Origin of the sequence: Dactylosporangium sp. NPDC051485, from assembly GCF_040682015.1 — a bacterium.
Taxonomy (GTDB): Bacteria; Actinomycetota; Actinomycetes; order Mycobacteriales; family Micromonosporaceae; genus Dactylosporangium.
The window spans coordinates 56248-113305 of record NZ_JBFAZW010000014.1 but is presented as its reverse complement, the minus strand read 5'-3'; the positions used below and the strand labels follow the sequence as shown (position 1 = coordinate 113305).

The window sequence follows — 57058 nt, the reverse complement described above, 5'->3', positions numbered from 1 at the left end:
TGGTATCAACTGCTCCGTGCTGGACGACGAGGACTCCGAGCCCCGCCGCTCCTGGGGGATCCTGATCGTGGCCGGGGCGATCGCCGCCCTGGTGCTGATCGGCGCCGCGCTGTACATCGGCCTGGACCTGCGCTCGGCCAACCAGACCGCGGCCGACCGCGCCGCCGAGGACGAGGCCCCCCGTCCGACGGCCACCGCGCTGACCCGCCTGCCGGCGAGCGTGGAGCGGTTCGAGGCGCTGGTCGGCGTACCGCTGGACCCCGACACGTCCGGCAAGACCGCCAGGGTGTTCGTCGACATGGCGCAGTTCGGCGGCAGCGGCGACCTCAGCGTCCTGATGTCCTACTCCGGCCCCGCCCTGTTCACCGTGACGTGCGAGGCCAACCCCGCCGTTGCAGGAACCGCGACCCCGCCCGAGCCCGGCGACGGCTCCCTGACCCTGAAGCAGGTAGACCGCGACCACGTCAAGGACTGCGCCGCCGCCACCCTGACCGACGACTGGTTCACGCAGCCGACCCTGCAATGGCTGGCCGGCCGCGCCCAGCCCGCCGCCGCCGACAACAAGCTCGCCCGCTGGTCCTGCGGCCCGGTCGCGATGGAGGCCCGCCAGTCCCCGTCCTACTTCGGCATCGTCGTCAAGGCCGGCCCGGGCGACCAGACCTGCGGTGCCGTGCAGTAACCGTGAACGCGGACGAGTTCTGGATGATCCTGGAGGCCTCGGCCCACGACGGCGCCACCCCCGACCGGCGCCTGGAGATTCTCCGGCAGCGCCTGTCGAGGGCCCCGCGCCGCCACCTGCTCGACTGGGCACAGCTGCTGGACGCCACCCGCAAGCCGGCCGACACCGCCCGGCTGTGGCGCGCCGCCGACATCATCATGCCCGGCCACAGCGGCACCGACGGCTTCCATGACTTCCAGATGTGGCTCGTCGGCCTGGGCCGCGCCGCCTACGAGGCCGCCGTCGCCGACCCGGACACCCTGGCCGCGGTCCCGGCCGTGCGCCGCCTGGCCGCCATCCCGTACGCCGACCGGACCGACGCGGACCTGCCGATGTGGCAGGAACTGGAGGGCGTCGCCGTCGAGATCGGGTTCGACCGCCCCGACCTGGACGGCGACGTGCGCGACATCCTGTTCGAGGAGCGTGCCGTCCTGGTCCGCTCCGGCCCCAACCCGGACGATCTGGCCTGGTTCCGCCTGAAGTCCACCGACCTGTCCCGCTACTACCCCCGCCTGTGGGCCCTCTTCGGCAGCCAGTGGCGCGACTGAAGGCACCGGCTGCCGAGGCGGGACTGCGCGGACCGACCTCGAAGCCGTGGCTGGCCGCGTCCGCCACCATGAAGAACAACTGCCCGGGGCCGCGGCCGGGCGCATCCGGCGGTGTCGGGCCTCGGCTGGTGTCATGCCCTGGGAGCCGCCGTGTCAGCGCAGGATGCCGGTGTGGCCGAGGGAGTACCGGCCGGGCTGCGGCCAGAAGCACAGCCCGTGCGGCTGGGCGCCGACCTTGATCCGGGCGAGCAGGTGCCCGTCATCCGTGGAGATGGCGTAGACCTCGCCGTTGTACCGGCCGGAAAGCCACAGGACCTTGCCGTCCGCCGAGACGCCGCCCATGTCCGGGCTGCCGCCACCGGGGATCTGCCACTTGGCGACGAGGGTGCCGGTGGCGAAGTCGAGGACCGACACCGAACCCTCGCCCCGGTTGGCGATGTAGAGGCGCTTCGAGTCGCGGCTGACGTACAGCCCATGCGCGCCGGCCCCGGTCGGCAGGAACATCCGCACGGTGAACGCGTCCCCGTCGAGGATCCACACGCCGGAGGTGTGCATGTCGGCGACGTACCAGGTGCGCCCGTCTGGGGTGATCTTGACATCCTGCGGCATCGCCCCGTCGCGTGGCAGGTGCAGCTGGCCGACCACCTCCTGACGCTGGACGTCCACCTTGATCAGGTCGCCGGAGAACTCGCAGGTCGCGATGAAGTAGCGGCCGTCGGCCGAGAAGTCGGCGTGGTTCACCCCAGAGCAGTTGACCGGCACCGATCGCACGATCGCCATCGTGTGCGGGTCCCGGAAGTCGATGCGGTGCAACAGCTCCGCCATAACCATCGCGAACCTGCCGTCGGGGGTGAAGTACAGATTGTACGGGTTTTCGACCGGGACGGGTGTTCCGAACGCGCCGGTCGCCGGGTCGATCGGGGTCAGTGTGTTGCCGTCGTTGTTGTTCACCCACAGCGTTCGCAGGTCCCAGGCCGGCACGACGTGCTGCGGTGCCTTGCCTACCTCGACCGTCTGGATGACCTTGTACGTCGCCGGGTCGATGACCGAGACGGTGTCGCTGCCAAGGTTCGGCACGTACACCCGGACGGGGTCGTTCCTGACCGCGCCGGCGAGCGCGCCGGGCCGGTCCGCGGCGTAGACGTCGCGCGAGTCGAGCAGCGGCGGCATGCCGGGCAGCGCGGCGCCCGGCCCGGTGGCCCCGCCCGAACTCCCGGGCGGCCCGGACGTGGCCATGCCGGGCATGTTCATTCCAGGCATGGCCTCCGGCGTGTGATGGTCGCCGGGGCTCGCGCTCTTCGGCGCGGGCGTGGCAGAACACGCACCCAGCAGCAGGACGGCGGCGGTGAGCGCGGTGAGCGCACCGGAGCGAAGGTGCCCAGGAGTCATCAGCCGGCCATGAGAGAGACTCACGATTGATCCGTTCGGTACGCCTTTGTTGGGTCTTGCGTACCACGGCGGCCGCCGCCGGATCCGGGTGATCGAGCGAGTTCCCCGTCATCGGATGACCCGTGCGGCAGCGGTTCAGCCGGTGGCGTTGACGAACCGCCGGATGCGGTCCACGGTGGCGGCGTCCGGGGCCAGGAACTGCAGGCCGACCTCGGTCTGGGCGCCCTGCGTGACGCAGTGCACGACCTGGGCGTGCAGCCGCACGGGGTTGCCCTCCATGGTCAGCTCGACCGAGACCGCGTCGCCGGTGCGCACCGGCACGTCGGCGTCGGCCTGGCAGCGCAGGCCGCCGGTGCTCAGGTCCATCAGCCGGGCGGCGACGAGCTCGGCGCCGCCGTCGATGCCGAAGCGGACCGGGCCGGAGGCGGCGATCCGCTCGGCGTGGCGCCGCTCCAGCCGCTCGGCCAGCGCCGACATGCCGTTGATGCGCTCCATGGTCTGCCCGACCCGGTCGGTGAGCCGCTCCACGGTGACGTACTGGGCCTGGGCCACGCTGTGCAGCACCTCGGTCGTCTCGCCGATGCCGGCGACCCCGGCGAGCATGTCCCGGATCGTGCCGGTCATCTGGGCCGCGGTGCGCTCCAGCTCGGCGATGGTGGCCGCGATCCGCTCGGTCGACTCGGCGGTGGTGCCGGCCAGGTCCTTGACCTCGTTGGCCACGACGGTGAAGCCGCGCCCGGCCTCGCCGGCCCGGGCCGCCTCGATGGTGGCGTTGAGGGCCAGCAGCCGGGTCTGCGCGGCGATGCCGGCGATGAGCTGGGTCGTCCCGTCGACCTGGCGCAGGCTGTCGCCCAGCGCCGCGACGACCCGCTCGGCCTCCGAGGCCCGCTCGACGACGGAGACGGTGGCCCGGTCGGCCTCGGTGACCCGCTCCTCGATCGTGCGGGCGGCCGTGCGCACCTCGCCGACCTGGTCCACGACGTCCTGCAGCTCGCCCGAGATGGCACCGACGGACTCGTCAACCACGCTCTGGGCCCGCTCGCGCAGCTGCCGCTGGCTCTCCCGCTGCTGCTCGAAGCTCGCGTGCAGCTGCTCCTCGCGCACCCGCTGGGCACCGCGCAGCTGCTCGTCCTGGTCGACCAGGCGCAGCCGGGAGCGTTCCAGGGCGCGGCCGATGTCGCCGAGCTCGTCGCGGCCGGAGGGCACCTCACGGGGGCCGAGGTCGCCCTCGGCGGTCGCGGTGACGGCGGAGACGGCGAGGTGGACGTCGTGCCGGGTGCGCCACCAGACCGAGGCGGCGAACCAGATCGCCATGACGGCGGTGACCGCGGTGACGGTGAGGTTGATCTTGCGGTCCCGGGAGAGGTTGGCCACGCGCGCGTCGAGCAGCCGCTGCAGCGCCCCGGTGGCCGGGTCCAGGGCCTGGCGCACCTTGGCCGCGGCGGCGCTCGCGTCGACCGGGCCGGGCGTGGCGAGGCCGGCGGTGAGCGTGCCCGACAGGGCGGACAGCGCGTCGGCGGCCGCGCTCATCGCGGTCAGGTCGCCGCCGAGGCCCGGGTCGGACGTGTGGCCGGTCGCGGTCTGAACCCCGGCGCGGATCGCCGTGGCCGCCGAGTCCAGCGCGCCGGCGTGCACGGCCCGGGCGGCCACCCGGTCGTCCAGGGCGGCCGTGGTGTCCGTGGCGGCGGCCGCCGTGGCGGCGGTGAGGGCCTTGGGCAGCTGCACGACGAGCGCGTCCATCACGTAGAAGGAGTCGAGGTCGGGGTCGAGGGTCAGGTTGGAGTTGTCGCCGGCCGCGGTGATGAGCGCCCCGATCGCCACGGCGGCGGCCGGCCCGCCCGACGTCGGCACCGCGGCCATCCGCTCGTCCAGCCGCAGCCGCGGGCGCGCGGAGACGAGGCTGCGCAGCCTGGTCAGGTCGGGGGTGCGGCCGGCCGCGAGGTCGGTCATCGCCGACAGCGCGGGCAGCACCACCTCGCTGCCGTCGTGCTCGGCGGCGGCGAGGCCGATCCGGCCGCCGACGGAGCCGGTGTACGCCCACGTGGTGCCCAGACCGGGCACCAGCAGTACCACCACCAGAACCGCCAACCGGGTGCTCGTGCGCACCCGGTCGGACAACCACAGGACCGGCACGAGCAGCGCGGGCCGGCGAGATCCGCTCATATCGGGCTGATCGGTCCGGGCGGGCACAAGGTGAGAGAAAGGGTGCCCGCCCGAAGGCCGGTCAGCGGAGTGGGCCTACAGGAAGCGGTACGCCGTGCCGCCGCGCACCGGGGCGACCCGGACGCCGGCGGACGGGTTGGCCGCCTCGACCATCTTGCCGTTGCCGATGTAGATGGCCACGTGCCCCGGCATGTGGATCACGTCGCCGGGCATCCACTGCCCGGACGGCACCCGCCGCCCGCGGGCCGCGATCTGCTCGCTCTGGTGCGGCAGCTTGATGCCGACCTTGGCGTAGGCGGCCATCACGAGGCCGCTGCAGTCGTACGTGTTCGGCCCCGCGGTGGCGTACACGTACCGCTTGCCGACCTGATCCAGCGCGAACGACACCACGGTGCCGGCGGCCCCGGACGGGGGCGCGATGCCGGCGGTCGACGACGACTTGCTCACGGTCGCCGACTTCCCGGACTTGGTGGGCGACGTCGACTTGCTCGTCGAGGTCGCCGGCTTCTTCGTCGCCGTCGTAGCGGGCGGCTTCGACGTGGTCTTCGGCGGGGCGGGCGCCGGAGGGGAGACCGGCCCGTCCGGCCGGACGGGTGCGATGGGTTCGAGGTGCACCCGGTGGGCGCGGTCGGCCTTCTCGTAGGCCGTGAGCAGGATCTCCTGCTCGGCGAGCGTCAGCGTGGCTGAGCCGCTGTCGGCGTTCACCGCGGCCGTCGCGGGTTTCGGGTTGGCGGCGGCCGCGGAGGGGCCGAGCCAGACGGTGTACAGGGCAAGGGCTGCGGTGCCTGCTGCGATGCGGTGCAGCGGCTGGCGAGCGTTCAGTTCGACTCCCGGACCGGCCCGGTGCACTCGCGCGTGTCTCGGGTGGAGCGCCACGATGATGCCGGCGCTGACCCGAAGTACCGGGCTAAACGGACATTTCCTCGGTTCGACCCCAGGGGGCCGTCGGCGACGCTACGAGCTATGCACGGCCTGTGTGGAGAGTCGTGACATTCCTCACCACCTATCTCACCCACACCCGTGCGGGTATCGGCCAAAATGTCCAACCGTTGCGGACAACCTTTTCCGGCCGTTAAGACGTCTTGGTTGCGCCTTTTTCGGCAGTCCGTTTCGCGCAATTTTCTGTGCTTATGCTGCCTTCATGGTTTTTGCAGCGGTACCGCGGATTGCGGCGCTGGCGACGGCCGCCGCGTTGCTGGGGGCGTGCGCCGGCTCCGACACCGGCGGGCCGGCCGCCGACGCGGGGTGTGCGGGGTTCGCGGCGTACCAGGGGCACCGCGGCACCACGGTCACCGTCCGGTCGTCGATCCGCGACGTGGAGGCGGACAAGCTCATCAAGGCGTGGGAGTCGTTCCAGACCTGCACCCGCATCACGATCGACTACTCCGGCAGCGCCGACTTCGAGGCCCAGCTGCCACGGGACGTTGCCGCCGGGAAGGCGCCGGACCTGGCGTTCTTCCCGCAGCCGGGGCTGCTCGCCGCGATGGCCCGCACCGGGAAGCTCGAGCCGGCCGCCAAGGCGACCGTGGAGAACGTCGACAAGTACTTCTCCGCCGACTGGAAGCGCTACGGGACCGTGGACGGGGTGCTGTACGGCGCGCCGATCGACGCCAACGTGAAGTCCTTCGTGTGGTACTCCCCGAAGTTCTTCGCCGCGCACGGGTACACCGTGCCGCGGACCTGGGACGAACTGCTCGGGCTCAGCGACCGCATCGCCGCCACCGGGATCAAGCCCTGGTGCGCCGGCATCGAGTCGGGCGGCGCGACGGGCTGGCCGGTCACCGACTGGCTGGAGGACACGCTGCTGCGCACCGCCGGGCCCTCCGTCTACGACGACTGGGTCGGGCACCGCATCCCCTTCGACGACTCGCGGGTGGTGGCCGCGCTCGACCGGGTCGGCGGGATCCTGCGCAACCCGAAGTACGTCAACGGAGGCTACGGCGGCGTCGAGAGCATCGCCACGACGGCATTCCAGGAGGGCGGCCTGCCGATCCTGCAGCACACCTGCGCCATGCACCGGCAGGCGTCGTTCTACGCCAACTGGTGGCCGGCCAACGCCTCCGTGGCCGAGGACGGCGACATCTACGCGTTCTACCTGCCGCCGGTCGACCCGGCCGCCGGTCGCCCGGTGCTGGGCGCCGGGGTGTTCGCCGGCGCGTTCGCCGACCGCCCCGAGGTGCAGGCGGTCGCCGCCTACCTGTCCACCCCCGACTTCGCCGACAACCGGGCCCGCACCGGCGGCGTGGTGAGCGCCAACAAGGAGCTGGACAAGTCCGTGCTGGGCAGCCCGATCGAGAAGCTGTCGGCGAGCCTGCTCACCGACCCCGGCGTCACCTTCCGCTTCGACGGCTCCGACCAGATGCCCGCCACCGTCGGCGCCGGCACGTTCTGGACCGGCATGACCGACTGGATCAAGGGCGCCGACACCGCTACCGTGCTGCACCGCATCGAGACCGGCTGGCCGGCTTGATCCGGCCGGTGCCGTGCCGATGATCGATCCATGCGAGGGTTGCGACGACGACTGGCCGATCTGCGGATCGCCACGAAGATCGTCAGCGTGTCCCTCGTCGTGACGGTCATCTTCCTGGCCTCCGGCATCTTCGGCCTGGTCAACCTCAACCGGCTGATCCACGAGCAGGACCGCGAGTACAACGTCAACGTCCGCGCCCTGGACGAGATGACCCACGTGCGCTCCAGCGTCGGCTCCCAGCTGGAGGCCGTCCTGGCGTACATCCTCTCGGACCCGGGCTTCTACCGGGACACCTACGCCGACGTCATCGTCCAGTCCGACCGCGACATCGACGCCCGCATCGCCACCCTGCGCGCCATCGACCTGCCGCAGCACGAGCGCACCGGCCTGCGCGGCTTCACCGCCACCGTCGGCATGTGGCGCACCGCCCGCGACGCCGCGCTGGACGCCGCCCGGACCGGCGACCAGCGCAAGGCCGCCGCCGTCGTGCTGGTCCGTTCGGAGTCCATCGCGCGGGCCGTGAAGGACCGCGCCGGCTCCTTCCTGGCCCAGCTGGTCGACGCCGTGGCCGAGGGCGCCAAACGGGCCAAGGCCAACGCCAGGCGCAACGCCCAGCTGACCGCCGGGCTGCTGGCCGCCGGCACCCTCACCGCGCTGCTGCTGTCCGCGCTCACCGCGCGGGCCATCTCCCGCCCGCTGCGCCAGGTCGTCGACGTGCTGGCCCGCGTGGCCCGCGGCGACCTGAGCCGCCGGGTCGAACTGGACCGCGACGACGAGGTCGGCCAGATCGGACGGTCCCTGAACGAGACCCTGGGCGTCCTGCGCAACGCCTTCGAGGAGGTGCACCACCGGGCCTCCCACGACGGCCTGACCGGCCTGGCCAACCGCGCCCTGCTGCGCGAGCGCATCGGCGCCGCCCGCGCGGACGCGGCCGGCGGCCGCCCGGTCGCCATGCTGCTCATCGACCTGGACGGGTTCAAGCAGGTCAACGACGTGCACGGCCACGCCGCCGGCGACCACCTCCTGACCGTGGTCGCCGGCCGCCTCCAGGCCGGCGTCCGCGGCGGCGACACGGTCGCCCGCCTGGGCGGCGACGAGTTCGCCGTCCTGCTCAACGACGTCGACACGGCCGAGGACGTCTGTGCCGTGGCCGAGCGGCTCCTTCGCGATCTGCAGCAGCCGACGGTGTACCGCGGCATCCACCTGACCCCGCGGGCGAGCGTCGGCGTTTCGCTGTGGGACGGTGCGATCCCCATCGATGCACTCATGCACGACGCGGACCAGGCCATGTACGCCGCCAAGACCGGCGGCAAGGGCCGCGTCGTGTACGCGTAGCCGGCCCTGCCGCCCCCGCTCAGCCCTGCAGCGTGCGGAGCTCGACCAGCAACTCCGACAGGGCGGCCGGATCGCAGCGCCCCATGGGGGTGCGCCGCGCGACCTGCCAGTGATCCGACCACGCGTCGTCGGCCCAGATCTCGGTGATCCGCTGTTCGTCGACGGTGTTGTAGGCCGACGTCGACACGCCCGGATCCAGCTCGACCAGCAGCGTCAGCCCGCCGGGCAGCTTGTGCGCCAGCTGGGTGTGCTGGCCTCTCGACGCGTGGTACGCGTTGCCCTGCCACCGTCCGTGCAGCAGCCCCCGGACCCGGTCCGTCGCCACCGGCCCGAATCCCGCCAGGCTCGTCGCCGCGCGCTGCGCCTCGGTGAGCGCGACCGCCGGGCGGTGCACCTGCGGGAAGGGCTGCAGCATCTCGTAGTCGACGAGGATCTGCGCCCAGCCGGCGAGGTCCCCGCCGAGCTCGGCCGGGTGCACGATCCCGAGCGGCGCGTCCGCGTCGACGGTCGCGGTCGCGTCGTGGACGTCCGCGAAGCTGTCGTCCTCCGCGATCCGCAGCGCCCGGACCAGACGCTTGCCCGGGTCGTACTCGCCCCACAGCAGCCGCCGCGCGACCGGGCCCAGGATCGGGTGCGGCAGCAGGACCTCCGGCAGATCGCGCGCCGGCCGCAGCCGATGCGCGAGCATGTCCCGCTCCAGGCGCGCGATGTGCGCCGCCGCGCTCGCCCGCAGTTCCTTCTTGAACCGCTGGAACTCCTGGTAGGCCTCGGGATTGGTGTCCTTGACGCCCGGCTTGGGCGGCCTGGCCAGGCGCCGCCCGTCCGCGCCCACGGCGTACGCGGTGAGGTGCTCGTCCGTGACGACCGTGAACGCGCGCGGCCCGTAGTCCACGGTGACCCCGGTGTCCAGCCCGTGCGTGATCGCCAGGCGGTCCGCCAGCTGCGGCACGGACAGCCCGCGCCGGGCGGCGGCCTGCGTGAGGTAGACCGTGACCCGTTCGTTCGTCGGGCCGCCCGACATGCCCTCCTCGATCGCCAGCAGGTGCCGCAACGACAGGTCCGTGCCGACGGTGGCCAGCACCGCGAATCCGTCGATCGCCCGCGCGTACCGGCTCTTCGGCGGCCACGACCGCGCCAGCGGCGCGAGCTTGTCCATCGTGGCGTCGTCGCCGATGTGTGCCTGCGCCAGCACCACCCACGCCTCCGACGCCGGCATGTCGTCCGCCAGCCACTCGTCCAGCAGCGCCCGCCCGAACTCCGCCAGGCTCGGTCCGTCGCAGGCCGCGATCAGCCCCGCCAGCTGCGGGTCGGCCGCGGATACCAGCGGCTGCGCGGCCGCCGACGCCTCGACGACCAGCGGCAGGCCGCCGCCGGGCGGCGCGGGGTCCCCGGGCGCCGGCTCCGGCGCCTCCGCCAGGCGTGCGCGGGTCAGCGCATCGACCAGCCGGGCGACCTCGTCCTGCGGCATCGTCCCGCCGCCGGCCAGCCGGATCGGCGGCAGCCGCTCGGGTCGCGTCCACGCCGGTGTCTTGCCCTTGCGCGCTTCCGGCCCGGCGTCGCCGGGGGCCGGCTCGATCAGGGCAGCGATTGCGGCGAGGGCGGCCGACCCGTACTCGTCGGCGGCCTTGACGACGATCTGACCGTGGCCGATCGAGGCCAGGTAGCGCAGCGCGTCCTCGGCGTTGCGTCGCGCCTTGCCCGGGCGCCCGGCCGCGGGCGGGATCAAGGCCCGCGCCGCGGTGTCGGCGTGCCGGCGCAGCCACAGCCGCGCCCACAGCCGCGCGGAACCGAGGTGCCGCAGCCAGCCCGCGACCAACGCGGCCGGCTCCGGTCCCTGGAACGGCAGCATCAGCAGCCCCCGGCGGTCGGCGTCACCCGCCTCGCTGAGCGCGAGCGCCAGCGCGTCCAGCTCGAACCGGGCGACCGCGACCCGGCCCACATCGATGCGCTGCCGGTGCCGCAGCAGCGTCGGCGCCGCGAGCAGCGCCCGCGCCGACGCCTCGGGCCCCTTCGCCACCAGCCACGAGACCTGCGGCAGGGTCAGCTCGGAGAGCCGGTCCGCGCCGGTCGCCGCCTTCACCCAGTCGGGCTGTTCCAGCCCGTGGTCGAGCGCCGCGGCCCGCGACCACCACAGGTCCCGCTCCCCGTCCTGCCACGCCATGACGGTCGGCTCCTCGCAGGCCAGCCCTTCGACCACGACCGGCTTGCGTCCCTGAGCCGCCGTCATCTGCTCCGCCCCCACGTTCGTTCGCTGTTGTCCGGTGAGCTTGACATTGTCACTGTGACAAGGCTTTGACTGGGTGCCGGAGGTGGTCCCCATGAACTCGGCACTGCTTGGCGCACTGGCCGCCAAGAGCTCGTCGACGCGGCTGAAGGCGGCCCTGGCGGCCGGCACGCATCCCGAGCCCGGCTTCGTCGACGCGCTCGTGGCACGATGCGCGGTCGAGCCGGACTTCTTCGTGCGCGACATGCTCACGTGGGCGCTGACCCGTCTCCCGCCGCAGGTCACGGTGCCGAAGCTGCTCGCGGAGCTGCGCTGCGAACGCGCACAGGCCCGCAGCCAGGCGCTGCACTCCCTGTCCAAGATCGGGGACCGCAGCGCGTGGCCGGCGATCACGCGGTCGCTGCTGCGCGACGTCGACGACGAGGTCGCGCGGGCCGCGTGGCGCGCCGCAGTCGTGCTCGTGCCCGAGGGGGAGAGGGAGGCGCTGGCCGCGGAGCTGGGCGCCCAGCTGGGCCGTGGTGACCGGGAGGTACGCCTGAGCCTGTGCCGTGCCCTCGCCGCGCTCGGCGACGTGGTGGAGCCGGTCCTGCGAACGGCGCTGACCCATCACGACCCGGAGGTGCGTGCGCATGCGAGCGCCACCGAGCGGCTCCTGCGCGATCCGGACGCCGGGATCGACCTTCCCGTCTTCGCGGTCGACCAGGACCGGCAGGATGGATCGCGTGCTGATCGGTGAGGTGGCGCGGCGCTCGGGGGTGAGCGCCCGGATGCTCAGGCACTACGACTCGCTCGGGCTGGTACGGCCGACGGGCCGCACCGTGGGCGGTTACCGGGAGTACACCCCCGACGACGTACGGCGGATCTTCTACGTGGAGGGTCTGCGGTCCCTCGGGCTGTCGCTGCGCCAGATCGCCCGCACGCTCGACGATGCGGGGTTCACCCCGTCCACGCTGGTCGGCGATCTCATCCGCAAGACCGAAGAGCGACTGAACCGGGAGCGCGAGCTCCTCGAGCGGCTCCGCACGTTCGAGGCGGCCGAGGTCGTCGGCTGGCAGGACGTCGCGCGCATCGTCGAGCTCCTGCACGGCCTCGGTTCGCCAAGTGCCGCGCGCCGGCAGCAGGCCGTCCTGGCCCCGGCCGAGCCCGCGTCGGTCCCCGCCGAACTGCTGGCCAAGGCCATCCTCACCGAGGCCGATCCGAACGTCGCCGGGGCGCTGCGGTGGGCCCTCGCGCGGGCCGGCGGTGACGGGGTGGCGAGCCTGGCATCCGGGCTGACCTCCGACGACCCCGAGGTCCGGCGGCGCGCGGTCCGGGCGCTCGCCGAGCTACCCTCCGCCGAGGCGACCGCGGTGCTCACCGACGCGCTCGACGACATGGACGCGACGATCCGCAGGCATGCCGCCCTCGCCCTGGGTGCGCGCGGCGTGACCCGAGCCGTGCCGACGCTGCTCGGCATGGTGGTCGAGGGCCCGAACGACGTCGAGGCCGCCGAGCTCCTGGGCGCGCTGGCGCGGGACCCGCAGTGGGCCGACCGGATCATGGGGGCGCTGGTCGACCAACTCGCCGCACCCGCCGCGGACTCCGCGGTGCGGGTGCGACTGGTCCAGGCGCTCGCGGAGATGCCGGGGAACGTTGCCCTGCCCGTCCTGCGGCAACTCGCCCACGACGACGACCGGCCCGTGGCCCTGCTCGCCTCGGCCCTCGTGCGCGCGCTCGAGACGTAGAGCTTGGCGGAGGAACCTCTCAGCTGAGCGGCGTTCGCAGGCCGCGAGCGGGGTACGCCTCGCTCGACCCGGCGTCCTGGGTGGCGCCGGGACCCGCGCCCCGGACGGCGGCGAGCGCGCCGAAGGCGATGCCCCAGGCCATGCTCAGCACCGACCAGACCGGCCCGAACCCGCCGGGCGTCCCCGGCCAGGCGAGGCAGACGAGGCCGAGATAGGCGGCCACCAGGCCGACCCCGATCCCGACGAACCGCCGGCCGCGCACCCGGCACGCCGCCGTCCCGCTCAGCACCACGAGGGCGAGGCCCACCGCGCCCTGCACGGCGTAGTGGTTGATCCCGATCGTGATGTCCTCGGGCAGCAGCCGCTCCCGGTTCGCCGCGTACATCGCATTGGCGTACGCCAGCCAGGGCAGCGCCCCGAGCCCGGCCAGGACCGCCAGCGGCCGGTCCACCCGGACCCCGCCCGCGGCGAGCGGCTCCCGCCCGGGCGCGAACGCCACGACGAGCGCCTCCGCGGCCACGGCCAGCGCGACGAGCACCAGGGCCCATTCCAGCGAGGCGGCGGCGGAGACCGCGAGGGTCGCCGCGACGCACAGCAACTGCACGACGGCGGGCGCCGACCGCCGGGGCCGCACCGCGACCCGGACGAAGGCCGCCGCGACGAGCACGGTGAACATCAGCCCCCAGCCGGCCTCCAGCGCCACCAGCCATCCCGGGTCCCACGTCACCGACAGGTCGATCACGCCGAACCCCGGAAAGATCAGCCACGACACCGCGAAGACGACCGCCGCAGCGCGGATACCGGCCGTCCGGAATGCCGCACCGGACACGCGCCCCACACCCACCCCTCTCACCGACGTTCGTGTCAGGTTGGCGGAAAACCGGGGCTATGGGCCAAGTTTGCCGACAACCCGACACGGGCGGGTGGCCGTGGACAGCGCGGCCGGTGTCGACCCTCGACGCCCAACCTCAGACCTTGACCCAGCCGTCGAAGCCGCTCGGGGACAAGCAGTGGACCCGGCCGTCGAGCCGCAGGTTGGGGTCGGTGCGGTAGCGCTCGGTCAGGGCGCGCTCGGCGGCGGCGTCGCCGCGGTCGGCGGACAGGAGGAGCTCGGCGAGGTTGTCGGCGGTGCGGTCGGTGATGGCGCCCCACTGGTCCCACAGCAGGACCTCGTCGCCGTTGCGGTGGGCGACCTCCAGGAGCACGGCGTCCAGGAGGTACTGGTGACCGCGGAACGGCAGGTGCGGGTCCACGCCGTAGCGGTCGGCGTCGATGATGCCGCGGCGGTGGGCGGTCCAGGCCTGGGCGGCGGTGATGAACTGGGGGACGTCGGCCGGGTCGAAGGGCACGTCGGCGGGGTCCAGCTGGGCGTCGGCCATCACCCAGCGGGTGCCGTTCCAGTATTCGGCCACGATGTGGTCGTAGTTCCAGTCCTCGGCGAAGTAGGGGGCGAAGCCGACCCTCGTGCGGGCCGGCACCCCGCGGCGGCGCAGGGTCGACACGGTGAGGATGGCGTAGTCGCGGCAGCAGCCGACCACGCGCTCGGCCTGGGGGCGGGGCGCGGTCAGCGGGCCGGGGAAGCGGGACTGGTCGAGCCGCAGGATGCGGCTCACCCAGCGGGCGTCGATCTCGCCGAGGCGGTCACCGGAGAAGGTGAGGCCGGCGCAGCGGTAGTGCACGACGAGGTTGCGCACGGCCGCCATCAGGGACGGCAGATCCTCGGGCAGGTCGTCCAGGAGCTCGCCGAACTCGCCGGGGTCGCTGAAGCGCGTCTGCTCGCGGTAGCGCTGCATCATGCATCGAACCTAACAACATTCCAGCATGATCCGCCCAAGCCGGGCGTGGGCGGCCGCGGCGGGGTGGGTGGGGCCGTAGTCGTCCTCGTCGCCCAGACCGCCGGCGAAGAGGGCATAGACGGCGCCGGGGTGGCCGCTCGGGGTGAAGACGATGCCGGCCTCGTGGCGGGCGGCGCCGCGCTCGTCCCGGTCGGCGCCGTGCTTGGTGGCCACGCGGGCGCGTTCGGCCGAGGACATGTCGTGGCGCACGCCGTCGTGGTAGCCGGCGGCGCCGCGCAGCACGCCCAGGAGGAACGAGGTGCTGGCCGGGGCGAGCAGGGCGCCGGTGACCAGGCGGGCGAGGAGGTCGTGGGTCTCGCGGGCGGTCGTGTCGCCCAGGAAGAACCGCGAGGGACCGGCCGGCTCGACCCGGGTGTGGACGAAGCCCTTGGCGGCCAGGATCTCGTTGATCTCGGCCGGCGGGACCAGGCGGCCGCACAGGCGCACCGCGGTGTTGTCGGAGACGAGCAGCAGGGCGGTGAGGACGCCGGCCACGGTGAGCTCGTCGCCCCAGACGGGCTGCAGGTGGTACAGGCCGCTGCCGCCCAGCACGTCACCCGGGCCGAGGCGGATCCGTTCGGCCAGGTCGAGCCCGCCGCGGTCGGACTTGTCGAGCAGGGCCACCGCGACGGCGAGCTTCTGGACGCTGTACCCCTTGATGACCCGCTCGTCGTCGTCCTCGACCACGGCGGTGCCCCCGACCGACACCCGGGCGTGCCAGTCCCCGCCGGCCAGGGCGCGCTGCCGCTCGTAGGCCCGGCGCAGGCGCGTGACGCTCACCACGCGCAGTTTAGGGTCTTCGCATGGATCTCGCGGCGGCGTTGGGCGCGCACCTCGACCGGCTCTCGTTCGCCGACCGGGGCACGGACGAGGTCACCGAGCTGCTGATCGAGGCGGTCGTCGGGTGGGCGCGGGAGCAGGGGTGGCGGGCCTATCGGCGGGCGGCCAGCGTCGTGCCGCTGCCTGCGCCGTACGACCGGCAGTTCTCGGTCGTCGACGTCGGCATCGCCCGGCCGGGCGATGCCCCGGTGGTGGTCGAGGTGGACCACGCCGATCGGCGGCGGACGCTGGACAAGCTCGTCGCGGAGGGGGCGGCCGGGCGGGTCGCGCTGTGGGTGCGCTGGGGCGCGGGCCGGATGAGTGCGCCGCCGGAACCGGTGCGGCTGGTCGCGTTCCCGGTCATCTCGCGCCGCGGGCCGTCGGGCGGCCGCGTGCACTCGCACGCTCCCGGGGCGGACCGGCCGGCGCCGGAGCACAGCGAGGCGGCCGGGGAGTACACCTCGCAGGCCATGCACCTCGAGGACGGTCAGGGCGGGCCCGACGATACGTAGAGCAATAATCTCGCTACAGAGTGCAGTACCCCGGTGAGGTTGTCAGGCTTGGGCGAGTGTCAGTGATCAGACCTATCTGATGGCCGACTGCCGCCGTGCCCCACAATGACGCGGGTGAGTCCCACGTCCACGACGACGAGCGCCGGGCCCGCAGTCGCCGCGGTCACCGCCAAGCAGCGGCCCGCCGACGAGCGGCTTCCCGTCCGCCACCGGTTCGCCGCCGCCGGCCTGTTGGTCTGTGGCGTCGCCGTGCTGCTGGTGGGGTACCTGCGCATGGCCCGCAGCAACGGCACCAACGCCGACGGGGCGGCCAACGCGCTGCAGGCCTGGGACCTGCTGCACGGCAACCTCGGGCTGGCCGGCTGGACGCTCAGCGACGTCTCGTTCTACCCGACGGAGCTGGTGCAGTACGCGCTGATCGAGCTGTTCTACGGGCTCGACCAGGACGTGATCCACGTCGCCGCGGCCATCACCTACGTGCTGCTCATCCTCTTCGCCGCGCTGGTCGCCCGCGAAGGGGCCACCGGCCGCGCGGCGTGGGCCCGGGCCGGGGTGGTGGTGGCGGTACTGCTCGTGCCCTCGCCCGGCGCCGGCTTCGCGACCGTGCTCAACGTCCCCGACCACACCGGCACCGCGGTGCCCCTGCTGGTCGCGGCCCTGCTCTTCGGGCACCGGGCGCGGCTGGGGCGCTGGTGGCCGGTGGCGGTCGCCGTGGTGCTGACGCTGGCCCAGGTCGGCGACCCCCTGGCCATGTACATCGGGGCCCTCCCGCTGGCCACCGTGAGCGCCCTGCGGCTGCTGCGGGCCATCTGGACCCGCGCCGAGAAGGGCCCCGACGCCCACCTCCTCGTCGCCGCGGCCGCCTCGGTGGCCCTGTCCCACGCCGCCGTGCGCCTCATCGACCTGGCCGGCGGCTACCGGGTGCACGCGCCGATCGCCCAGTTCACCACCTGGGACGCGGTGCCGGACCACCTCATGCTGCTGGCCCGCACGACGGCCCTGGACTACGGGGCGTACTTCCCGCACCTGACCGGCGACCATCCGGCCCTGACCCTGCTGTACCAGGCCGCCGGCGTCGTGAAGCTGCTGCTCATGGCGGCCGCCCTGCTCGCCACGGTGGTCTCGATCGCGCGGCTGCTGCGCCGGCGCGGGCCCGACGACCGGGTGGCCCAGTGGCTGGCCGTGGCCATCGCGGTGAACCTGGCCGCCTACGTCGCCTCGACCCAGGCCGGGGACATGGCCAGCGCCCGCCAGGTGGTCGCGGTGCTGCCCTTCGGCGCGGTGCTGGCGGCCCGGGTCTTCGGCGACCGGCTGGCCAGGATCCGGGTGCGCGGGTGGATCGCCGCGGGCGCGCTGGCCGCGGTGCTGGCGGCCGCGTTCGGGGCACAGGCGGCGGTGGCCAGGCCGGCCCCGGTCGAGGCGGCCGAGGCGGCGGCCTGGCTGGAGGCGCACGACCTGCGCTACGGCCTGGGCGCCTACTGGGCCTCGAACTCGGTCACCGTGGCCACCGACGGCCGGGTGAGGGTGGCGCCGGTGGTGGATCCGATTCCGCGGGCCTTCCACTGGGAGTCGCGGGGGGACTGGTTCGACGCGGCGCGCCACGACGCCCGGTTCGTCATCATCGACACGTCGCTGGAGCACTACGGCACGGTCAGCGGGGCGGTGACCCGGTTCGGCGCGCCGAGGGAGCGGGTGGACCTGGGCCGCTGGACGATCCTGGTGTACGACCACAACCTCCTGAGCGACCTGCCCGCGCCGCACCGCCCGTCGCCGTGACGGCTACCGGCCGCCGGCGCGCTCCTCGGCGGCCTTGCGCAGGCCCTCGGCCTCCATCCTGATGTACCGCCGGATCAGCCCGGCATAGAACAGCGTCACGACCCGGGCGAGGGGCCCGGCGAACGACAGGGTCAGCTCGGCCGTGCAGGTGCCGTCGCCGTTGTCGATGGCCCAGTGGCCGCCCACGTTGCGGATGCCGGGGCTCGAGTCGGAGGTCCACTCGAAGCCGTGCGCGTCGACGCGGGTGACGGTCCAGGTCGACGGGCGCAGCCTGGGCTGGGTCACGACGACGGTCTCGCCGGCGGCCAGCGGTCCGGTGGCCGGGCGGTCCACCTTGGACACCGAAGCGGTCCAGGACGGCCAGTCCTGGACCGCTTTCATGACGTCCCCGGCCACCGCGGCCGGGGCGGCAATGGTGATGGTGTCGCGGAAGTCCACGGTCATGCTGTGAGGGTACGACCGGCTACCCCAGCTTCAGCCAGAGGGCACCCAGCGGTGGGACGCGCAGGACGGCCGAGGCGGGCAACCCGTTGTGCGGGTCGCCGGTCGCCTCGACGGCGCCCAGGTTGCCGACGCCGGAGCCGCCGTAGACGATGGCGTCGGTGTTGAGGATCTCCGACCATCGGCCGGTGAACGGCAGGCCGATCCGGTAGCCCTCGTGCGGGTGCGCGGCGAAGTTCACGATCACCGCGATGACCGAGCCGTCGCCGCCCCAGCGCAGGTAGGAGAAGACGTTGCCGCCGGAGTCCTCGTTGTTGATCCAGCGGAAGCCGTCCGGGGTGATGTCCTGGCTCCACAGCGCCGGGTGGGCCCGGTAGGTGGCGTTGAGGTCGCGCACGAGGTTCTGCAGGCCGCCCCGCAGCGGGTCCTGCAGCAGGTCCCAGTTCAGGCCGCGCTCCTCGCTCCACTCCTGCTCGTCGCCGAGCTCGCAGCCCATGAACAGCAGCTGCTTGCCGGGGAACGACCACATGTAGGCCAGCAGCGCCCGGGCGTTGGCCACCTTCTTCCACAGGTCGCCGGGCATCTTGCCGACCAGGGAGCCCTTGCCGTGCACGACCTCGTCGTGGCTGATCGGCAGCATGTAGTTCTCGCTCCAGGCGTACACCGTGGCGAACGTCATCTGGTTGTGGTGGTACTGCCGGTAGATGGGGTCCTTGCCCACGTAGGTGAGCGTGTCGTGCATCCAGCCCATGTTCCACTTGAAGCCGAAGCCCAGGCCGCCGGAGTCCGTCGGGCGGGTCACGCCCAGCCACGCCGTCGACTCCTCGGCGATCATCATGATGCCGGGGTGGTGCTTGTAGACGGTGGCGTTGGCCTCCTGCAGGAAGGAGATCGCGTCGAGGTTCTCCCGGCCGCCGTACTGGTTCGGCGACCACTGCCCGTGCTCGCGGGAGTAGTCGAGGTACAGCATCGAGGCGACCGCGTCGACCCGCAGCGCGTCGGCGTGGAACTCGTCGCACCAGTACAGGGCGTTGGCCACCAGGAAGTTGCGCACCTCCTTGCGGCCGAAGTCGAAGATGAGGGTGCCCCAGTCGGGGTGCTCGCCGCGGCGCCAGTCGCCGTGCTCGTAGAGCGGGGCGCCGTCGAAGCGGGCCAGGGCCCAGGCGTCCTTCGGGAAGTGGGCCGGCACCCAGTCCAGGATCACGCCGATGTCGGCCTGGTGCAGCCGGTCGACGAGGTAGCGGAACTCGTCTGGGGAGCCGAAGCGGGCCGTCGGCGCGTAGTAGCCGGTGACCTGGTACCCCCACGACCCGCCGAACGGGTGCTCCATCACCGGCAGGAACTCGACGTGCGTGAACCCGAGGTCGGTGACGTACTCGGTGAGCTGGTCGGCCAGCTCCACGTAGGACAGTCCGGGCCGCCACGAGCCGAGGTGGACCTCGTAGATGCTGACCGGGCCCTGGTGCGGGCGGCGCTCGGCCCGGGCGGCCAGCCAGTCGGCGTCCTTCCATTCGTAGCCGGACTCGTAGACGACGCTGGCCGTGGCCGGGGGCTGCTCGGTGTGCCGGGCCAGCGGGTCGGCCTTCTCCACCCAGTCGTTGTCCGGGGTGAGCAGCCGGAACTTGTACTTGTCCCCGGTCTTGGCCCCGGGCACGTAGAGCTCCCACACGCCGCTGCCGCCCAGCGAGCGCATCGGCCAGCCGTCGTGCGAGCCCCACCCGGTGAAGTCGCCGACGACCCGCACCCCGCGGGCGTTGGGCGCCCACACGGCGAAGGCGACGCCGCCCTGGTGGACCTGGGCGCCGAGGACGTTCCACAGCCGCTCGTGCCGCCCCTCCCGGATGAGGTGCAGGTCGAGCTCGCCGAGGGTGGGCAGGTGCCGGTACGGGTCGTCGGTGAGGTCGCCGTCGGCGTCGATGCGGTAGTCGCTCACGATGCCGGGGATCTCGGCCTCGAAGACGCCATCGCCGTGGACCTGGGTCATCGGGTGCCGCTCGCCGTCGACGACCACGGCCACGTCGGAGGCGCCGCGGCGCAGGGCCCGCACGACGGTCGTGTCGGTGCCGGGGTGGGCGCCCAGGATGCCGTGCGGGTCGTGGGCCCGCCCGGCGATGAGGTCGTCGAGATTCATAGAGGTGATCACCTTGTCGTGAGGTCGGAGCCGTTCACCATGCGCTCGATCGACTGCAGGGGGATCCGCAGCCAGCCCGGCCGGTAACGGGCCTCGTAGGCGGCCTCGTAGACCGCCTTGTCCAGCTCGTACGCCCGCAGCAACGCCCGGTCGTCGCGCGGGTCGTAACCGGCGGCGGCAGCATAGCCGTCGCAGAACGCGTCCCGGTTACGGTCCACCCACTGCCGCGCCCGCCGGGCGAGTTCCTCGTCGTCCTCCGCGCCGAGCAGCAGCTGGTGGGCAGCGTACTCGTACGAGCGCAGCATGGCGGCGACGTCCCGCAGTACCGAATCCGGCCTGCGGCGCTCCTCGACCGGCATCCCGGGCTCGCCCTCGAAGTCGATGAGCAGCCACGACTCCGGGGTGCGCAGCACCTGGCCGAGGTGGAGGTCGCCGTGGATGCGCTGGGCGGTGACCGGCTCCTCGCCGACCGCGCGGAACATGGTCGTGATGTCGTCGGCCATCTCGGCCAGCTCGGGCACGATCCGCACGTTGGCCTCGAGGCGCCGCAGCATCGCCGGCACGGGCGACGGCGTGGCCTGCGTGCCGAGGTGCTCGGCCAGGGTGCGGTGCACGTGCGCCACCGCCTCGCCCAGCCGGGCCGACTCGCTGGCGAAGTCGCCGCCCACCTCGTCGGGGTTGAGGTCGTGCTCGGCGAACAGGTCGCGCGCGCTGGTGGTGGCCATCGCCCAGCCCTCGGCGGAGTTCTGGGCGTACTCGGTCACCATGGCCAGCGCCAGGTGCTCCCCGTCCGGCGTGTCGCTCTCGATCGCGCCGAGCAGCCGGGCGACGTTGGGACAGCCGGCCCGGGCCAGGACCCGGTTGAGCTCCAGGTCGGGGTTGATCCCGGCGCTCACCCGGCGGAAGACCTTGAGGATGGCCGCGCTGTCGTAGACCACGCTGGTGTTGCTCTGCTCGGCCCCGCCGATGCGGGCCGGGGCGTCGACCGGCAGCGCCACCCCGGGCTCGGGGATGAAGCGCACGCCGTCGACGACCGCGCCGGTGTCGATGAGGGCCAGCAGCCGCTGGGACGACTGCTCGTCGTAGAGGGCGTCGGACGCGGTCCGCTCGCCGTCGGCGCCGATGAGCGCGGCCGCGGACAGCTCCGCGGCGATGTCGAGGTTCCAGCCGACGACGAGCTGGTAGCGCTCCGAGCCGCCGTCGGCGTAGTGGGCGTCGAGCAGCACATGGTCGAGGTTGTCGGGCAGGTGGGTGACGACGGCGGGCTCGACCCCGGTCAGCTCGCGGGTCCGGCCCGCATACCACCGCTGGTGCGGCAGCCACTCGGTGTACGGCAGCGACGTCATGGCACTCCTCTAGCTCTGCTCGGCCGGCGCGCTCAGGTGGAACCAGTAGAAGCCGTGCCCGGGCAGGGTGAGCAGGTATGGCAGCTGGCCGATGTTGGGGAACTGCACGTGCCCGGTGAGCTCGATCGGCGTGTAGCCGGCCCACGGCTGCAGGTTGAGCTCGATCGGCTGGGGGAAGCGGGACAGGTTGTTCACGCACAGCACGATGTCGTCGCCGTGCACCCGCAGGAACGCCAGGATCGACGGGTTGGAGCCGCCCAGCTCGCGGAACTCGCCGGCGGCGAACGCCTCGTGGCGGCGGCGGACCGCCAGCATCGTGCGCGTCCAGTTGAGCACCGAGGTGGAGCTCTCCTTCTGCGCCTCCACGTTGACGGACTGGTAGCCGTACACGTGGTCCTGGATCGCCGGCAGATAGAGCCGGCCCGGGTTGGCCTGGGAGAAGCCGGCGTTGCGGTCCGGCGTCCACTGCATCGGGGTGCGCACGCCGTCGCGGTCGCCGAGCCAGATGTTGTCGCCCATGCCGATCTCGTCGCCGTAGTACAGCACCGGCGAACCCGGCAGCGACAGCAGCAGCGCGGTGAACAGCTCGATCTGGTTGCGGTCGTTCTCCAGCAGCGGGGCGAGCCGCCGGCGGATGCCCACGTTCGCGCGCATCCGCGGGTCCTTGGCGTACTCGGCGTACATGTAGTCGCGCTCCTCGTCGGTGACCATCTCCAGGGTCAGCTCGTCGTGGTTGCGCAGGAAGATGCCCCACTGGCAGTTCGCCGGGATCTGCGGCGTGTGGGCCAGGATCTCCGAGATCGGGAAGCGCGACTCCCGGCGGACCGCCATGAAGATGCGCGGCATGAGCGGGAAGTGGAAGGCCATGTGGCACTCGTCACCATTGCCGAAGTACTCCACGACGTCGGCCGGCCACTGGTTGGCCTCGGCGAGCAGGACCCGGCCGGGGTACTCGTCGTCGATGACCTTGCGGCAGCGGCGCAGGAACTCGTGGGTCTCCGGCAGGTTCTCGCAGTTGGTGCCCTCGGACTCGAAGAGGTACGGCACCGCGTCGAGCCGGAAGCCGTCGATGCCCAGGTCGAGCCAGAACCGCAGCGCGTCGATCATCTCGCGCTGGACCTCGGGGTTGGCGTAGTTGAGGTCCGGCTGGTGGGAGAAGAACCGGTGCCAGTAGAACTGCCGCCGCACCGGGTCGAACGTCCAGTTGGACTCCTCGGTGTCGACGAAGATGACCCGCGCGTCGGAGTAGCCCTTGTCCGTGTCGGACCAGACGTAGAAGTCGCCGTACGGCCCGTGGGGGTCGCGCCGGGACTCCTGGAACCACTGGTGGGAGTCCGACGTGTGGTTCATGACCAGGTCCGTGATCACCCGGATGCCCCGCTTGTGGGCCGCGTCGAGCAGCTCGACGAAGTCCTCGACGGTGCCGAAGTCCGGCAGGACCTTGTAGAAGTCCCGGATGTCGTACCCCCCGTCGCGCAACGGGGAGTCGTAGAAGGGCGGCAGCCACAGGCAGTCGACGCCGAGCCACTGCAGGTAGTCGAGCTGGCCGATGAGCCCCTTGAGGTCGCCCGAACCGTCCGCGTTGGAGTCCGCGAAGGCCCGCACCAGGACCTCGTAGAACACGGCCCGCTGGAACCACGACTCGTCGGCGGGCAGCACCCGCGCCTGGTTGAAGTCGCTGGACGACGGGTGCTCGACGGCGGTGTGCCCGGCTGCGTCGGTCATGTCGTACCCACCTGCCTTGCTCTTTTCTAGCCCTGCTCTTTTCTAGCGGTGGCGATGCACCGTGAACACGTGGGCCGGCTCGTAGTAGGGGTCGAGCCGGACCGCATTGTGCTGTCCCCAGTCGAACGTCGCGCCGGTCACCTCGTCGCGCACCGTGAAACGCTCGTGCCAGTCGAAGCCCAGCGCGGGCATGTCCAGGGTCGTGTTACCCCACTGCACGTTGTGCGAATCAAGCGATACCACAACCAGGACGGTGTCGTCCGTCTCCGGGTCGCGCTTGGAGAAGCAGAGCACCTGCTCGTTGTCGATGCCGTGGAACACGACGTTGCGCAGCCGCTGCAGCGCCTTGTGCTCGCGCCGCACGGTGTTGAGCTTGCGCAGGTACGGCGCCAGGGACTCGCCGTTTCGCTCGGCGGCCTCCCAGTCGCGCGGGCGCAGCTGGAACTTCTCGTTGTCCAGGTACTCCTCGGCGCCGGGCCGGGGCAGGTGCTCGAAGAGCTCGAAGCCCGCGTACATGCCCCAGGACGGGCTGAGCAGCGAGGCCAGCACCGCGCGGATCTTGAACATCGGCGGGCCGCCGTGCTGCAGGTGCTCCGGCAGGATGTCGGGCGTGTTGGGCCAGAAGTTCGGGCGCATGTAGTCCGCGGCGGCGATCAGCTGCTGGACGTACTCCCGAAGCTCCCAGCCCTCGACGCGCCAGGTGAAGTAGGTGTACGACTGCGAGAACCCGATCTTGCCCAGCCCGTGCATCATGGCCGGCCTGGTGAACGCCTCGGCCAGGAACAGCACGTCCGGGTCGACCGCCTTCACCTCGCCGATCAGCCAGTGCCAGAACCCGACCGGCTTGGTGTGCGGGTTGTCCACCCGGAAGATCTTGACGTCCTGCGCCACCCAGTGCAGGACCACGCGCAGGACCTCGGCGCGGATGCCCTCGGGGTCGTTGTCGAAGTTCAGGGGATAGATGTCCTGGTACTTCTTCGGCGGATTCTCCGCGTAGGCGATGCTGCCGTCGGCGCGGGTGGTGAACCACTCCGGGTGCGCGGTGACCCACGGGTGGTCCGGCGCGCACTGCAGGGCCAGGTCCATCGCGATCTCCACACCGGCCCGGCGGGCCTCGGCGACGAACGCGCGGAAGTCCTCTCCGGTGCCCAGGTCCGGGTGGATGGCGTCGTGCCCGCCCTCCTCGGCGCCGATCGCCCACGGCGAGCCGACATCGTCCGGCCCGGCGACGAGCGTGTTGTTCGGGCCCTTGCGGTTGACCCGGCCGATCGGGTGGATCGGCGGCAGGTACACCACGTCGAAGCCCATCTCCGCCACCTGGGCCAGGCGCGGCGCGGCCGAGGCGAAGGTGCCGTGCTTGACCGGCTTGCCGCGCTCGTCGACGACCGCGCCCTCGGAGCGCGGGAAGAACTCGTACCAGGCCGAGAACAGCGCCCGCTCCCGGTCGCACCACAGCGGCAGCGCCGGGCCGCGGGTGACCTGCTGGCGCACCGGATGCCGCCAGAGCACGTCGCCGAGGCCCAGCGCCGGCGAGACCCGGGCGAACAGCGCGATGCCGGCGTCGTCGAGCGCGGCGGCGGCCCCCTCGACCCGGCCGCGCTCGTCCTGCGGCACGCCCGCGGCCGCCTCGCGCAGCAGCGCCGCGCCCTCGGCCAGGTCGTTGACGAGGTCCTCGAGGCCCTGCCCGGCGGCGATCTTCTTGGACACGGCGCTGTGCCAGGTGAGGTACGGATCGCTGAACGCCTCGACGGCGAAGGTCCAGGCGCCGACCGTGTCGGGTCGCATCTCGCCCAGCCACGAGTCGGAGCCGGGCGGGCCGGGGCGCAGCCGGTTGAACGGCCGCTCGGTGCCGTCCGGCGCGATGAGCACCACGTTGGTGCCCATCATCGCGTGGCCCTCGCGGTAGGAGACGGCCGAGACCGGCACCAGCTCACCGACGACGGCCTTGGCGGCGAAGCGTCCGCCCTCGATCTGCGGGGTGACCCGCTCGATCGGGAAGCGCTGCCCGACGCCGACCGGTGGCGCGTGGAAGGCCGCCGCGGGAGACTCGGCCGTCTCCTGCGGCTGCACCGGTTCCGCGGACAACGCGATCTCCGTCTCGGTCGCTTCCGTGGTAGCGATCTCGGTCTTCAGGGCCTCGGGGGTCTCACCCATGATCCTCACCGTATCGAATCTTCCCAGGAGTCGCAGCGGAAGCCGGGTGCGTCAGGGCTCCACCTTCTGCCCCTTGCCGATGACCACGATGCCACCGTCCGACACCGTGTAGCGCCTGCGGTCGCGCTCGAGATCCACGCCGATCTCGGCGCCCTCGGGCACGATCACGTTCTTGTCCAGGATGGCGTTGCGCACCACGGCGTGCCGCCCGATGTCGACGCCCTCCATGAGCACCGAACCCTCGACGTGGGCCCAGGAGTGCACCTTCACGTTCGGCGACACCACCGAGTTCTCCACCAGGGAGCCGGAGATGACCGCGCCGGGGGAGATCATCGAGCCGACCGCCCGGCCGACCCGCTCGCCCCAGCCGTGCACGAACTTCGCCGGCGGCCACGGGCTGTTGCCGGTGTAGATGGGCCAGTCGAAGTTGTACAGGTTGAAGACCGGCTGGACCGCGATGAGGTCCATGTTGGCCTCGTAGTACGAGTCCAGGGTCCCCACGTCGCGCCAGTAGCCGCGGTCGCGCTCCGAGCTGCCCGGCACCCGATTCTGGCTGAAGTCGTAGACCGCGGCCTCGTTCCGGTCGACGAAGAACGGGATGATGTTGCCGCCCATGTCGTGCTTGCTGGACGGGTCCTTCGCGTCGCGGGTGACGGCGTCGATGAGCGCGTCGGTGGTGAACACGTAGTTGCCCATCGACGCGAAGATCTCGCCGGGGGAGTCCGGCAGGCCCCGGGCGTCCTTGGGCTTCTCGCGGAAGGCGCTGATCTGCCCGCCGCTCCGCTCGCCCACCTCGATCACCCCGAACTGGTCGGCCGTGGACAGCGGCTGGCGGATGCCGGCCACGGTGGCGGAGGCCCCGGACTCGATGTGCTGGCGCACCATCTGCTCCGGGTCCATCCGGTAGATGTGGTCGGCGCCGAAGACGATGACGTAGTCCGGCCGCTCGTCGTTGATCAGGTTCAGGCTCTGGTAGATGGCGTCGGCGGAGCCGGCGAACCAGCGCGGGCCGAGGCGCTGCTGGGCGGGCACCGGCGTGACGTAGTTGCCGAGCAGCGTGGACATCCGCCAGGTCTTCGTCACGTGCCGGTCCAGCGAGTGCGACTTGTACTGGGTCAGCACGACCATCTTGAGATAGCCGCCGTTGGCGAGGTTGGACAGCACGAAGTCGATCAGGCGGTAGATGCCGCCGAACGGCACCGCGGGCTTGGCCCGGTCGGTGGTCAAGGGCATCAGCCGCTTGCCCTCGCCTCCGGCGAGGACGATCGCGAGGACGTTCTTGGCAGCCATGGCGCAGACGCTAAACGTGTCCGGCGTGTTGCGCCAGACGAACAGCAATTAGTGTTTGGGGCGTGCGAGTAGACCTGCTCACTCGAGAGTACCCGCCGGACGTTTACGGCGGTGCCGGCGTGCATCTGGAGTATCTTGCCCGTGAGCTGCGCGAGCTGCGATCCGCGGCGCTCGACGTGCGCGTGCACTGTTTCGGGGCGCCGCGCAGCGAGGCGGGGGTGACCGGCTACCCCGACCCGGCCGGCCTGTCCGGGGCCAACCCGGCGCTGCGCACCATGGGCGTCGACCTCGAGATGGCCGCCGGTTGCTCGGGCACCGACGTCGTGCACAGCCATACGTGGTACGCCAACCTCGCCGGTCACGTCGCCAAGCTCCTGCACGGCGTGCCGCACGTGGTGACCACGCACAGCCTGGAGCCGCTGCGGCCGTGGAAGGCCGAGCAGCTCGGCGGCGGCTATGCGCTCTCCTCGTGGTGCGAGCGGACCGCCATCGAGGCCGCCGACGCCGTCATCGCCGTGTCGGCCGGGATGAAGGCCGACGTGCTGCGCGCGTATCCGGCGGTCGACCCCGACAAGGTGCACGTCGTCTACAATGGCATCGACACCGAGCAGTACGCGCCCGACCAGGGCACCGACGTGCTGGAGCGCCTCGGCATCGACGCGGACCGGCCCAGCGTGGTCTACGTCGGGCGGATCACGCGGCAGAAGGGGTTGCCGTACCTGCTGCGGGCGGCCCGCCGGCTGCCCCCCGACACGCAGCTCGTCCTGCTGGCCGGCGCCCCCGACACGCCGGAGATCGCGGCGGAGGTGACCGCGCTGGCCGACGAGCTCAGGGCCACCCGCTCCGGGGTCGTGTGGGTCCAGGAGATGCTGCCCAAGCGCGAGGTCATCCAGGTCCTCACCCACGCCACGCTCTTCGTCTGCCCGTCGATCTACGAGCCGATGGGCATCGTCAACCTCGAGGCGATGGCCTGCCGGACCGCGGTGGTGGCCACCGCCACCGGCGGCATCCCCGAGGTGGTGGCCGACCGCGAAACGGGCCTGCTGGTGCCGATCGAGCAGGTGTCCGACGGCTCCGGCACGCCCCTGGACGAGTCGCGGTTCGTGGCCGACCTCGCCGACGCGATGATCGCCGTGCTGGAGGATCCGGCCCGGGCGGCGGCCTTCGGGCGGGCCGGGCGGCAGCGGGCGGTGGATCACTTCTCGTGGGCGGCGATCGCCGACCGGACCCTGGCGGTCTATCAGTCGGTGACGTGATCGTTGATCAGCTGGGCGATCGTCTCCGGCTGCTCGACGTTGGCAAGATGAGCCGCATTCGGAAGCACGACCAGCCGGCTGCCGCGAATGCCCTCGTGGATGCGTTCGCCGTGCTCGGGCGGGCTGGCGGGGTCGTCCGCCCCGGCGATGACGAGCGTCGGGGCGCAGATGCGGCGCAGGTCCTCGCGCAGGTCCATCGCGGCGATCGCCTCGCACCCGGCTGCGTACCCCTCGGCCGGGCAGGCGGCGATCATCGCCCGGTAGGGGGCCACCCGGGCCGGTAGCGCGGCCCGGAAGCGCGGCGTGAACCAGCGCCCGAGCACCGCGTCGGCCACCGGCGCCATGCCGCCGGCCCGCACCTGCTGGGCCCGGGCCAGCCACCCGTCGGCCGGCGGCAGGTGGGCCGCGGTGCAGATGAGCACCAGCCGGTCGATGCGCTCGGGGGCGTTGGCGGCCAGCCACATGCCGACCATGCCGCCGAGGGAGAGGCCGCAGTACGACGTCCGCTCGATGCCCAGGCGGTCGAGCAGGGCCAGCACGTCGCGGCCGAGGTCCTCGATGCGGTACGGCCCGGCCGGCACCGGCGACCCGCCGTGCCCGCGGTGGTCGAAGCGCACCACCCGGAGCCGGTCGCCGAAGCGCGGCAGCTGGGGCCGCCACATGTCCAGGTTGCTGCCCAGCGACCCGCCGAGCAGCAGGAAGGGCGCACCGAGCGGACCCGTGGTGCGCTGGAACAGCGTCGTTGCCGTCACCGGACTCTTGTACCACCTCAGTTCGCCCCCGGTCTCACTTCGCTCTCGGCGGAATGGCATTTCCCTCATCGCGCGATATCGTCAGGTCCGTGGCGGCCGCGCCCGCCCGAGCCGCATCCGCCGGCCAAGAGGCTTCGACTCAGCGCCTTCTCCGTGTTCCGCGTATGAGAAGGGCGTCTGATGGCGATGTTCGAGCGCTTCACCGACCGCTCCCGCCGGGTTGTCGTGCTGGCCCAGGAGGCCGCCCGCACCCTCAACCACAACTACATCGGCACCGAGCACCTGCTGCTCGGCCTGCTGCACGAGGGCGAGGGCCTCGCCGCGACCGTCCTGCGCGCCCTGGGCGTCACGCTCGAGGCGGTCACTCGCGAGGTCGAGGAGATCGTCGGCCTCGGGCCCCGGGCCGCCACCGGATACATCCCGTTCACCCCGCGGGCCAAGAAGGCCCTGGAGCTGTCCCTGCGCGAGTCTCTGCGCCTGGGGTCCTCGCACATCGGCACCGAGCACATCCTGCTGGCCCTGCTCCGCGAGGGCGAGGGCGTCGCCGTGCAGATCCTGACCCGCCTGGGCGTCAACCCGACGGCCGTGCGCGCCCAGCTCGCCGACGTTCCCCTGGTGGAGCCGCCGCCCCCGTCCCCGTCCGCGTCCCCGACGCTGGACCAGTTCGCCCGCAACCTGACGGCCGCGGCCCGCGAGGGCGCCCTGGACCCCGTCATCGGCCGCGACCGGGAGCTGGAGCGGGTCGTGCAGATCCTGACCTGCCGCCGCAAGAACAACCCGATCCTGACCGGCGACCCGGGCGTCGGCAAGACCGCCGTGGTGGAGGCCCTGGCCCAGCGCATCGCCGCCGCAGACGTGCCCCCGTCCCTGCGCGGCCGCCAGCTGTACTCCCTGGACCTGGGCGCCCTCGTCGCCGGCTCCCGCTACCGCGGCGACTTCGAGGAGCGCCTCCGCAAGGTCATCAAGGAGATCCGCACCCGCGGCGACGTCATCCTCTTCATCGACGAGATGCACACCCTGGTCGGCGCCGGCGCCGCCGAGGGCGCCATCGACGCCGCGTCCCTCCTCAAGCCCCTGCTGGCCCGCGGCGAGCTGCAGACCATCGGCGCGACGACCACGGACGAGTATCGCCGCTACATCAGCCGCGACGGCGGCCTGGACCGCCGCTTCCAGCCCGTCCCGGTGTCGGCCCCCACCCCCGGCGAGTCGCTGGCGATCCTGCGAGGCCTGCGCGCCAGCTACGAGTCCCACCACGGCGTGACCTACACGGACGAGGCCCTGACCGCCGCCGTCACCCTCGCCGACCGTTACATCCCCGACCGTCACCTCCCGGACAAGGCCATCGACCTGCTGGACGAGTCCGGCGCCCGCACGAGCATCCTGGGCCCGCCGGTGGTGGTCGACGCCGCGAGGATCGCGGAGGTGCTGGCCGCCTGGACGGGCATCCCGGTGGGCGCGGTGTCCACATCGGAGACCACCCGCCTGCTCGCGATGGAGCAGGCCCTGCACCGCCGGGTCGTCTCCCAGCACCACGCGGTCGCCGCCGTCTCCCAGTCCATCCGCAGGTCCCGCGCCGGCCTGTCCGACCCGAGGCGCCCCACCGCCTCGTTCATCTTCGCCGGCCCGTCCGGCGTGGGAAAGTCCTCCCTGGCCAAGGCCCTGGCCGAGCACCTCTTCGGCACGGAGGAGGCCCTGATCCAGCTCGACATGTCCGAGTACCACGACCACCACACCGTCGCCCGCCTGGTCGGCGCCCCGCCCGGCTACGTGGGCCACGACGACGGCGGCCAGCTCACCGAGCAGGTCCGCCGCCGCCCGTTCTCGGTCATCCTCTTCGACGAGATCGAAAAGGCCCACCCGGACGTCTTCAACGCCTTGCTGCAGGTCCTGGAGGACGGCCACCTGACCGACGCCCAGGGCCGCCGCACCGACTTCCGCCACACCATCCTGATCCTGACCACCAACCTGGGCACCGCGACCGCGGAGGCCGGCTTCACCCTGCCCCCGCCTGTCTCCGCTGTGGGTGTGCGGGGTGTGCCGGGTCTGGGCATGCCGCCTGTGTCCGCCCTGGGCGTGCCGGGTCTGGGCGTGTCGCCTGTCTCCGCTGTGGGCGTGCGGGGTGTCCCGGGTCTGCGCGTGTCGCCTGCACCCGCCATGGGCGTGCGGGGTGTGCCTGGCCCGGGCATCCCGGCTCTTCCTGGTCCGGCTTCTATTGGTCCGAGTGCACCCGCTGCTCCTGGCCTCGGCGTGCCGGGTGTTTCCGGCCCGGGCGTGCCGGCTGTTCCTGGTCCGGGCATGCCGGGCGGGCCCGGACCCTCGGTGTCAACGGCGTCCGCACCCACCGATCGGCCTGACGGGCCGGCAACGGCCGCGTACATGAGGGACCTGTCCCGCCACTTCCGCCCCGAGTTCCTCAACCGCATCGACGAGATCGTGGTCTTCCACCCGCTGACCGAGCCGGACCTGCTGACCATCGTCGACCACCACCTGCAACGCCTGACCACCACCCTCGCGGCCCGAGGCATAACCCTGACCCTGACCGCCGCCGCCCGCCACCACCTGGCCACGACCGGCACCGACCCGAAGCTGGGCGCCCGCCCCCTGCGCCGAGCCATCCAACGCGAACTGGAGACCGAGCTCTCCACCCGCCTCCTGACCGAGTCCCTCCCCGCGGGCACCACCCTGACGGTCGACAGAGAGGACGACCGCCTGACCTTCACCCAAACCAGCACCACACCGCCGCCTGCGGAGCACCCCACTCCGGTGCCCGCGTAACCGCCGCACCTCCGCCTCGACCCCGCCGCGCGACTCAGGCCGATCGCCAACAGAGCGGACACGGACGTCCCTGGCACCGATGAACGTGGAACCGCTCTCCTCCATGCACACTCGCGGCGACGGCGAACTCGCGCGACAGCGGTGGATGCGCCTAGCAGCGCTCCGCCAGCAGCAACCGCTTGATTCGCTGCCCGCACGCACCGCAGCCCCCGCTCGCCAGCGCGGCGCCCATCGCGACAGCGAGTAACCGGCGGCGCGCTGGCTGGACGCACTGAACTGCCGACGCGGGTCGTTTCGCGAGCCATCGCCGTCGGGAGGTCCGGCGAATCGGCGCCAGCGGTCTGTTGACGCAATGATTGTCTGATGGTGCCCTTCGAGAGCCGTGGAGAAAATGGCGTGGTTGCATCGCCGGACGACGATGGAAATGCGTCGGTTCGGGAATATTCCCGATCACCGCTGCATGTGTTTCCGCACCGGCGGGCTCGGGCAGCAATGGTGCGGGTGTCCCACGAAGCGTCGGGGTTGGGCCGGGCTGCGTGACGCCGTTCGCCTCGCGCGGCGCGGGATCACCGTCATGCACCAGGCTGTCGATCGCGGGAGGTCCGGTCCCGCCCAGCTCGCATGACCGGTGGCGGCGCAGGTGGCGTGGCCGGTGGCGGCGAGGGCGGCGCTGGTTCGTGCACCGAGCCATTCCGCTGGTCGCCGGCCGGTGGTGTGGCTGGTGGTGGCGGGGGCGGCGCCGGTTTGTGCAGTGAGTCGTCCCGCTGGTTGCCGGCCGGTGGCGGGGTGTCGCCGTGCGCGCGGCGCAGCCGCTCGGCGTGCCGTGTGGCCAATCCCCAGGCTCGATGCCGCGCGTGTTCCTGGCGGAACTGCTCCTTTGCCGGAGAATAACGACGTGACCTGGTCCGGTCGCGCATGGAAGCCAATTCGGTTTTTGTGAACAACTGCAACTGCCCCACGCATTTGATTATCTCAGCACCCGGCAGAATGCGCCGCCCCGAACGGCATCGCACAATGTCAGATGGCGCACGCCATCCCGCAGACCATGCTTGCTAGCGCGAGGTCCATCGTGACATTGGGTGACCGTCTGTTCGATGGCGTGGTGCATTGCATTGCCGATGCGTGCGTGTCCGATCTGGGAATGACTGGGCGCTGGTCGCCGCCGGGCCAGGTGGCTGAGCCGCTCGGGGAGCATCAGCACGTGATCATCGACTCCCGCGGCGGACGCTATCGGCACGACGTCGAGCGATGGGCGGTCAGCCCGCAGCGCACCGCCGGCCCGCTTCCGGGCTTTGTGCGAGCCTGGGCAGGCAGGACCGGGTGGCCGGCATGAGTGGTGGGGCGTCGGGGGTCGGTCAATAGGTCAGGGCGGGGGCGTCGGACTCCTGGGCTGGGAGGACTACCAGGTCGGGCGGGAGGACGGTGCGGGGTGCCGGGTCGTCGTCGAGAGTGATGTCGTACGCGATGGGGGAGCCCGATGCGGTCCAATGGGCGCCCTGGATGGTGCCCTCGCGGCGGGGGCCCTTGCCGGGCAGGCGGATGCGGGTGCCCGGGGCGTGGCCGTCGTCGGCGACGACGAGGAGGGCGTCGAGGGTCTGGCCCACGCCCTGCCACGGGGCCGGCGGGACCTGGGGCTCGCCCGCGGCGTCCTCGGTCGGGGTGCAGAGGCGGCGGTGGGCGAGGGTCAGCAGGTCGGCGGCATAGCGGGTGGCCGGCTCCGGGTGGTGCTGGGCGGCGGCCAGGGCGGCGTCGATGCGGTGCCAGCGCTCGGCGGGGCGGTCGTTCAGGAAGAGCCGGGCGGCTCGGTCCAGGTCGGCGCAGGCGGTGTCGAGGGCGGTCTCCTCGCCCAGCTCGGCGGTCCAGGCCAGGTCCAGCGGGGGCGGGACCAGGCCGGGGACCTCGTGGGCCGCGGCCAGGTACACCATGGCCAGGAGTTCGGCGCGCAGCGAGCCGGCGTAGAAGGGGGTGCCCTCGGCGTCGGCCGGTGGGAAGCGGTCGGCCAGGTGACGGGCCCGGCCGGCCGGGAGGCGGGCGGCCGTGCGGGTGGTGGCCAGCTTCTCCTCGGCGGGGCGCTCCTCGCGGGCGACGATGGTCCAGCGGCCACGGGACAACGCGACCGGGTACACGGTGCGGCCCGCGTTTGCCAGCGACTCGCCCGGGGCGAGGCCCGCGGCGGCCAGTTGGCGGGCGGCGATCGAGTAGGGGACGCCGGTTTCGGCGGCGTGGGCGCGTACGGCTCGGCGGCGGGCGCGGTCGCGGGCGGTTCGGGTGCGCATGCGCGGGCTGGGCGTGGCTGTGGGGGAGCCTAGGGCGGGTGGGGGAGCCGGGTCCGCGGGCATTGGGTCCGTCGGCGGGGGTGGCGATGCCGCCGTCACCTCGGCGGCCGCGACCTCCGGGGTTGAGCCGCCGCCCGTCGGTGCACCCGGGGTTTCCCTCTGGTCGCGGTGGGGCGGGGAGTGGCGATCATCCGGGCGGTCGGACGGGGTTGTCGGGTGCTGCGGTACCTCGGCCATAAAGGTCCTCCGGCGTCGACCCACGCTCGCACCGATCGGACGGGATGTGCCGCCGCCGGGCGTGGTTGGGCAGCCCGGATCGGTGCGCTGAGTCGGAGCCTCTTGGCCTCGGGCCCGGTCGGCGTGGGCGGCCGGGTCAGGCTCGGGCAGGCGCGCTGCCCGAGCACAGAGTACCGCCCCGACCCTGTTCGCCGCTTGCCCGACCGTGGGTTCAGCGGTGTGCGCCCACGCCGCCGTAGCCGTGCGACACCTGGGCCTCGCCGGGGTCCGGCCGCCACTTGCCGACCCAGGTCAGGCCCGGGCCGAGCGGTTCGTAGCCGTGCGACGTTCGGGACCAAGGCATCGATCACCATGCGGTCCGCCGAGGTGCGAACGCCGCACCTGGCTGTTGCCGTGCGGCAAGTTCTTGTAAGGTGAAGGCGTCCCACCCCGTATGGGTGACGTATCTCCCCATGCGGCCGGGCCCGTCCAGACGGCGGCGGCACACCCGGAGCGTGGCGACACCGGCGGTCTGCGCCGGCGCTCAAGACACGGGCGTCGCAGCGTCATTCGACCGGACTGCGAGCACGCCTACGACCCTGCCCACTGCAGGGTTCCCCGCTCGCCCACCACCGAAACCCCGTGCCCGAATCGGGCCGGGACGCGTTGTGGCGCCGGTCATGCGGTACCAAATGGGAAAGGCTGAACCCTGCCATGAGCATCGACGTGCAGAACACCCACACCCACCAGCAGAGCACCCAGGCCCCGCACGGGCGCGGCACCCGCGAAACCGACGCGCAGGCGAAGGCGCTGCTGTCGCTGCTGGCCGACCTCCCCACCGGCGCCGACCGCGAACGCGTCCGCGCCCGGCTGATCGAGCTGTACATCCCGCTCGCGGAGTACCTCGCCCGCCGCTTCCGTAACCGGGGTGAGCTGTTCGACGATCTGGTCCAGGTGGCCAACCTCGGCTTGATCAAGTCGGTCGACGGGTTTGACCCGTTGCGGGGGGCGGCGTTCACCAGTTACGCGATCCCGATGATTGTCGGTGAGCTCAAGCGGCATTTCCGGGACAAGGGCTGGGATGTGCGGGTGCCTCGCCGGCTGCAGGAGTTGCGGCTGGAGATCAGTAAGGTCTCCGGGGATCTTGCCCAGGACCTGGGCCGGTCCCCGACGGTCGCCGACCTCGCCACCCGGCTCGGGGTGAGTGAGGAGGAGGTCATCGAGGGCCTGGACTGCGGGCAGGCGTACCGGGCGCTGTCGCTGGACGCCCCGGCCGGTGACGGCGCGGACGCGGGGGCGGCGGGCCTGGGTGATCTGCTCGGTGCCGAGGACCCGGACATGCGTAACGTCGAGAACCGTGAGGCGCTGCGGCCGTTGCTGGCCAAGCTGCCGGAGCGGGAGCAGAAGATCATCGCGATGCGCTTCCACGGCAACCTGACCCAGTCGCAGATCGCCGCGGAGCTCGGCATCTCCCAGATGCACGTGTCCCGGCTGCTGACCGGCGCCCTGCGGGTCCTGCGCGAGCAGCTCACCCGCGAGGGCTGACCTTCCGCGCGCCTGCCCCGCGGACCGGGGTGGATTCCGTACCTTGGTTCGCGGGGGTGGGCAAATTGGGCAAATCGCGCGAATTGAAGTGGGTGCTGCGTACCGGCCGCGACGAGCTGGCCGAGCACGACGGCAAGGAGATCTATGCCTTCGGCGACACCGACTCGGTGGGCCGGGTCGAGGTGACGCTGACCGACGGGACCCGCGTGCGAGTGCGCCGGTCGCAACTCATACCGTCCTAAGGGTGACCGGGATGGGGAGCACCTTCGAGATCGTCTGTGAGATCGAGCCGCCGACGCGGCCCGACATCCGGCACGTGCGGCACCAGATCGGGGTCCTGGCCCCGGTCGCGCACGCGTTTCTCATCCCGGACAACCACATCGGGCGGGCAACGGTGTCCAGCATCGCCGTGGCGCACGAGGTGGCGGCCATGGGCGGGCGCAGCATCGCCTGCCTGAACTCCCGCGACCGCAACCTGCTGGGCTTCCAGCGCGACATGCTGACCGCCGCCGCCTATGGCGTGGGCGAGTTCCTCTTCGTGCACGGCGACAAGCCGACCGTCGGCGAGCGCACCGGCGAGCTGACCGTCCGCACGATGATCGCCGAGGCTCACGCGATGGCCGAGCGCCCCGGCTTCACCCGCCCGCGCATCGGCGTTGCCGCCGCCCTGCGCCGCGTGCCGTCCTGGAAGCGCGAGGCGGACTTCGTGTTCGCCCAGATGAGCTTCGACGTGGACGCCCTGCTGCGCTGGCGCGACGAGACCGCGCTGGAGCAGCCGGTGTACGCCGGGGTGCTCGTCCTGGCCAGCGCCGGCATGGCCCGCCGTCTCTCGGCCACCATCCCGGACATCGACATCCCGGCCGACCTGATCGACCGGGTCGCCGCCGACCCGCGCGCGGGGGTGGCCGCCGCCTGCGCGCAGGTGGACGCCCTCCGCGAGAGCGGCGCCTTCTCCGGCGTCCACCTGGTGACCGTGTCCCGATACCGCGAGGTCGCGCTGGCCCTGGAGCACTGAGCCGGGCCTGGCCGCCGGGGCGGCGAGGCCCGGACGGGCGGTAGGCGCCGAGCTACTTCTGGTAGCCGAAGTCGTCGCAGGTGCGCCGCTGGGCGAGGCAGTTCCTGGTGCGCTGGTTCATGGTCGGCTGGTCCCACATGACGAAGGCGTCGCCGTGCATCGAGGAGGCGCTCTTGCCCTCCTTGTCCGACGAGAGGTAGTAGCCCTCCGGGGTGCCCTTCACGCCGTACTGGATGTCGAAGGCGATGGCCGGGATCTTCACCGGATGCTTCGCGGGGCAGCCGTTGCCGGAGCCGAAGGCCACGTGGTCCTTGTGGTTGGGGCTGTCCAGGTGCTCGCCGTCCCAGCAGTCCGGGAACTGCAGGATGAAGTGCAGCGTGGCGGTGCCGCCGCAGATGGGCCAGTTGCCGTTGGTGCTGCGGGCGACGCCGTCGAGGTCGCCGGGGCCGTAGAAGGCGCAGTAGAACTGGCCCTGGGCGCCGCGCGGGGTCGGCTGCTGCTTCTTGGCGTCGCCGGCGATCATGCGCAGGCCGTTGGGCATCGGCATCTGGCCGGTCGAGGTGTTCATGAGCGTGCGGTAGTACACCCGGAAGCCCGTGCTCTCCACCGGCTTGCCGGTCGCGTTGTCATACAGCGTCGGCACCCAGTAGGCGGAGTGGTCCTGGGTGGGCTTGCAGGTGGTCGCGGTGTACTTCGTGAGGTCCTCGGCCGTCGTATCCGCCTTGGTGGCCTTGTTGCCGATGAACGAGTGCATGTGCGAGGCGCCCGGGAGGCCGGGGAAGACGATCGGGTCGTCGGCCGCCGAGTGGCTGTACTGGCAGTCGGCCCGGAACTCGGCCAGGTTCCCGACGCCGGCCGGCACCGGATCGGCGGCCAGGGCCTTGTACGCGTCCACCTGCGCCTTCCACGCCGCCTTGTCGACGGGCACCCACCCGCCACTGGCGGCGGCGACGGCCTTCGAGGACGCGGCGGCGCCCGACGGCGTGGGCGAGCCGGCCACCCCCGACAGCCCGGCGGCCCCTGAAGGGTCCGCGGAATCGGAGGGGTTCGATACATCTGAGCTGCGAGGACTGTCGGAACTGCCGGAACCGGCGGTGGTGTCGGAAGCAGTCCCGCCGCAACCCGCCAGGACGAGGACCATCGAACACAGCAGAAGGCCAAGGCGCACGGATACGAAAGCGTAGGGGCGCACAAGGCAAACGGACAGATCTCTAAGCAGTACTTAATTCAGATCTCAAAAAAATCAGCGATGGAAGACCTGGCGGTACGTCGTCGGGGTCACGCTGGTCTGCCGGGCGAAGTGCACGCGCAGGTTGGCCGGGGTGCCGAAGCCCGTGCGGTGGGCGATCCGGTCGATCGAGTCGTCGGTCGTCTCCAGCAGCTCCTGGGCCAGCCGCACCCGCTGGCCGACCAGCCACTGCAGGGGGCTGGTGCCGACGTGCTCGCGGAAGCGCCGGGCGAAGGTGCGCGGGCTCAGGCGGGCCTCGCGGGCCAGGTCGGCGACGGTGAGGGGCTGGTCGAGGCGCCGCCGGGCCCACTCCAGCGCGCCGCCGAAGGCGTCCGCCGGGCGCGGCCGGGGCGGCGCCGCGGCGAACTGGGACTGGCCGCCGTCGCGGTGCGGCGGCACGACCATCCGGCGGGCCACCTCGTTGGCGACCGCGGCGCCGTGGTCGAGGCGGACCAGGTGCAGGCACAGGTCGATGGCGGCGCCGGTGCCGGCCGAGGTGAACAGGTTGCCGTCCTCGGTGTAGAGCACGTCCGGGTCGAAGGTGACGCGCGGGTAGCGCTGGGCGAAGTCGAAGGCGTTCATCCAGTGCGTGGTCGCCCGGCGCCCGTCGAGCAGGCCGGCCGCGGCGAGCACGTACGCCCCGGTGCAGATGGCCACGATCCGCTTGCCCCGCGCGTGCGCCTCCCGCACCACGGCGACGAGCGCGTCCGGCGGCTCGACCTGCTTGGCCCGCGGGAACGCCGGCAGCAGCACCGTGTCGGCCTCGACGAGGGACTCCAGCGGGTGCGGCGCCTCGATGCTCAGCCCCGAGCGGGCCGGGTGCCGGCCGGGCTCGGCCGCGGCGAAGCGCAGCTCGTACCAGGGATCGGCCAGGTCGGGCCGGTCGATGCCGAAGACCTCGCACGGCACGGCCAGCTCGAACACGGGCAGGTGCCCGGTGACCGCGACGCCGACGACGTGTGGGCTGCCCATGGCAGAAATCTATCGCAGAACGGCATTCCTGCCACTCGCGAGCGGCCGCGGTACCGCCGCAGGATCTTGGTTGTGATAACCGTCCCGCAGGGCGCCGCCCTGTCCATCGGCGCCGTGCTGGGCACCGGCGTGATTGCGCTGCCGGCGCTGGCCGCGCAGACCGCCGGGCCCGCGTCGCTGATCGCCTGGGCCGCGCTGGTCGCCCTGTCCGTGCCCCTGGCCGCGACGTTCGCCGCGCTCGGCGCCCGCTACCCGGACGCGGGCGGGGTCGCCACCTACGCGCGCACCGCGTTCGGGCGGCGGGCCGCGGCCGTGGTGGGCTGGTCGTTCTACTTCGCGGTGCCGGTCGGGGCGCCGGCCGCCGCGCTCTTCGGCGGCGCGTACGTGGCCGCGGCCCTCGGTGGGGGCACCCGCACGGCGTTGCTCACCGCGGCCGGGCTGATGCTCGCCGTGACGGTGGGCAACCTCGGGGGCGTGCGGGTGTCGGGCCGGCTGCAGCTCGGGCTGGCCGCGCTGCTCATCGCGCTGCTGCTCACCGCGACGCTGACCGCGCTGCCGCACGCCCGGGCGGCCAACCTGCACCCGTTCGCCCCGCACGGCTGGTGGGCGATCGGGCCGGCCGCGGCCGTGCTGGTCTGGGGCTTCGCCGGCTGGGAGGCGGTCACGTCGCTGGCCGCGGACTTCCGCCGCCCGCGGCGCGACCTGCCCCGGGCCACGGGAATCGCGCTGGTCGTGGTGGCGGTGCTGTACCTGGCCATCGCCGCCGCCAGCGTCCTCGTGCTCGGCCCGTCGATGTCCGACGCCCCGCTGGCCGAGCTGCTCGCGGTCGGCACCGGCGGCCGGGTGCGCCCGATCGCGGCCGCCGCCGCCCTGCTGCTCACCCTCGGCACCATGAACGCCTACTACGCGGGCGCGGCCAAGCTCGGCGCCGCCCTCGGCCGCGACGGCGCGCTGCCGGCGTGGTTTGCCCGCGGGGCCGCCCCCGGCGCGGTGCCCCGCCGCAGCCTGCTCGTCGTGGCCCTGCTCGGCGCCGTCTCGCTGGTGGTGGTCGCCGCGACCGGGACCGGCACCCGGGCGCTCGTGCTGCTCACCAGTGGCTGCTTCGTCCTGGTGTACCTCGTGGGCTCGGCCGCCGCCGTCCGCCTGTTGCCCCGGGGCACCTGGGCCCGCCGCTGCGCCGTGGTGGCGTTCGCCTCCGCCGTCGCCCTGCTGGTCGTCACCGGCTGGTACGTGCTCGGCACCGCCGTCATCGCGGCCGGCGCGCTACTTTCGGAGAAATACTTCGGCCGGGCTGTCGAGCCTGTCCCGGCCCGATTGTCGTAGGAGTGTCATGTGACACCGACGCAATCGTGAGGAGCCCGCAATGGCCCAGTACCTGATCCTGATCTACGAGGACGAAACCGCCTACGAGAACGCCGACCCGGCCGTATCCGAGCAGGTGATGGCCGCGCACAACCGCTTCGCCGAGCAGGTCGGCGAGCTCGGCGGCACGCTGCTGGGCGGCAACGCCCTGCAGCCGACGCCGACCGCCACCTCGATCCGCGGCGACGTGGTCACCGACGGCCCGTTCGTGGAGACCAAGGAAGTGCTCGGCGGCTACTACCTGATCGAGGCCAAGGACCTGGATCACGCCCTGGAGATCGGCAAGCTGTGCCCGGCGATGTTCGGCGGCGTCGAGGTCCGCCCGATCTGGGCCTTCGAGTAGGTTGTCCGATCTCGTCCGCGCGGCGATCGCCGACGCGCACCGTCGCGAGTGGGCCCGGGTGCTCGCCGCGACGGTGCGCGTCGCGCGCGACCTGGACCTGGCCGAGGAGTGCGTGCAGGACGCGTACGTCTCGGCCCTGGACGCGTGGCTGCGCCAGGGCGTGCCGTCCAACCCCGGCGCCTGGCTGACGACGGCGGCGCAGCGCCGCGCCCTGAACGCCCACCGCCGCGCGGCCATCCTGCGCGCCAAGCTGCCCATGCTCGTCGTTCCCGACGCGCCGGAAACGTCCGACGCGTTCCCGGACGACCGCCTGCGGCTCGTCTTCACCTGCTGCCATCCGGCGCTGGCCCGGGAGGCCCAGCTCGCCCTCACCCTCCGCCTGGTCTGCGGCCTCAGCACGGCCGAGATCGCCCGTGCCTTCCTGGTCAGCGAGTCCACCATGGCCGCGAGGGTGACGAGGGCCAAGAAGAAGATCGCCGCGGCCCGCATCCCGTACCGCGTCCCGTCCCCGCAGGAGCTGCCGGACCGCCTGGACGCGGTGCTGACCGTCGTCCACCTCGTCTTCACCGCCGGCCACGCCGGCTACCACGGGGGTGACCTGGTCCGGCCGGACCTCGTGGAGCGCGCCCTGGACCTGGCCCGCACCCTGTGCGCGCTGATGCCCGACGAGCGCGAGGCCCAGGGCCTGCTGGCCCAGCTGCTCCTGCACGACGCCCGCCGCGCCACGCGGCTCGACCCCGACGGCCGGCTGGTCCTGCTGGAGGAGCAGGACCGTACGCAATGGGACCACGCCCAGATCGCGGAGGGCCTGCGCCTGGTCCGCTCGTCCCTGCGCGGCGGGCGGCCGGGCCGCTTCGCGCTGCAGGCCACCATCGCCGCCCTCTACACGGAGGCCCCGACCTACGCCGACACGGACTGGTCCCAGCTGCGCGCCGTGTATGACCTGCTGCTGGCCGCCTGGCCCACCCCGGTCGTGGCCCTGAACCGCGCCGTGGTCGTCGCCATGCTGGACGGCCCGGCCGCCGGCCTGGCCCTGATCGACGGCCTGGCCGAGGACCCGCGCCTGGCCGGCTACCACTACCTGCCCGCCGCCCGCGCCGACCTGCTGCGCCGGCTGGGCCGCGTCGAGGAGTCCCGTGTCGCCTACGAGGGGGCGATCGCCCTGTGCGACAACGACGTCGAGCGCGCCTTCCTGACCGCCCGCCTCACGCAGCTGCCGCCTCAGCGGGACGCCGGTCGGTGAGCCGGCGCCAGACGATGATGACGTACGACGACAGCAGCCCGATCATCGCGATGCGCACGGCGGTGTACCCCATCAGGGCGTGGCTGTGGCCGATGAATGCGTCGCGCAGGGTCGCCATGTCGGTGTTGGCCGGCAGCTTGCGGTTCGCGACGACCAGGGACATGGCGAAGACCAGCACCAGGCTCAGCCGCCACGCCACGAAGGTCCAGTGCCGCAGGACCTGCCGCCGGTCGTACCCGAGCCGCTGCGCGCGGCGCCGGCTGAACGCCGTCCAGGCGATGAAGCCGGCGAGGTACACCCAGATCCACACCAGCGTCAGGCTGTTGAGCTGGTCCCCGAGCCGCAGCACCCGCGCCGACGCCGCCGTGAGCATCGACGCCGGATCGTCGGCGGCCCGGTCCACGATCGTGTCGGCGGCCGCCAGCACTCCGATGTCGGCGAGCAGCAGTCCGATATAGACCACCGAGAGCGCCACGAACGCCCAGGTGAGCACCTGCCACCCCACCGACGGCCGCGGCCGGGGTCGGGGCAGGGGCGGTTCAGCGGGCGCCAGCCCGCCGTGCTCGGCACAGAGGTGCCCGTCCCCGGTCGCAAATCCGGGCGCTGCGCAGATCATGCAGGGCATCGACACAAGTTCGGCACTGTAGACGAACGGCCGCCGCTGCGCAGCCCCGATTCCAGCAGGGCCGCCCCGTCGGCCGGGGTGGCCGACGACGGCGCGGACGCGGTACGCGGACGGGCCGGTCGCCCCACTCCCCGGGGTGACCGGCCCGCCCGCTGCGCCGCGCCCGGCCCGTGGCTGTAACCGGGGCCGCGCCTCTTGCGAATCAGGACTGGGCGGGTGCCGGGTTGATCTCGTGCTTGCCCGGCTTGATGAGGGAGGCCAGGCCGCCGATGAGGGCCATGGCGATGGCCATCCAGAAGACGATCATCAGGCCGTCGTGGAAGGGGCCGGAGACCAGGTGCGGGAAGAACTCGCGGCCGGTCAGCGTGGCCGCATTGGACGGCGGGAGCTGGCCGAGCAGCTGGGGGCCCAGCAGCGATTGGATCGGGTTGTACCCCAGGAAGGCCGCGAACAGCGTGCCGACCGGCGGCAGGCCGGCGATCTGGGCCGCCGCCTGCGCGGGGACGCCCTGGGAGGTCAGGCCGGTGCTCAGCGAGTTCGGCAGGGAGCTGGACAGGCCCGCGATCATCAACGAGAAGAACACGCCGATCGACAGGACCATGCCGGCGTTCTGGAAGGTGGCCCGCATGCCCGACGCGGCGCCGCGCATGTGGGCCGGGACGCTCGACATGATGAGCGAGGTGTTCGGGGCCGCGAAGAGGCCGCCGCCGAGGCCGTTGAGGAAGACCAGCACGGCGAAGGCCCAGTAGGAGAAGTCGGTCGGCAGGACGAGCAGGCCGCCGAAGGAAACCGCCATGACGACCAGGCCGACGGCGGCGAAGAGGCGCGGGCCGTACTTGTCGGACAGGTGCCCGGCGATCGGGCCGGCGGCGAGGAAGCCCACGGTCAGCGGCAGCAGGTAGATGCCGGCCCACAGCGGCGTGGACTCGTAGCTGTAGCCGTGCAGCGGCAGCCAGATGCCCTGCAGCCAGATGATGAGCATGAACTGCAGGCCGCCGCGGGCGATCGAGGCGAGCAGGCTGGCCACGTTGCCCGAGGAGAAGGCGCGGATCTTGAACATGGCGAGCGGGAACATCGGCTCGGCGACCCGGCGCTCGATCCAGACGAACAGGGCCAGGACGACCACGCCGCCGATCAGGCCGGTGAGCACCCACGGGTTGGTCCAGCCCTGGCTGTGGCCGCCGTAGGGCTGGATGCCGTACGTGATGCCGGCCAGCAGCGCCGTGAGGCCCACGGCGAAGGTCAGGTTGCCCCACCAGTCGATCCGGCCGGGGCGGCGCAGGCCGGTGTCGTGCAGGCTGCGGTACGCCCACAGGGTCCCCAAGATGCCGATCGGCACGTTGACCCAGAAGATGGCCCGCCAGTTCCACTCGGCGAGCAGGCCGCCGAGCACCAGGCCGATGAAGGAGCCGGCGATGCCGGCCACAATGTTCACGCCCAGGGCCATGCCGCGCTGGGCGGCCGGGAAGGCGTCGGTGAGGATCGCGGCAGAGTTGGCCATGAGCATGGCGCCGCCGACGGCCTGCAGCACCCGCCAGCCGATGAGCCACAGCGCGCCGGAACCGCCGTCGAAGGGGTCCAGCGACAGGGCGATCGAGGTGACGGTGAACAGCGCGAAGCCGAGGTTGTAGATGCGGACCCGGCCGTACATGTCGCCCAGGCGCCCCAGGGTCACCACCAGCACGGCGCTCACCAGCATGTACCCCATGAGCATCCACAGCAGGTAGGACACGTTGCCGGGGCTGAGCGGGTTGAGCCTGATGCCGTTGAAGATGGCCGGCAGTGAGATCAGCACGATCGAGGAGTTGACGGTGGCGATGAGCATGCCGAGGGTCGTGTTGGACAGCGCCACCCACTTGTAGTGCGGGTGGTCCTTGCCGCCCGACAGCGCCCCGCGGAGGCCGGACTTGTTGGAAACGTCGAGGATCTCGGTCACTTGGCGAGCCTCTCCAGCGCCGGTAGCGCAGCCGCGATCAGCGCTTCGTCTTCGTCGGTAACGTCTTCGAGCAGGGAGGCCATGTGCGCGGCCCGCACCGCGCGGCGCCGCTCGAGCAGCTCGATCCCGGCCGGCGTGACCTGGACCAGCACGACCCGGCCGTCGGCGGGGTCGGCGGCCCGGTCGGCCAGCCCCTCCCGCTCGAGGCGCTGGACCAGCTGGGTCATCGCGGGCTGGGTGACGCCCTCCGCGGTGGCGAGCTCGGTGAGCCGCCGTGGGCCTTCCCGCTCCAGTCGCCGCAGCGTCGAGGCGGCCGTGAGGCTGATGTCGTTCGGGGGGTTGCCCTGGCGCAAGAGGCTGAAGAGCCGCTCGACGGCGACCGTCAGGCGCGCAGGGTCGAGTGCGGTTCGGGCAGTGGGCATACTTCATTTGTATCATGTGCTTATAAAAGTTGCTTATACGCTGCGACCTTGTTCACCCGGTCTTGACAAAGATTGATATTAGTCAACGCACCATCCGGTTCGCCGGTCTTGACAAAGATCGACGCCGGCCGACGCGCCATGTGGCGGGCCGACCGGCGTCGCGGTTGCCGGTGGGGCTGGAATCAGAAGCAGCCGGGCTGGTCGACGATGGTCAGGCCGTCGACGAGGTTGCCGTATCCGCGATCGGTCGACGCGCTGTCCACCGCGGTGAGCGTGACGCGGGTCGAGGTCTGGTCGGGGCCGGTCTTGTACCAGCCGTACAGGCGCTTCCAGCGCGCGTCGTCGGAGGAGTTGACGTACGAGAACGCCGAGCCGATGCCGTTGACGCTGCCATCGTTCTTCGGGGTCTTGCCGAAGTGGATCTGGGTGGCGTCGACGTCCTTGGCCTTCGAGGTGTCCCGGGCCCGGATCCAGAAGGACCAGTAGATCTTCGTGTTGGGCTTGGTCTTGATGTCCTGGTAGATCGAGTTGCCCTGGCCGGTGGCGTTGAGCTCGGCGAACTGCGTGCCGAAGCGGGCCGGCACGCCCATGTTGCCGCTCCAGATCTCGATCTTGCCGGCCGGGTCGTCGGTGCGCCAGCCGGGCACGTCGGCCTGGTCGAACTGCTTGTAGTCCGACTTGCCGAGCCTGGGCGTCTCGAAGCCGCCGTTGACGGTCAGCTCCCGGCACGTCGCGGCGGGCGTGCCGGCGTGCCGGTGGTGCTTGATCGCGCCGAGCATGGCGTTGCCCGAGCCCGTGCCGCCCCTGCCTGGGCCGCCACCCGTTCCGGCGGCGTTCGCGGGCGTGCCGAGGAGTGTGGCCAGCAGCGCCGCGGCGCCGATCGTGGCCAGCATCCGGTTGTGCTTGAGCATGGTGATCCCCCGTTGTCCGCCACGGCAACGCTGCCGTGGTACCTCCGAGAGGGAGCCAAGCATGCTGACCTGCCCGGTTCCCGAAGGATGAGGGAAATTCCGTATTTCGGACAAATTTCGCAAGCCGTTCAGCCGGGGCGCACCGCGTGTAGCACGCAGGCGGCGACGTTCTACGGCAGCACGGCGGCGGCCACCTCCTGCACCGCGCGCTGCACGCAGGCGGCGACGTCCTCGGCATGGTCGTCGGTGAGCCGGGGCAGCGGCACGCCGACGCTGATCGCGTCGGTCGGCGCCAGGCCGGCGGCGGGCACCGCGACGGCCACGCAGCCGACGCCCGGGACGACCTCGCCGCGCTCGTAGGCCCAGCCGCGCGCGCGGGTGTCGGCCAGCGCGGTGACGATGGCGGCCCGGTCGATGGCGGTGTCGATGGTGTGCGCCACGACGCCCTCGTCGAGCAGCGCGTCGATCTCGGCCGGCGGGCGCCGCACGAGGATGGCCCGGCCGCTGGCGCTGGTCAGTGCCGGGAGGCGCCGGCCGATGGCCGGGCCGGTCGGGTCGTGCAGGGACTCGCGGCTGGCCAGGCAGACGATGAAGGCGCCGTCGAGGCGCACGAGGCGGACCGACTCGTCGAGCTGGTCGCGTAACCGGGACAGGATCGGGCCGGCCAGCCGCGCGGTGCGGTCGCCGGACAGGTAGGCGCTGCCGGGGCGTAGCGCGCCGACGCCGATCGCGTAGGAGGCGCCGTCGGCGTCCGCCTCGACCCAGCCCCGGTCCACGAGGTGTTTGAGCCGCCCGCGCAGCACCGCCTCCGGCAGCCCGATCTGGCGCACCAGCGCGTCGAAGGTCATCCGGTCGGGGGCGGCGGCGAGCCGCTCCAGCAGGTCGAGGGTCGGGCTCTCATCGGCCATTCGGACCCCATTTCCCACTTTTCCGGGGATCGAGACATGTTATTAGCCAGGTTACATCCGCCCGCGCTTCACCAGCGGGAACGGCAGCGTCTCGCGGATGCTCCGGCCGGTGAGCAGCATGACGAGCCGGTCGACGCCGAGGCCGAGGCCGCCGCTGGGCGGCATCGCGAACTCGAACGCGTCGAGGAAGTCCTCGTCGAGCTCCATCGCCTCCGGGTCGCCGGCCGCGGCCAGCAGCGACTGGGCGGTCAGCCGGGCCCGCAGCTCGACCGGGTCCACCAGCTCCGTGTACGCCGTGCCGAGCTCCATGCCGAAGGCGACGAGGTCCCAGCGCTCGGCCAGCCGCGGGTCGGTCCGGTGCTGCCGGGTCAGCGGCGAGACGTCGACCGGGAAGTCGCTGTAGAAGGTCGGGCGGACGGTCGTGGCCTCCACCAGGTGCTCGTAGAGCTCCAGCACCAGCTGGCCATGGGTCCAGCCGTCCTGCCACGGCACGTGCAGCCGGTCGGACAGCTCGCGCAGCTCGGCCACGGTGGTGCCGGGCGTGACGTCGGCGCCGGCGGCCCGCGAGACGGCGGTGTAGACCGGCACCACCGGCCACTCGTCGCGCAGGTCGACGACCTCGTCGCCGCGGCGCAGCACCGTGTCCTCCCCGGCGGCGGCCAGGATCAGGTCGCGGACCAGGGCCCGCATGGTGGTGTAGTCGCCGTACGCCTCGTAGGCCTCGAGCATCGTGAACTCGGGGTTGTGGGTGGCGTCCACGCCCTCGTTGCGGAAGTTGCGCCCGATCTCGAAGACCCGCTCGACCCCGCCCACGGCCAGGCGCTTGAGGTACAGCTCGGGCGCGATACGCAGGTAGAGCCGCATGTCGTAGGCGTTGCTGTGCGTGATGAACGGACGGGCGTTGGCCCCGCCGTGCACCGGCTGCAGCACCGGGGTCTCGACCTCGACGTAGCCGCGGGAGTGCAGCGCCGTGCGCAGCGCGAACGTGACCGCCGAGCGGATGCGGACCATGTCCCGGGCCGGCGGGTTGACGATGAGGTCGAGGTGCCGGCGGCGGACCAGGGCCTCCGGGTCGGCCAGGCCGCGGTGCTTGTCCGGCAGCGGCTGCAGGCACTTCGCGGTGAGCTGCCACTGCTCGGCGAAGACGGACAGCTCGCCGTGGCGGGTGGTGCCGATCTCGCCGACGACGCCGACGTGGTCGCCGAGGTCGACGGTGGCCGCGAACGCCGGGTCGGGCACCACGACCTGCAGGTCGCCGGTCCAGTCGCGCAGCAGGGCGAAGCACAGCCCGCCGTGGTCGCGCAGCCGGATGACCCGGCCGGCCACGGCGGCCCGCTCGCCGGTGAGGGTGTCGGGGCCGAGGTCGCCGTGCTTGGCGCGGATCGGGCCGACGGGGTGGGTGCGCTCGAAGCCGGGCGGGTACGGCTCCACGCCGGCGGCCCGCAGCGCGTCGAGCTTGGCCAGCCGCACCCGCACCTGCTCGGGCCGCCGCGCCTGGGGCACCACGGGCAGGGCGGCCACGGCGGTGAGCTCCTCCTCGGGGGCGATCAGCTCGCGGCGGTCCGCGGTGAACGGCCGCACCGCGCCCCGGCGCAGCATGGTGCGCAGCCGCGGTACCACCACGAACCCCTCGGCGGCGCCGGAGGCCAGCCCGACCTTGGGCAGGTCCCGCACGTCCTCGAAGCACAGGTACCGGGGCAGCCACTGCGGGTTGTACTTCACGTTGGAGCGGTACAGCGACTCGAGCTGGAACCAGCGCGAGGCGAACAGCAGCATCGCCCGCCACAGCCGCAGCACCGGCCCGGCCCCGATCCGGGCGCCTTCCTCGAACACGGCCCGGAACACGGCGAAGTTCAGCGACACCCGGTGCACCCCGAGGCGCGGCGCCTCCCGCATGAGGCCGGCGACCATGTACTCGATGAGCCCGTTGTCCGACTGCCGGTCGCGGCGCATGAGGTCCAGCGACAGCCCGCCCGCGCCCCACGGGGCGAACGACAGCAGCGCCACCTCGCGCCCGTCGCGGTCGTGGGCCTCGACGAGCACGCACCGCCCGTCGTTGGGGTCGCCCAGGCGGCCCAGCGCCATCGAGTAGCCGCGCTCGGTCTCGGTGTCGCGCCAGCGGGCGGCCAGCTCGATGATCCGGCTCATCTCCTCGGCGCCGATCTCGGCGTGGCGGCGGATGCGCACCGTGTACCCGGCCCGCTCGACCCGGTGCACGGCCTGGCGGACCTGGCGCAGCCGGGGCGCCTCCAGGTCGAAGTCGCGCACGTGCAGGATCGCCTCGTCGCCGAGCTCGATGACCCGCAGGCCGGCCCGCGCGTAGGCGGTCGCGCCCTCCTCGCTGGCGCCCATCACAGCGGGCGTCCAGGCGTACTCCCGCGCCTCCCGCAGCCAGGCCTCGATCGCCGGCGGCCAGGCGCCGGGGTCGCCGAGGGGGTCGCCGCTGGCCAGCGAGACGCCGAAGACGACCCGGTAGGTGACCGCGGCGCGGCCCGACGGCGACCGGATGATCTCCTTGTCGCGGCGGGTGGCGAAGTAGCCCAGCGAGTCCCGCTCGCCGTGCTCGGCCAGCAGTCGGCGCACCGCCAGCTCCTCGTCCGGGTCGAGCGAGGCGATCATGCGCTGCGAGCGCAGCAGCGCGAAGAGGGCGGCGAAGAAGGCGATGGCGCCGAACGTGCCGAGCACGAGGTTCACCCAGCCGGGGGCCCGGCCGTGCCGGTCGACGTCGAAGGCGAACGCGCCGCCGAGCACGACCCGGCCGCTGTACTCCAGCCGCTGCACCCCGTGCCCGATCGAGCCCGGGAACAGCTCGAGCAGGCCCCAGCCGGCCACGGTGAAGACGAGCAGCAGCCCGCCCAGCGTGACCAGGGCCTTGGGCAGGCTGGCCTGCTGGACCCGGGCCCGGAACTCCGGGCGGGCCAGCCACAGCAGGCCCAGCAGCACGACGGTCACCACCAGGTTGGTCTCCGCCGCGAGCGTGCCGTGCCAGGGCAGGCGCAGCTCGTGGGCCTCGCCGCCGCGCTCGCCGAGGTCGGAGAGCACGAAGAGGTCGTAGAGGCCCTGCAGTACCAGGACGATGCCCAGCATCCAGAAGGTGACTCGCTTGCGGTTGTGCACGCCGGCCGCGAGCGTGATCATGAGCGCGGTGTAGCCGACGTTGGCCGGCGCCGGGAACAGCAGGGCGTCGACCGTGGCCCGGACCGGGTGCATCCGGGCGCCCAGCGCCGCGCTCACCGCGGAGAGCGCGCACAGGGCGCCCACCATGAGCAGTCCGACGGCAAACCAGTCCGGGATACGTGCACGCTTCACCGGGACATCATGCTCCCGACGCTCAGCCGTTCTCGTGGATGTACCGCTTCGGGTCCTTGCCGGGGAACGTGAGACCCTTGGCGCCGGGGTGTTCGCCGCGGAACGTCAGCCGCCGCTCGCCGAGCTCGATGCGCGGCCGCATCCCGGGCGTGCTGATGTCGTCCATGCATTGAACATCACCCGTTTTCGGCGGGTCCAAACCCGAGCGCCTGCTCCACGGCCCGGCACACCGTCTCCAGGATCGTCACGCGGGCGGTCGGCTTGTCGTCGGCGGCGACGACGTGCCAGGGCGCCGCCGGGTGGTCGGTGCGGGCCAGCATGTCCTCGATCGCCGCCTTGTACTCCGGCCGCTTCTTGCGGTTGCGCCAGTCCTCGTCGGTGAGCTTCCACGAGCGCAGCGGGTCCGCGGCCCGGCTGTTGAACCGTCGCAGCTGCTCCTTGGACGAGATGTGCAGCCAGACCTTGACCAGGATCATGCCCTCGGCGGTGAGCGTGCGCTCGAACTGCACGATCTCGTCGTACGCGCGGGTCCACTGCTCCTCGGTGGCGAAGCCCTCGACCCGTTCGACGAGCACGCGGCCGTACCACGAACGGTCCAGGACCGTCATGCCGCCCCAACCGGGCAGCACGGGCCAGAACCGCCAAAGGAAGTGGTGCCGTTTTTCGTCGTACGTCGGTGCGGCGAACTGCGCCACCCGCACATGGCGCGGATCGAGGTGCTCGACCAGCCGCTTGATCGAGCCGCCCTTGCCCGAGGCGTCCCAGCCCTCGAACAGCACACACAACGGCGGGCCGAGCTCGTGCTCGCCGATCTGCCCGCCAAGCGTCAGCCGCAGCCGCAGGAGCCGCTCCTGGGCCGCGACGAGCCGGCTCAGCGCCTCGTCGCCGGGCAATGTCGCGCGCTGATTCACCTTCGACAGCCGTTTCATGACCATCAGCCTGCCACGGGTCGCCGGTCCGGGCGCTGCGTGATGAGCGCAACTGAGAAGGTCCTGAGAGAACGGGGTGGTTTGCCCCTGCGGATGCGACCCTGATTCCGTGAGGCCGCGACGCGAGACCGTGCTGCGCGTCGCCGGGCTGCTCGTGGTCCTGGGCGTCGCCGGGCTCACGCTGCGGCGCAGCCTGCCCGACTTCGGGCAGACGCTCGGCGCCCTGCGTGCTGCCGGCCCGTGGTGGCTGGTGCTCGCCGCGGTCGCCGAGATGACCTCCCTGCGGCACTTCGCCCTGCAGCAGCGGCGCCTGCTGGCCGGCTTCGGGGTGCGCATGTCGGTGCCGCGGGCCCTCGCGGTCACCTTCACCCGCTCGGCCATCTCGTTCAGCCTGCCGGCCGGCTCGGCGGTCTCGGCCGGGTTCGCCTTCCGGCAGTTCCGCACCGCCGGGGCCAGCCGCCGCACGGCCGGCGCGGTCGCGGTGCTGGCCAGCGTCATCTCCGGGGTGGCGCTGCTGGTCATGTACGGCGCGGTGGTGCTCATCCCGCGCGGCGGCGCCGAGGGTAACGCCGACACGCTCGTCTTCGTCGTGTCGCTGCTGGTCATCGCCGGCACCGTGTTCGCCATCGACCACTTCGTGGCCCCGCGCCGGCCCGGGCGGCCGGTCATCGACGAGGCCGAGCCCGAGCCGCAGATCAGCGGTGGCTGGTGGGCCCGCGGCCGCGGCGCGGTCCGGCGGACCCTCGCCGACCTGCGGCGGCTGCCCCGGCGGGCCTGGGTGCTCTCGCTCCTGCACGCGACCGTGAACTGGGGCCTGGACCTCGCCTGCCTGGCCGCCACCGCCGCCGCGTTCGACATCGACGTGAGCCTGGTGCGCCTGGCCACCGTGTACCTCACCGTGCAGCTCGTCCGGCAGATCCCGCTCAGCCCCGGCGGCATCGGCGTCGTCGAGGTCGCGCTGCTGGCCGGCCTGGTCTCGGCCGGGGCCGGGCGCGCCCCGGCGGCGGCCTCGATGCTGATGTACCGGATGCTGTCCTGCTGGATGATCATTCCGCTCGGGCTGTTGACGTACGGCATCCTCCGCCGCGGCAAGTCCCCGGACGGCTCGCCACCGGTCGAGTCCCCGGTCCTGGCCGGTTCTCACAAGCCTGTGTGAGATTTGAAAGATCGGTGTTAGATTCGGGGCATGCCCGTCCCGGATCGGCTCGACCTCACCCTCCGGCTCGTGCGGGGCAGCGGCAAGCTGACCCTCGCGGAGCTCGCCGAGCGCCTCGGCGTGTCCGAGATGACCGTGCGCCGCGACCTCGACCAGCTGCAGGACCAGGGCCTGGTGCGCCGGGTGCGCGGCGGCGCGGTGGCCCTGGACGTGCCGGCCGAGCGGGCCGGCTTCTCCGTGCGCGAGCAGTGGCTGGCCGCCACCAAGGCCGGGCTGGCCCGGGCCGCGGCCGAGCTCGTGGAGCCCGGGAGCACCGTGCTGCTCGACGCCGGCACCACGACCGCGGAGGTCGCCGCCCACCTGCCGCGGCGCGCCCCGCTGACCGTCGCCGTGCTGAGCCTGCAGGCCGCCGTGCGCTTGGCCGACCAGCCCGGCATCCGGCTGCTGGTCATCGGCGGGGAGTCCCGGGCGGGGGAGGGGAGCCTGGTCGGCCCCCTGGCGCTCGCCGCGCTGGACCAGCTGCGCTTCGACACGTTCGTGATGTCGATCGGGGCCGTGCACCACGAGCTGGGCTGGTCCGAGTTCGACCTCGACGACGCCGCGGTGAAGCGGGCCGCGCTGCGCCGGGCCGGCCGCACGATCGTGGTCGCCGACGCCACCAAGCTCGGCGTGCAGGCCTTCGCCCGGGTCGGGCCGCTTGACGCCGCCGACGTGCTCGTCACGTCGGATATATCCGACACATCGCCCGAAACCGTCGATGCCTTGCGCGCCGCCGGCGTGCAGATCGTCACCCCTGCAGAAGGAGTTCCCCCGTCATGATGATCCTCGTGGCCGGCCCCTACCGATCCGGCACCGGCGACGACCCGGCCAGGCTGCGGGCCAACGTCGACGCCATGAACGACGCCGCCGTGCGGCTCTTCCGGGCCGGGCACCTGCCCGTCACCGGCGAGGCGCTGGCGCTGCCGCTGATCGAACGGGCCGGCTCGGCCGCGGTCGGCGACGCCGTGTTCGACGAGATCTTCCACCCGATCTCGGCCCGGCTGCTGGAGCGCTGCGACGCCGTGCTGCGCATCGGTGGCCCGTCCGCCGGCGCGGACCAGATGGTCGCCCAGGCCCGCGCCGAGGGCAAGGCCATCTACGCGGCTCTGGGCGAGATCCCGGCGGCTTGACCAACATCGGGCCGGCCCTCGCCCCGTCTGGGATACCGCGACGCCCCGCGGCTCTGGGCGAGATCCCGGCGGCGTGACCGTCGTGCGAGGCCTGGAGTGCCGCGATGCCCCCGCGGCCCTGGGCGGGATCCCGGCGGCGTGACCGATGTCGGGCCGGCCTTCGCCCTGTACGCCGGCGCCGTGCGCGACCTGGAACAACACGACGCCCCCGCGGCCGTGGGGCTGCGGGGGCGTCGGACTGCCTGGTTCAGTGCATGATGACCGGCGCCGGGGCCCCGGCGGCGTCCACGTCGTTGTCGTCGTTGAGGTGCGAGACCTCCCGCTTGCGCGGCAGGAACGCGATCGGGATGAACGTCAGGAGCACCAGGATGAAGCCCACCCAGTAGGTCGAGGCGAACGAGTCGGCCACGAACTTCAGGCCCTGGGCGATCAGGTCGGGGCCGACCATCTGCTTGATCTGCGCGCCCTGGACCTTGTCGTGCGAGCCGATCGCGATGTCGGCGACCGTCAGCGGCTCCTTGGTCTGCGGGTTGACCGTCCCCGGGATCTTCGGCGCGTCGTTGAGCTTGCTGGTCAGGATGACCGACATGACCGCGCCGCCGACCGAGCCGCCGATCTGCTGGAGGATGTTCACCAGCGTCGAGCCGCGGGCCACCTCGTGATGCGTGAGCGTCTTCAGCGCCGAGGTCATGATCGGCATCATCGTGCCGCCCATGCCCAGGCCCATCACGAACAGCGAGCCGCACAGCACCACGTAGGAGGTGTCCGGCCCGACCTGCGTGAAGGTGAAGAACCCGACGCCGATCAGGGCCATCGCGAACGGCACCGTCCGCCCGACCGGGATCTTGTCCGACAGCATGCCGGCGATCGGCATGGTCAGCATCGCGCCGATGCCCTGCGGGGCCATGAGCAGGCCGGCGTGCAGCGTCGACTCGCCGCGCACCTGCAGGAAGTAGCTCGGGAAGAGCAGGCCGGCGCCCATGAACGCGATCACGAACACGAACAGCGAGACCGTCGCGACCGTCAGCCTGCGGTTGCGGAACAGCCGCAGGTCCAGCAGCGGGTGCTTGGGCTTGAACGAGTAGAAGACGAAGCCGATCACCAGCACGGCGCCGATGAGCATCGGCACCCAGACCTTCGGCTTGGCGATGGTGCCGGCCTCGGGGAGTGAGCTTACGCCGTACAGCAGCGTCGCCAGACCCGGCGAGAGCATCAGCATGCCGATGAAGTCGAACGTCTCCGACGGCTCGGTGTTGTCCTTCGGCAGCGCGAACCACGCGTAGACCAGCGCGATCGCGCCGATCGGCAGGTTGATCAGGAAGATCCAGTGCCAGCTCGCCACGTCGATGAGCCAGCCGCCGAGGATCGGGCCGCCGATCGGGCCCAGCAGCATCGGGATGCCGAGCACCGCCATGAGCCGGCCGATGCGCTGCGGACCCGCCGCGCGGGTCATGATCGTCATGCCGAGCGGCATGAGCATGCCGCCGCCGAGGCCCTGCAGCACCCGGTACCCGATCAACTGGTTGATCGAGTCGGCCGTGGCGCACAGCCCGGAGCCGGCGGTGAAGAGGAACAGCGCCAGCATGTAGAGGCGCTTGGTGCCGAACCGGTCCGCCGCCCAGCCGGACAGTGGAATAACGGTGGCGAGGGCCAGGGTGTACCCGGTCATCGTCCAGGCGACCCGGGCGTAGGTCGCGTCGAACTCACGCATGAAGGTCGGCAGCGCGACGCTCACGACGGTCACGTCAAGGATCGACATGATCGCGCCGAGGACGATCACGCCGGCGATCTTCAATACCTGGGCGTCCAGCTTGGCAGGCGCCTTGCCGCCCCCGACGGCGGCTTCCTGTTGGACCACGTGTTCCCCCCAACGGGCAAACTGTCACGTACAAGTGATCGGATTCAGCCACAGCCTACGCGGCGCTTGTTGCGGGCCGCGAAGGACATTGCTGGTAGCGAGGCCTGGATAAGGGCAAGCTAAGCTTTTCCAATGAACGACCAGGCCCACGAGGTCGAATCCGGCGCCGAATCCGGCCCGGTGCGGCGCAACACGCGCCAGCGCGACGCCGTGATGACCCTGCTCGGCGACGTCGACGGTTTCTACAGCGCGCAAGAGCTGCACGTGATGCTGCGCGAGCGGGGCGCCAACGTGGGCCTGACTACGGTGTACCGCACCCTGCAGCTGCTCGCCGAGACGAACGAGATCGATGTGATGCAGGTCCCGGGTAGTGATACTCGTTACCGTCGCTGCAGCGACAAGCACCATCATCACCTGGTGTGCCGGGGCTGTGGACGGACGGTGGAGGTGCTGGGGCCGGCGGTCGAGCGGTGGGCCGACCGGGTGGGGGACGAGCACGGCTTCACCGACGTGAGCCACACGCTGGAGATCTTCGGTACCTGCTCCAACTGCTGCCACAAGTCCTGATTGCCGGTTCCGGCATGTCGGGCACTGCGCGCCGCGACATGTCGGATCTATACCCCGACCGGCGGCAAGCCGGGCATTTCGGCGAAATTGCGCATCGCTCACCGTTTTCTGGATGAACAGTTTCTGGATGAACAATTGGGTTGTTCGTCGAATATCGGACTTATGCCCTGTCGGGGTATTTATCCGATAAGTCGTGGCGCGGAGCGCCCGACTTATCGCCTTCGGGTGCTGCACAACATGTCGGCGGCCAGCCACCCGTGCCCGCTCTGGCCGGGGCAACACGAGCAGCGAAGGAACGTCAGACCGTGCTCGCTCTGGCCCCGGGGCAATACGAGCAGCGCCGCGGGGCCCGCAGCGCTGCGTCGAGGTGAAGGCATGTCAGAGGAGGTCGCGCAGGCCACCAGTGTTCGTTCCGGCCGGGGTAACGCGAGCAGCGCCGCGGGGGTCTGGGGCGCTGCGTCGGGGTCGCGCAGGCCACCAGTGTTCGTTCCGGCCGTAGCGACGAAGAGCAGCGCCGCAGGGGGCTGCGGCGCTGCATCGGGGTGCAGGAGCGTCAGAGCAGTTCGCGCAGGGACTCGATCAGCAGCCACACGCCGAAGATGACGAACAGGGCGGCCGCGCCGTACTTGATGGCCTTCTCCGGCAGGTGGCGGCCCAGCTGGCGGCCGACGACGATGGCCAGGGCGTCCGCCGCGACCATGCCGACCGTGGAGCCGATCCACGTGCCGAGCCAGCCGTGCTGGGTGGCCAGGGTGATCGTGGCGAGCATGGTCTTGTCGCCGAGCTCGGCCAGGAAGAACGCCACGCCCACGGCGATGATCGCGGAGCGGGTCGTGCGCTCGGCCTTGCCGCGTTCGTCGTCCGTCAGGGTGTCGCCGCGCAGGGTCCAGGCGCCGAAGGCGAAGAAGGCCAGGGCGGCGACCAGGGAGATCCAGCCGGTCGGCAGCGCGGCGCCCAGGCCGTAGCCGACGCCCACCGAGACCAGGTGCACGACCGCCGTGGCGATGGTGATGCCGATGAGGACCGGCACGGTGCGGAAGCGGGTCGCGAACGTGAGTGCCATCAGCTGGGACTTGTCGCCCAGTTCGGCCACGAAGATGACGCCGAAGCTGAGGGCCAGGGCGGCGAGGAACTCGTTCAAGACAAACCTTCCCGGGACTTGGACCGCCGGGAGGTGAGGGGGGACGGCCTCGACCCGGCCGTCCAGCTCGATATGAACACGGCTGACAGCAAGGCCGAAAGTCTCGTCCGCTCCACGAGCGCGTCAACGCTGGTGAAGCCGCGCAGCCGGATGCGAGAGCACCAGTATGTCGACGGCGCAGTTGAGGACTACTCCCCTTCGTGCGCCTCCACCATAACGGATCTCGAGGCGCGCAGAGCGTGAGCCGCGTCGCAGCGCGGCCGGATGCCGCACCGATCGGTGTGACGTCCGGCCGCGTCGTGACGACGGCGCTACTTGCGCTTCTCGGGCTTCGTGATGCGGTCGGTGCCGACCTTGTCCCGCAGTACCTCCGGAACCAGCACGGAGCCGTCGGGCTGCTGGAACTGCTCCAGGATCGCGGGGAAGATGCGGCTGGTGGCCAGGGCCGAGCCGTTCAGCGTGTGCACGAACCGGTTGTTCTTGGAGCCGGGCACGCGGTAGCGGATGCCGGCCCGGCGCGCCTGGTAGTCCCCGGCCCACGAGA

At 72.2% G+C, this 57058-nt stretch carries 50 protein-coding genes (1 of these 50 cut by a window edge); 21 read left to right on the top strand and 29 right to left on the bottom strand.

Going from position 1 to position 57058, the window contains the following annotated elements; translation table 11 throughout:
* Positions 1-16: 16 nt before the first annotated feature.
* Positions 17-679 carry a hypothetical protein gene (locus AB0M46_RS10720; RefSeq protein ID WP_363334645.1) on the top strand — a complete coding sequence of 221 codons (663 nt, stop codon included), beginning with the start codon at positions 17-19 and terminating at the stop codon, positions 677-679.
* Positions 680-681: 2 nt separating this feature from the next.
* Positions 682-1266, top strand: a complete 585-nt coding sequence (locus AB0M46_RS10715; protein ID WP_363334643.1) for a DUF4240 domain-containing protein — start codon at positions 682-684, stop codon at positions 1264-1266.
* Positions 1267-1419: 153 nt separating this feature from the next.
* On the opposite strand, the gene AB0M46_RS10710 is transcribed toward AB0M46_RS10715, so the two are convergent.
* The 3 genes from AB0M46_RS10710 to AB0M46_RS10700 all read right to left on the bottom strand — a co-directional run bounded on the left by AB0M46_RS10710 (position 1420) and on the right by AB0M46_RS10700 (position 5667).
* Positions 1420-2679 (bottom strand): YncE family protein, encoded by a 1260-nt coding sequence (locus AB0M46_RS10710; protein WP_363334641.1) that lies wholly within the window; start codon positions 2677-2679, stop codon positions 1420-1422.
* A gap of 111 nt (positions 2680-2790) precedes the next feature.
* A complete protein-coding gene (locus tag AB0M46_RS10705; protein ID WP_363334639.1) occupies positions 2791-4818 on the bottom strand; it encodes a methyl-accepting chemotaxis protein in 2028 nt (675 codons plus the stop codon).
* Positions 4819-4893: 75 nt separating this feature from the next.
* Positions 4894-5667, bottom strand: coding sequence for an NlpC/P60 family protein (locus tag AB0M46_RS10700; RefSeq protein WP_363334638.1), 774 nt, complete (start codon positions 5665-5667; stop codon positions 4894-4896).
* 292 nt (positions 5668-5959) lie between these two features.
* Here AB0M46_RS10700 and AB0M46_RS10695 point away from each other — a divergent pair, with 292 nt between their 5' ends.
* Together AB0M46_RS10695 and AB0M46_RS10690 are read left to right on the top strand one after the other, a co-directional pair.
* Entirely contained in the window at positions 5960-7288 is a 1329-nt protein-coding gene (locus tag AB0M46_RS10695; RefSeq protein WP_363334636.1) for an extracellular solute-binding protein, read from the top strand.
* A gap of 30 nt (positions 7289-7318) precedes the next feature.
* Positions 7319-8623, top strand: coding sequence for a diguanylate cyclase (locus AB0M46_RS10690; RefSeq protein WP_363334634.1), 1305 nt, complete (start codon positions 7319-7321; stop codon positions 8621-8623).
* Between the two features lie 19 nt (positions 8624-8642).
* Here the strand turns inward: AB0M46_RS10690 and AB0M46_RS10685 are convergent, their stop codons facing one another.
* Positions 8643-10850 (bottom strand): DUF4132 domain-containing protein, encoded by a 2208-nt coding sequence (locus AB0M46_RS10685; RefSeq protein ID WP_363334632.1) that lies wholly within the window; start codon positions 10848-10850, stop codon positions 8643-8645.
* A 91-nt stretch (positions 10851-10941) separates the two neighbouring features.
* On the opposite strand from AB0M46_RS10685, the gene AB0M46_RS10680 reads away from it, so the two are divergent.
* Both AB0M46_RS10680 and AB0M46_RS10675 read left to right on the top strand, forming a co-directional pair.
* Positions 10942-11583 (top strand): HEAT repeat domain-containing protein, encoded by a 642-nt coding sequence (locus AB0M46_RS10680; protein ID WP_363334630.1) that lies wholly within the window; start codon positions 10942-10944, stop codon positions 11581-11583.
* Complete coding sequence (locus AB0M46_RS10675; protein ID WP_363334703.1) at positions 11570-12571, top strand: HEAT repeat domain-containing protein; 1002 nt, start codon at positions 11570-11572, stop codon at positions 12569-12571. The genes AB0M46_RS10680 and AB0M46_RS10675 overlap by 14 nt, the downstream gene beginning before the upstream one ends.
* 19 nt (positions 12572-12590) lie before the next feature.
* Here AB0M46_RS10675 and AB0M46_RS10670 read toward each other — a convergent pair whose 3' ends face one another.
* The 3 genes from AB0M46_RS10670 to AB0M46_RS10660 all read right to left on the bottom strand — a co-directional run bounded on the left by AB0M46_RS10670 (position 12591) and on the right by AB0M46_RS10660 (position 15186).
* The gene (locus AB0M46_RS10670) at positions 12591-13400 is read right to left on the bottom strand and encodes a hypothetical protein (protein WP_363334628.1); all 810 of its coding nucleotides are present in this window, start codon (positions 13398-13400) and stop codon (positions 12591-12593) included.
* Between the two features lie 139 nt (positions 13401-13539).
* The gene (locus tag AB0M46_RS10665; protein ID WP_363334626.1) at positions 13540-14367 is read right to left on the bottom strand and encodes a transglutaminase-like domain-containing protein; all 828 of its coding nucleotides are present in this window, start codon (positions 14365-14367) and stop codon (positions 13540-13542) included.
* 9 nt (positions 14368-14376) lie between these two features.
* Positions 14377-15186, bottom strand: a complete 810-nt coding sequence (locus AB0M46_RS10660; protein WP_363334624.1) for a serine hydrolase — start codon at positions 15184-15186, stop codon at positions 14377-14379.
* 23 nt (positions 15187-15209) lie between these two features.
* Between AB0M46_RS10660 and AB0M46_RS10655 the strand changes: the two genes are divergently transcribed.
* Complete coding sequence (locus AB0M46_RS10655) at positions 15210-15737, top strand: hypothetical protein (protein WP_363334623.1); 528 nt, start codon at positions 15210-15212, stop codon at positions 15735-15737.
* 114 nt (positions 15738-15851) lie between these two features.
* Positions 15852-17513 carry a hypothetical protein gene (locus tag AB0M46_RS10650; protein ID WP_363334621.1) on the top strand — a complete coding sequence of 554 codons (1662 nt, stop codon included), beginning with the start codon at positions 15852-15854 and terminating at the stop codon, positions 17511-17513.
* Positions 17514-17516: 3 nt separating this feature from the next.
* Here the strand turns inward: AB0M46_RS10650 and AB0M46_RS10645 are convergent, their stop codons facing one another.
* From AB0M46_RS10645 to glgC, 6 genes are read right to left on the bottom strand one after another with little or no spacing between them, the layout of a single operon-like run.
* Positions 17517-17957 carry an SRPBCC family protein gene (locus AB0M46_RS10645; protein WP_363334619.1) on the bottom strand — a complete coding sequence of 147 codons (441 nt, stop codon included), beginning with the start codon at positions 17955-17957 and terminating at the stop codon, positions 17517-17519.
* A gap of 19 nt (positions 17958-17976) precedes the next feature.
* The gene (glgB, locus tag AB0M46_RS10640) at positions 17977-20085 is read right to left on the bottom strand and encodes a 1,4-alpha-glucan branching protein GlgB (protein WP_363334617.1); all 2109 of its coding nucleotides are present in this window, start codon (positions 20083-20085) and stop codon (positions 17977-17979) included.
* A gap of 8 nt (positions 20086-20093) precedes the next feature.
* On the bottom strand, positions 20094-21431 hold the full coding sequence (locus AB0M46_RS10635) for a maltokinase (RefSeq protein WP_363334615.1): 1338 nt from the start codon (positions 21429-21431) through the stop codon (positions 20094-20096).
* A 9-nt stretch (positions 21432-21440) separates the two neighbouring features.
* Positions 21441-23156 (bottom strand): maltose alpha-D-glucosyltransferase, encoded by a 1716-nt coding sequence (gene treS, locus AB0M46_RS10630; RefSeq protein ID WP_363334613.1) that lies wholly within the window; start codon positions 23154-23156, stop codon positions 21441-21443.
* Between the two features lie 42 nt (positions 23157-23198).
* Positions 23199-25310, bottom strand: a complete 2112-nt coding sequence (locus AB0M46_RS10625; protein WP_363334611.1) for an alpha-1,4-glucan--maltose-1-phosphate maltosyltransferase — start codon at positions 25308-25310, stop codon at positions 23199-23201.
* A 51-nt stretch (positions 25311-25361) separates the two neighbouring features.
* Positions 25362-26600: a glucose-1-phosphate adenylyltransferase gene (gene glgC / locus AB0M46_RS10620; RefSeq protein ID WP_363334610.1), complete on the bottom strand. Its 1239-nt coding sequence runs from the start codon at positions 26598-26600 to the stop codon at positions 25362-25364.
* Positions 26601-26662: 62 nt separating this feature from the next.
* On the opposite strand from glgC, the gene glgA reads away from it, so the two are divergent.
* Complete coding sequence (glgA, locus tag AB0M46_RS10615) at positions 26663-27856, top strand: glycogen synthase (RefSeq protein ID WP_363334608.1); 1194 nt, start codon at positions 26663-26665, stop codon at positions 27854-27856.
* On the opposite strand, the gene pcaD is transcribed toward glgA, so the two are convergent.
* Entirely contained in the window at positions 27841-28608 is a 768-nt protein-coding gene (gene pcaD, locus AB0M46_RS10610) for a 3-oxoadipate enol-lactonase (protein WP_363334606.1), read from the bottom strand. The two genes, glgA and pcaD, sit on opposite strands and share 16 nt — an antisense overlap.
* 186 nt (positions 28609-28794) lie before the next feature.
* On the opposite strand from pcaD, the gene AB0M46_RS10605 reads away from it, so the two are divergent.
* Positions 28795-31383: an AAA family ATPase gene (locus AB0M46_RS10605; protein WP_363334701.1), complete on the top strand. Its 2589-nt coding sequence runs from the start codon at positions 28795-28797 to the stop codon at positions 31381-31383.
* 1021 nt (positions 31384-32404) lie between these two features.
* On the top strand, positions 32405-32716 hold the full coding sequence (locus AB0M46_RS10600) for a hypothetical protein (RefSeq protein WP_363334604.1): 312 nt from the start codon (positions 32405-32407) through the stop codon (positions 32714-32716).
* Between the two features lie 22 nt (positions 32717-32738).
* Here the strand turns inward: AB0M46_RS10600 and AB0M46_RS10595 are convergent, their stop codons facing one another.
* Positions 32739-33659 carry a hypothetical protein gene (locus AB0M46_RS10595; RefSeq protein WP_363334602.1) on the bottom strand — a complete coding sequence of 307 codons (921 nt, stop codon included), beginning with the start codon at positions 33657-33659 and terminating at the stop codon, positions 32739-32741.
* Between the two features lie 448 nt (positions 33660-34107).
* Positions 34108-34239 (bottom strand): hypothetical protein, encoded by a 132-nt coding sequence (locus AB0M46_RS10590; RefSeq protein WP_363334600.1) that lies wholly within the window; start codon positions 34237-34239, stop codon positions 34108-34110.
* A 350-nt stretch (positions 34240-34589) separates the two neighbouring features.
* On the opposite strand from AB0M46_RS10590, the gene AB0M46_RS10585 reads away from it, so the two are divergent.
* From AB0M46_RS10585 to AB0M46_RS10575, 3 genes are all read left to right on the top strand, one after another.
* Entirely contained in the window at positions 34590-35420 is an 831-nt protein-coding gene (locus AB0M46_RS10585) for a SigB/SigF/SigG family RNA polymerase sigma factor (RefSeq protein ID WP_363334599.1), read from the top strand.
* An 83-nt stretch (positions 35421-35503) separates the two neighbouring features.
* Positions 35504-35662 carry a hypothetical protein gene (locus tag AB0M46_RS10580; RefSeq protein ID WP_344619121.1) on the top strand — a complete coding sequence of 53 codons (159 nt, stop codon included), beginning with the start codon at positions 35504-35506 and terminating at the stop codon, positions 35660-35662.
* Positions 35663-35673: 11 nt separating this feature from the next.
* Positions 35674-36435 (top strand): methylenetetrahydrofolate reductase, encoded by a 762-nt coding sequence (locus AB0M46_RS10575; RefSeq protein WP_363334699.1) that lies wholly within the window; start codon positions 35674-35676, stop codon positions 36433-36435.
* A gap of 52 nt (positions 36436-36487) precedes the next feature.
* Here AB0M46_RS10575 and AB0M46_RS10570 read toward each other — a convergent pair whose 3' ends face one another.
* A complete protein-coding gene (locus AB0M46_RS10570) occupies positions 36488-37435 on the bottom strand; it encodes a DUF1996 domain-containing protein (protein WP_363334597.1) in 948 nt (315 codons plus the stop codon).
* 243 nt (positions 37436-37678) lie between these two features.
* The gene (locus tag AB0M46_RS10565; protein WP_363334595.1) at positions 37679-38635 is read right to left on the bottom strand and encodes a helix-turn-helix domain-containing protein; all 957 of its coding nucleotides are present in this window, start codon (positions 38633-38635) and stop codon (positions 37679-37681) included.
* Between the two features lie 63 nt (positions 38636-38698).
* Here AB0M46_RS10565 and AB0M46_RS10560 point away from each other — a divergent pair, with 63 nt between their 5' ends.
* From AB0M46_RS10560 to AB0M46_RS10550, 3 genes are read left to right on the top strand one after another with little or no spacing between them, the layout of a single operon-like run.
* Positions 38699-39958 (top strand): amino acid permease, encoded by a 1260-nt coding sequence (locus AB0M46_RS10560; RefSeq protein WP_363334697.1) that lies wholly within the window; start codon positions 38699-38701, stop codon positions 39956-39958.
* 40 nt (positions 39959-39998) lie between these two features.
* Complete coding sequence (locus AB0M46_RS10555) at positions 39999-40340, top strand: YciI family protein (RefSeq protein ID WP_363334593.1); 342 nt, start codon at positions 39999-40001, stop codon at positions 40338-40340.
* Positions 40341-40398: 58 nt separating this feature from the next.
* The gene (locus AB0M46_RS10550; protein ID WP_363334695.1) at positions 40399-41583 is read left to right on the top strand and encodes a DUF6596 domain-containing protein; all 1185 of its coding nucleotides are present in this window, start codon (positions 40399-40401) and stop codon (positions 41581-41583) included.
* Here the strand turns inward: AB0M46_RS10550 and AB0M46_RS10545 are convergent.
* The 8 genes from AB0M46_RS10545 to AB0M46_RS10510 all read right to left on the bottom strand — a co-directional run bounded on the left by AB0M46_RS10545 (position 41546) and on the right by AB0M46_RS10510 (position 50623).
* The gene (locus AB0M46_RS10545) at positions 41546-42076 is read right to left on the bottom strand and encodes a hypothetical protein (RefSeq protein WP_363334591.1); all 531 of its coding nucleotides are present in this window, start codon (positions 42074-42076) and stop codon (positions 41546-41548) included. The two genes, AB0M46_RS10550 and AB0M46_RS10545, sit on opposite strands and share 38 nt — an antisense overlap.
* A gap of 334 nt (positions 42077-42410) precedes the next feature.
* Entirely contained in the window at positions 42411-44144 is a 1734-nt protein-coding gene (locus AB0M46_RS10540; protein ID WP_363334589.1) for an MFS transporter, read from the bottom strand.
* The gene (locus AB0M46_RS10535) at positions 44141-44566 is read right to left on the bottom strand and encodes a MarR family transcriptional regulator (protein WP_363334587.1); all 426 of its coding nucleotides are present in this window, start codon (positions 44564-44566) and stop codon (positions 44141-44143) included. Before AB0M46_RS10535 ends, AB0M46_RS10540 begins: the two co-directional genes overlap by 4 nt.
* A gap of 182 nt (positions 44567-44748) precedes the next feature.
* Entirely contained in the window at positions 44749-45477 is a 729-nt protein-coding gene (locus AB0M46_RS10530) for a hypothetical protein (RefSeq protein ID WP_363334586.1), read from the bottom strand.
* A gap of 170 nt (positions 45478-45647) precedes the next feature.
* The gene (locus tag AB0M46_RS10525; protein ID WP_363334584.1) at positions 45648-46385 is read right to left on the bottom strand and encodes an IclR family transcriptional regulator; all 738 of its coding nucleotides are present in this window, start codon (positions 46383-46385) and stop codon (positions 45648-45650) included.
* Positions 46386-46436: 51 nt separating this feature from the next.
* Positions 46437-49694 (bottom strand): bifunctional lysylphosphatidylglycerol synthetase/lysine--tRNA ligase LysX, encoded by a 3258-nt coding sequence (gene lysX, locus AB0M46_RS10520; RefSeq protein WP_363334582.1) that lies wholly within the window; start codon positions 49692-49694, stop codon positions 46437-46439.
* 22 nt (positions 49695-49716) lie between these two features.
* Positions 49717-49860, bottom strand: a complete 144-nt coding sequence (locus AB0M46_RS10515; protein ID WP_363334580.1) for a hypothetical protein — start codon at positions 49858-49860, stop codon at positions 49717-49719.
* Between the two features lie 10 nt (positions 49861-49870).
* Positions 49871-50623, bottom strand: a complete 753-nt coding sequence (locus tag AB0M46_RS10510; protein ID WP_363334578.1) for a UDP-galactose-lipid carrier transferase — start codon at positions 50621-50623, stop codon at positions 49871-49873.
* 109 nt (positions 50624-50732) lie between these two features.
* Here AB0M46_RS10510 and AB0M46_RS10505 point away from each other — a divergent pair, with 109 nt between their 5' ends.
* The 3 genes from AB0M46_RS10505 to AB0M46_RS10495 are packed head-to-tail and all read left to right on the top strand — an operon-like array spanning position 50733 to position 52948.
* Positions 50733-51779, top strand: coding sequence for a lysylphosphatidylglycerol synthase transmembrane domain-containing protein (locus tag AB0M46_RS10505; RefSeq protein ID WP_363334576.1), 1047 nt, complete (start codon positions 50733-50735; stop codon positions 51777-51779).
* Positions 51780-51809: 30 nt separating this feature from the next.
* Entirely contained in the window at positions 51810-52598 is a 789-nt protein-coding gene (locus AB0M46_RS10500; RefSeq protein ID WP_363334575.1) for a DeoR/GlpR family DNA-binding transcription regulator, read from the top strand.
* Positions 52595-52948: a DUF4406 domain-containing protein gene (locus AB0M46_RS10495; RefSeq protein WP_363334573.1), complete on the top strand. Its 354-nt coding sequence runs from the start codon at positions 52595-52597 to the stop codon at positions 52946-52948. The genes AB0M46_RS10500 and AB0M46_RS10495 overlap by 4 nt, the downstream gene beginning before the upstream one ends.
* 247 nt (positions 52949-53195) lie before the next feature.
* Here AB0M46_RS10495 and AB0M46_RS10490 read toward each other — a convergent pair whose 3' ends face one another.
* Positions 53196-54806, bottom strand: coding sequence for a DHA2 family efflux MFS transporter permease subunit (locus AB0M46_RS10490; RefSeq protein ID WP_363334571.1), 1611 nt, complete (start codon positions 54804-54806; stop codon positions 53196-53198).
* Between the two features lie 132 nt (positions 54807-54938).
* On the opposite strand from AB0M46_RS10490, the gene AB0M46_RS10485 reads away from it, so the two are divergent.
* The gene (locus AB0M46_RS10485; protein WP_363334569.1) at positions 54939-55373 is read left to right on the top strand and encodes a transcriptional repressor; all 435 of its coding nucleotides are present in this window, start codon (positions 54939-54941) and stop codon (positions 55371-55373) included.
* A gap of 553 nt (positions 55374-55926) precedes the next feature.
* Here AB0M46_RS10485 and AB0M46_RS10480 read toward each other — a convergent pair.
* Together AB0M46_RS10480 and serS are read right to left on the bottom strand one after the other, a co-directional pair.
* On the bottom strand, positions 55927-56514 hold the full coding sequence (locus AB0M46_RS10480; RefSeq protein ID WP_363334567.1) for a TMEM165/GDT1 family protein: 588 nt from the start codon (positions 56512-56514) through the stop codon (positions 55927-55929).
* Positions 56515-56825: 311 nt separating this feature from the next.
* A protein-coding gene (serS, locus tag AB0M46_RS10475; protein ID WP_363334565.1) for a serine--tRNA ligase crosses the window boundary here: on the bottom strand, positions 56826-57058 show its 3' end. The gene runs 1060 nt beyond the window's last position; only the last 233 of its 1293 coding nucleotides appear in the window; its start codon lies off the right edge, out of view; it ends in the stop codon at positions 56826-56828.

Excerpts from the sequence above, each read along its gene's own strand:
- AB0M46_RS10590 (WP_363334600.1), bottom strand. The coding sequence starts at position 34,239 with ATGCCTTGGTCCCGAACGTCGCACGGCTACGAACCGCTCGGCCCGGGC.
- AB0M46_RS10535 (WP_363334587.1), bottom strand. The coding sequence starts at position 44,566 with ATGCCCACTGCCCGAACCGCACTCGACCCTGCGCGCCTGACGGTCGCC.
- AB0M46_RS10500 (WP_363334575.1), top strand. The coding sequence starts at position 51,810 with ATGCCCGTCCCGGATCGGCTCGACCTCACCCTCCGGCTCGTGCGGGGC.
- AB0M46_RS10665 (WP_363334626.1), bottom strand. The coding sequence starts at position 14,367 with ATGATGCAGCGCTACCGCGAGCAGACGCGCTTCAGCGACCCCGGCGAG.
- AB0M46_RS10690 (WP_363334634.1), top strand. The coding sequence starts at position 7,319 with ATGCGAGGGTTGCGACGACGACTGGCCGATCTGCGGATCGCCACGAAG.
- AB0M46_RS10645 (WP_363334619.1), bottom strand. The coding sequence starts at position 17,957 with ATGACCGTGGACTTCCGCGACACCATCACCATTGCCGCCCCGGCCGCG.
- glgB (WP_363334617.1), bottom strand. The coding sequence starts at position 20,085 with ATGAATCTCGACGACCTCATCGCCGGGCGGGCCCACGACCCGCACGGC.
- AB0M46_RS10695 (WP_363334636.1), top strand. The coding sequence starts at position 5,960 with ATGGTTTTTGCAGCGGTACCGCGGATTGCGGCGCTGGCGACGGCCGCC.
- AB0M46_RS10495 (WP_363334573.1), top strand. The coding sequence starts at position 52,595 with ATGATGATCCTCGTGGCCGGCCCCTACCGATCCGGCACCGGCGACGAC.
- AB0M46_RS10525 (WP_363334584.1), bottom strand. The coding sequence starts at position 46,385 with ATGGCCGATGAGAGCCCGACCCTCGACCTGCTGGAGCGGCTCGCCGCC.
- AB0M46_RS10585 (WP_363334599.1), top strand. The coding sequence starts at position 34,590 with ATGAGCATCGACGTGCAGAACACCCACACCCACCAGCAGAGCACCCAG.
- AB0M46_RS10515 (WP_363334580.1), bottom strand. The coding sequence starts at position 49,860 with ATGGACGACATCAGCACGCCCGGGATGCGGCCGCGCATCGAGCTCGGC.
- AB0M46_RS10680 (WP_363334630.1), top strand. The coding sequence starts at position 10,942 with ATGAACTCGGCACTGCTTGGCGCACTGGCCGCCAAGAGCTCGTCGACG.
- AB0M46_RS10605 (WP_363334701.1), top strand. The coding sequence starts at position 28,795 with ATGTTCGAGCGCTTCACCGACCGCTCCCGCCGGGTTGTCGTGCTGGCC.
- AB0M46_RS10600 (WP_363334604.1), top strand. The coding sequence starts at position 32,405 with ATGGCGCACGCCATCCCGCAGACCATGCTTGCTAGCGCGAGGTCCATC.
- AB0M46_RS10595 (WP_363334602.1), bottom strand. The coding sequence starts at position 33,659 with ATGCGCACCCGAACCGCCCGCGACCGCGCCCGCCGCCGAGCCGTACGC.
- glgC (WP_363334610.1), bottom strand. The coding sequence starts at position 26,600 with ATGGCTGCCAAGAACGTCCTCGCGATCGTCCTCGCCGGAGGCGAGGGC.
- AB0M46_RS10635 (WP_363334615.1), bottom strand. The coding sequence starts at position 21,431 with ATGACGTCGCTGCCGTACACCGAGTGGCTGCCGCACCAGCGGTGGTAT.
- AB0M46_RS10510 (WP_363334578.1), bottom strand. The coding sequence starts at position 50,623 with ATGAAACGGCTGTCGAAGGTGAATCAGCGCGCGACATTGCCCGGCGAC.
- AB0M46_RS10555 (WP_363334593.1), top strand. The coding sequence starts at position 39,999 with ATGGCCCAGTACCTGATCCTGATCTACGAGGACGAAACCGCCTACGAG.
- AB0M46_RS10485 (WP_363334569.1), top strand. The coding sequence starts at position 54,939 with ATGAACGACCAGGCCCACGAGGTCGAATCCGGCGCCGAATCCGGCCCG.
- AB0M46_RS10625 (WP_363334611.1), bottom strand. The coding sequence starts at position 25,310 with ATGGGTGAGACCCCCGAGGCCCTGAAGACCGAGATCGCTACCACGGAA.
- treS (WP_363334613.1), bottom strand. The coding sequence starts at position 23,156 with ATGACCGACGCAGCCGGGCACACCGCCGTCGAGCACCCGTCGTCCAGC.
- AB0M46_RS10565 (WP_363334595.1), bottom strand. The coding sequence starts at position 38,635 with ATGGGCAGCCCACACGTCGTCGGCGTCGCGGTCACCGGGCACCTGCCC.
- AB0M46_RS10685 (WP_363334632.1), bottom strand. The coding sequence starts at position 10,850 with ATGACGGCGGCTCAGGGACGCAAGCCGGTCGTGGTCGAAGGGCTGGCC.
- AB0M46_RS10530 (WP_363334586.1), bottom strand. The coding sequence starts at position 45,477 with ATGCTCAAGCACAACCGGATGCTGGCCACGATCGGCGCCGCGGCGCTG.
- AB0M46_RS10655 (WP_363334623.1), top strand. The coding sequence starts at position 15,210 with ATGGATCTCGCGGCGGCGTTGGGCGCGCACCTCGACCGGCTCTCGTTC.
- AB0M46_RS10575 (WP_363334699.1), top strand. The coding sequence starts at position 35,674 with ATGGGGAGCACCTTCGAGATCGTCTGTGAGATCGAGCCGCCGACGCGG.
- AB0M46_RS10705 (WP_363334639.1), bottom strand. The coding sequence starts at position 4,818 with ATGAGCGGATCTCGCCGGCCCGCGCTGCTCGTGCCGGTCCTGTGGTTG.